The sequence below is a fragment of the Kitasatospora sp. NPDC101155 genome (assembly GCF_044768305.1).
Lineage (GTDB): Bacteria > Actinomycetota > Actinomycetes > Streptomycetales > Streptomycetaceae > Kitasatospora.
On record NZ_JBIWPN010000028.1, the window covers coordinates 57,672 to 108,805 of the forward strand.

Below are 51,134 nucleotides of genomic sequence, written 5' to 3' on the forward strand. Positions count from 1 at the left end.
GTCCGCCGCACCGGTCCTACGCCTGCGGACCGAGCCGATCACCGACTCGGGTCAGGGGTTATCGAGGCGGACGGCTCTTACGATGTTACGTATGACCACTGCCTCCCCCACCTCGGTCGACTCCACCCCGATACCCGACGGCGCCGACCCCGGCGGCGGGGTCCTCAGCGGCCGCTACCGGGCGCTGACGCTGGGAATCGTGTCGGTGGTCCTGGTGATCGCCTTCGAGGCGACCGCGGTCAACACCGCGATGCCGACCGCGGCCCGCCAGCTGAACGGCCTCGGACTGTACGCCTTCGCCTTCTCCGGCTACTTCACCACCACGCTGTTCGCGCTCGTCGTCTCCGGGCAGTGGTGCGACCGGCGCGGGCCGCTGCGGCCGCTGTTCACCGGCATCGCGGTGTTCGGCGCCGGCCTGGTGGTGGCCGGCACGGCGCCCGGCATGTGGGTGTTCGTGGCCGGGCGGGCGATCCAGGGCCTGGGCGGCGGGCTGGTGATCGTCGCGCTGTACGTGGTGGTCGGCCGGGCCTACCCGGAGCGGCTGCGCCCGGCGGTGTTCGCGGCCTTCTCCTCGGCCTGGGTGCTGCCCTCGATCGTCGGGCCGCTGGTCTCCGGGGCCGTCACCCAGCACCTCGGCTGGCGCTGGGTGTTCCTGGCGGTGCCGGTGCTGATCCTGCTGCCGCTGGCCGTGATGGGCCCGGCGCTGGCCCGCTCGGAGCGGGAGCACCCGGTGCTCAAGGGCGCGGACTTCGACCGCCGGCGCACCCTGCTGGCCGCGATGGCCGCGGTCGGCGCAGGCCTGCTCCAGTACGCGGGCCAGCGCCGCGACCTGATCGGGCTGGTCCCCGGGATCGCCGGGGCGGCGCTGCTGGTGCCGGCGGTCCTCGGGCTGCTGCCGAAGCGGACCCTGCGGGCCGGGCGCGGGCTGCCGACGGTGATCCTGCTGCGCGGGGTGGCGGCCGGGGCGTTCTTCGCGGCCGAGGCCTTCATCCCGCTGATGATGACCACCCAGCGCGGCCTCTCGCCGACGCTGGCCGGGCTGACCCTGACCAGCGGCGGGCTCTCCTGGGCGCTGGGCTCCTGGCTGCAGGGGCGGCCCGGGGCCGAGCGCTACCGCGAGGCGATGATCCGGTGCGGCTTCGTGCTGACCGCGGTGGCGATCGCGGGCGCCGCGCTGGTGCTGGTTCCGGGGGTGCCGGCCTGGGCGGCCTCGGTGGCCTGGGGCGTCGGCGGCATCGGGATGGGCCTGGCGGTCGCGAGCGTCAGCGTGCTGATGATGAAGCTCTCCGCACCGGAGGACGCCGGGGCCAACTCGGCCGCCCTGCAGATGAGCGACGCGCTGGGCAACGTGCTGCTGACGGGCCTGGCCGGGGTGCTGTTCGCGGCGCTGGGCGGCGGCTCGCTCGCTGTCGCCCACGAGGGCGCCGCGGCCGCCGGCTCGCCCGGCGCCTTCGCGGTGATCCTGCTGGTGATGGCCGGGGTGGCGCTGCTGGGGGCGCTGCTCGCCGGCCGGGTCCGCGCCCGGTCCTGACGCTCAGCCCTCGGTGGCGACGGCGGTGGGGGAGGGGGCCGGCGGCGGCGCCGCCGGGATGCCGAGGAGGCCCTCCCAGCCGCCGGCCGGGGACTGGCCCGGGCCGAGGCTCTGCAGCTTGCGCAGCACCGCCGGGTCCTGGGCGTCCAGCCAGTCCACCAGCTGGCGGAAGGAGACCAGCCGGACCTCCGGCTTGCCCGCGATGGTCCTGAGCACGTCCTCGACGGCGTTCATGTAGATGCCGCCGTTCCACTCCTCGAAGTGGTTGCCGATGATGTACGGCGCCCGGTTGCTGTTGTAGGTGCGGTCGAAGCCCATCAGGTAGGAGTCCCGGGCCTGGGCCTGGAAGCCCTGGTAGAGCGCCGGGTCGGCCTTGGTGTTGGGGCCGCACTGGTTGTACATGATGTTGTAGTCCATCGACAGCACCTGGAAGGTGTGTCCGGGGAAGGGGATGGACTGCAGCGGGATGTCCCACAGCGCGCCGCCCTGGATCTTCTGCGGCCACACCTGGGCGCCGTTGCCGCTGCTGTCGTAGCGCCAGCCGCGCTTGACCGCGGTGGGCAGCAGGTTGCGCTGGCCCTCCAGGCAGGGGGTGCGGCTGCCGATCAGCTCCTTGCGGTAGTCGAAGGGCAGCGCCGGCAGGTCGGTGAAGCCGGTGTTGGTGCGCCAGTTCGTCACGAAGTCCATCGCCTGCTGGATCTCGCTGTCCCACTCCTCCGGGGACCACTTGCCGACGCCGGTGGAGCCGCAGAAGTGGCCGTTGAAGTGGGTGCCGATCTCGTGGCCCTCCAGCCAGGCGGCGTGCACGTTCTCCAGGGTGTCGCGGATGTGCTGGTCGCTCAGGTAGCCGATCTCGGAGGCGCCGGCCTGGTGCTGCGGCGGGAGGTACTGGTCCTTCTTGGACTCCGGCAGCAGGTAGAGGCCGCTGAGGAAGAAGGTCATCGAGGCGTTGTGCTCCTGGGCCAGCCGGCGGAAGCGGCCGAACAGGCCGTTGTCGAGCTCGCCGGCGCCGTCCCAGGAGAAGACCACGAACTGCGGCGGGCGCTGGCCGGGCCGGAGCCTCTCGGGGACGGGCTGGTGCGGCTGGGTGCCGGTGTCGGAGGTGGAGCCGTCGCCGATCAGGACGACCTCCGGCTTCTGCGGGACCGGGGCCGGGACGGCGCTCTGCCCGCCGTTCGGCGGGGCGGCCGGGGCCGCGCCGCCCGTCGGGTGTTCCCCGCCCGTCGCGTGCTCCCCGTCGCTGCCGCAGCCGGCCGCGAGAGTGGCGGCGGCGGCCGCCCCGGCGGCCAACAGGGTGCGGCGGGAGAGAGCGTCCATGGTCACTCCGTTCATGAGGCGTTCGGCAGGCGTTCGGCGTGCGGAAGTCCGCTCGGACCGCGAGGAGCGATAGAACCCGTGATCGGGTCAGCATGGCATGAGGGCAAGAACGGTCGAAGAGGCACAGCGGACGGTCGTAATCGATCGCTCGATTGACGCAACCGAACCGGTGGGCCAGGTCGTCGGAGCTGTTCGACGGGTGTTTCCGCCGCGCTCGGGCGCGGAACGGATTCGTCACGTTCGGTGTCCGGGCCTTCGCTCGCCGTACGGGCGGGGCCCGCATCCCTGCCGATCGGCGGGTGCGGATACGACCGTCGTGGGGACGTGCCCCAGGGTTTCGATCCGGTTGAATGAGTTCCCAGGAAACTCCCAGGAAGCGGGATTCCGTCGACAGAGGGGAGCGTCCGTGGGTGACCGGCAGAGCAGGAGCCCCCGGCCGGGCACCCTGGCGGCGGGCTCCGCGCTGGTGCTCGGCACCTACCAGCTGTACGCCATCGAAATGCACGACCGAAAGGACTTCCCGGACGACCGGGTCTACCGCCAGGCCGCCGACGCTCAGCTGCGGGTCATCACCTGCGGCGGCGCGTACAGCGAGGACCACGGCTACGAGGGCAATGTCGTGGCTCACGGATTCCTGGCCGACACCACCTCGCCGGGGAAAGCCGCATGACCACGCTCACCCTCGCCACCCGCTGGAACCCGATCGACTGGCCGCTCACCCACGGCCCGATCCCGTACGCCGTGCTCGCCGCCGGCTGGGCGGCGCTCGCCCTGCTGGCCGTCCGCCGCGACCGGGACTGGTGGCGGTTCCGCCTGCCCGCCGCCCTGGTCACCGCGGGCGCGCTCAGCCTGCTGCTCGACGTCCTGGTGGACGGCTGGTGGCACCCGTTCCCCGAGGGCACGCCCCGGTACGTCACCTGGTGGATAGCCGTCGCCCTGCTGGGCTTCTGCCTGGCGGGCTACCGGATGCGCCGAGGGCCCTGGCGGCGCCGGGCGCTCACGTTCGGCCTGAGCCTGCTGGTGCTGCTGATGGCCTCCTCCCAGGTCAACATCGGCTTCGGACAGTTCCCGAGCGGCCGGGTGATGCTCGCGCCGTGGCTGACCAGGACCGACTCTCTGGTCGCCGACAAGACCGCTCAGACCGTCGCAGCCCCGCCGGACAAGGTGCTCGACGAGGTCTGGCACGCCCCGGCGAACCTGCCGGAGAAGGGCAGCGTCTCGGTGGTACCGATCCCGGGCACCAAATCGGGCTTCAAGGCCCGCGACGCGTACGTCTACCTCCCGCCCGCCTACCGGGCCACCCCGCGGCCGCTGCTGCCGGTGGTCGTCATGATCAGTGGTCAGCCGGGGGTCCCGGGGGACTGGGTGCTCTCCGGGCAGATCAACGAGGCGCTGGACGCGTTCGCGGCCGAGCACGGCGGCCTCGCGCCGATCGTGGTGATGCCCGACCAGCTCGGCTCGACCTGGGCCAACACGCTCTGCCTGGACTCGAAGATCGCCAAGGTGCAGACCTACCTGGCCGCGGACGTCCCCGACTGGATCCACCGGAACCTGCAGACCGCCACCGGCCGCAAGGCCTGGGCGATCGGCGGCGCCTCGATGGGCGGCACCTGCGCGCTCCAGCTCGGGGTCAACGCGCCCGACGTGTACGGCACCGTCCTCGACATGTCGGGGCAGACGGAACCGACCCTGGGCACCCGGGAGGAGACCGTCAAGGCCGCCTTCGGCGGTGACGAGAAGAAGTTCGACGCGGTCGATCCGCTCCAGGTGATGGCCCGCCGGAAGTTTCCGGACACCACCGTCGCCCTGGTGGTCGGCGAGACCGACGGGGAGTTCCGGCCGCAGATGGAGAACGTCTACCAGGCCGCGCAGGCCGCCGGGATGAAGGCCAGGTTCGAGCTCATGCCGGGCGGCCACGGCTGGGTCGTGTTCCGCCCCGGCATCGTCCAGCAGATCCCGTGGCTGGCCCAACAGACCGGACTGACCAGGTGATCGGGGTCGGATTCGCGCCCACCGTCGAGCGCGAGCGGGGAACGGGGCCGGGCAGGGGGCGCGCGGCCGACCAGGACGTCGATCTCGCCCCGGTCACCCGGACGGCGGAACCGCGCCCGCAGCGGGTGCGGCGGGCGGCCCGGATGCTCGGTGGTCGGCTGCGCGCGGCGCCGCTGACCCTCGCGCTGCTGGCCGGGCTCTGGACGCTCGGCGCGGCCACCGGGAGCCTGGCCGACGGGCCGCACCAACGGCTGCTCGCCCGTGCGGGCGTCGGCCTGCCCACGCTCGCCGAGGGCCGCTGGTGGACGCCGGTCACCTCGATGCTGTGGTGCTCGGGCATCGGCGCGTACGTCTTCACCAGCCTGCTGCTGCTCCTGGTCGGCCCGGCCGCCGAACGGCGGCTCGGCCGGCTGCGCACCCTCGTGGTGCTCGTCGGCGGGCAGGTGGTCGGCACCCTGCTGGGCGCCGGACTGGTCGAGTTCGGCTCCTCGGCGGGGGAGCAGTGGACCGGTGCGGTGGCCGACCAGATCTCGGTCGGGCCCGGCGTCGGCCTGTTCGCCCTGGCCGGGGTGCTCGGCTACCGGCTCACCGTGCTCTGGCGCCGCCGACTGCACCTGCTGGTGCTGCTCGTCCCGCTGGTCATGACGCTGTACGTCGGCCACCTGCAGAGCGTCCAGCGGTGCGCCGCCGCGCTGGTCGGGCTGGGCGTCGGCGCGCTGCTCAGCCGGGGCCGGCCGTACCTGCGCACCCACCGCTCCTCGCACGCCGAGACCCGGGTGCTGGTGGCGCTCTGCCTGGTCGCCGCCGCCCTCGGGCCGCTGATCGCCTCGCTGTACGACAACGCCAGCGGGCCGTTCAACACCTTCTCCGAGCTGTACTTCTCGCACCGGCTCAGCCCGGAGGAGGTGGCCGACTTCTGCGCGATGTCGGCGCACGACTGCGCCCGGGCGCACGCCGTCGAGCGGATCTTCGACACCCCGGGGTGGCTGATGGCCGCGCTGTTCCCGGGGCTGCTGCTGGTGCTCGCCGAGGGGCTGCGCCGGGGCCTGCGGTTCGCCTGGCGGATCACCGTGGCCGCCCAACTGCTCTGGGGGGCCCTGCTGGCCTGGCTGTACCTGGACGCCGGGCCGGTCAGCGGGGACGTGGTGCAGTACTTCGTCGAGGCGATGGCGCTGCCGCTGCTGACCACCGGCCTGCTGCTGGCCACCCGGCAGCGGTTCCGGGTGCGGCTGGCCGGCCGGGCGGTGCGCCGACTGGCCTGGGTGGTCGGCGGGGCCGCGGTGCTCTCCTCGGCCGCGTACGTGGGGCTGGGGCGGCTGGTGGCCGCCCAGTTCGAGCCGGGGGCGACCGTCCGCCGGCTGATGCACGGACTGCCGGCCCAGTTCCTGCCGCCCGCCTACAACGACCTGACGCCGGACTACCCGATCGCGGTCGGCCCGGTGGCGCTGTTCCTGGAGACGTACTGCGGGCTGGCGTTCTGGGTGGTCACGCTGGGCGCGCTGCTGTCCGTCTTCCGCCGCCCGGTGCTGCACACCGACGCGACGGCGGCCGCCCGGGCCCGGGCGCTGCTCAGCACGCACGGCGGCGGGACGCTGTCCTTCATCACCACCTGGGACGGCAACCACTACTGGTTCGACGAGCACGGCCGGGCCGCCGTCGCCTACCGGCTGGTCGGCACCGTGGCGCTGACCACCGGCGACCCGTTCGGTGCCCCGGACGCGCGGGCGTGCGCGGTGGCCGGCTTCGCCCGGTACTGCGACGCCCGCGGCTGGATGCCCTGCTTCTACAGCGTCTCCGCCGAGACCAGGGCCGCCGCCGCCCAGTTGGGCTGGCGCTCGGTGCAGGTCGCCGAGGACACCGTGGTGCCGCTGCCCGAACTGGCCTTCACCGGCCGCAAGTGGCAGGACATCCGCACCGCCCTCAACAAGGCCGGCAAGCAGGGCATCACCGCGGAGTGGTGGGCGTACCACGAGGCGCCGATCGAGCTGCGCGAGCAGATCCGGGCGATCTCCGAGGAGTGGGTCTCCGAGAAGGGCCTGCCCGAGATGGGCTTCACGCTCGGCGGGCTGGAGGAGCTGGACGACCCGGACGTGCGGGTGCTGATCGCGGTGGACGAGGAGCGGACGGTGCACGGGCTGACCAGCTGGATGCCGGTGTACGAGAACGGCGTGCCGGTCGGCTGGACGCTGGACTTCATGCGCCGGCGCTCCGACGGCTTCCGCGGCGTCAACGAGTTCCTGATCGCCTCGGCCGCGCTCGGCTTCAAGGGCGAGGGCGCGCGCTTCCTGTCGCTGTCGGGCGCGCCGCTGGCCCGCACCGGGCAGGACGAGGAGCCCAACGGACTGCAGCGGATGCTGGACTGGATGGGCAAGGTGCTGGAGCCGGTGTACGGCTTCCGCTCGTTGCTCGCGTTCAAGGCGAAGTTCCAGCCGGAGTACCGGCCGATGTACATGGCCTACCCGGACCCGGCCGCGCTGCCCGGCATCACCCGGGCGATCGGCAAGGCCTACCTGCCGCACCTGACGGCAGCTCAGGGCGTGCGGCTGATGCGCAAGCTGTCGGGCTGAACCGCCCTCCCCCGAGCCGAAGGGGCGCGCCGGTGCCGAAACGGAGGAGCGAGGGAGCGCCGACTGTCGGCATCGGGTCAAGAGCGCCCTGGAGGCGAGCGGGCGAGTCACAGCCGAGTGGGCGGCGGGTGACCGCCGGCCTTCCCGGGCCCCGAACCCGGACGGCAGCGGACACCCGGTGACCGGCTGTCGGCCGGCCGGTGACCGGCACCGACGGCCGGAAGCGCGGGGGCGCTCCCGGACGACGCCCGGCGCTCAGCCGAGCAGCTGGGCGAGCGCGCGGTCGGCGTCCAGGTGCAGGTGCTCCTCGCCCTCGGGGACGAGCAGCCGGCTGCGCCACAGGAAGCGCCGCAGGTCGGTGGTGTCGAACTGGAGCAGTGCGGTGCCCTCCGGGGCCCGCAGCTCGACCATGGCGCGCCGGCCGGGCGCGGGCCGGACGTGGACGTCGCCGACGCCGGCCGGCAGCTCCAGGCCGGCCGAGAGCAGCTGGCGGGCGAAGACCCAGACGATGTCCTCGGTGCCCTCGCCGTCCGGAAGGTCGTCCAACGAGAACTCGGCGGGGAAGGCCATCCGGACCGCGAACGGGTCCTCCGGCAGGTAGGACAGCACCACGCGAAGCCGGGCGGAGCGGTGCGGGGAGAGGATCAGGCGGGCCTGGACGGTCTCTTCGACGCCGTTGTGCTGCATGGCGGGGTCCCTTCGGGCTGTGGGGGGTGGGGCGGTCTTACACCAGTGAGAGTGGTGGGACGGCCTCCGGTTACGCGCTTTCGACAGAGTTTCCAATGTGGCCCGCATCACATCGAATTCCGGCCGTCCCGCCCGCCCGCGGGCCCGGGTCGAAGCGGCCGAACGGCGGCGGGGCCGGTAGGCTGGGCGGGTTGTCCGATCGCCGCCCGACCGCGGGACGGGGCCGCAAAACCGCCCCTGACCTGCGATGATCCCCCTCGGAGACCGTGAGTACTGCCGCCGCCTCCTCGATGCCGCTGTTCTCCGACGTATCGGAGACGCAGGCGCCCGTCCGGGCCGTCGGCCATGCCGCGCCCGCCGCCTCGCACCACCTCTCCCCGGCCTTCCCCGGCCGCGCCCCCTGGGGCACCGCCGGCAGGCTGCGGGCCTGGCAGCAGGGTGCGCTGGACAAGTACATCGAGACCCAGCCGCGCGACTTCCTCGCGGTCGCCACCCCCGGCGCAGGCAAGACCACCTTCGCGCTCACCCTGGCCTCGTACCTGCTGCACAACCACCTGGTGCAGCAGGTGACGGTCGTCGCGCCGACCGAGCACCTGAAGAAGCAGTGGGCCGAGGCCGCCGCACGGATAGGCATCAAGCTGGACCCGGCGTACTCCTCCGGGCCGCTGTCCCGGGATTACCACGGCATCGTGGTCACCTACGCGGGCGTCGGGGTCAACCCGATGCTGCACCGCAACCGGACCGAGGCCCGCAAGACCCTCGTGATCATGGACGAGATCCACCACGCCGGTGACTCCAAGTCCTGGGGCGAGGCCTGCTTCGAGGCCTTCGAGCCGGCCACCCGCCGGCTGGCGCTGACCGGGACGCCGTTCCGCTCGGACACCAACCCGATCCCGTTCGTCTCGTACGAGGCGGGCGGCGACGGCATCCGCAAGTCCGTCGCCGACTACACCTACGGCTACGGGCACGCGCTCGCCGACCACGTCGTCCGCCCGGTGATCTTCCTCAGCTACAGCGGCAACATGCGCTGGCGCACCAAGTCCGGCGACGAGCTGGAGGCCCGGCTCGGCGAGCCGATGACCAAGGACCTGATCGCCCAGGCCTGGCGCACCGCGCTGTCCCCGCAGGGCGAGTGGATCCCGGCCGTGCTGCAGGCCGCCGACCGCCGGCTGACCGAGGTCCGCAAGGCGATCCCGGACGCCGGCGGGCTGGTGATCGCCACCGACCAGACGGTGGCCCGGGCCTACGCCAAGATGCTGCGCGAGATCAGCGGCGAGAAGGTCACCCTGGTGCTCTCCGACGAGACCGAGGCCTCGAAGCGGATCTCCGACTACTCGGCCGGGACCTCGCGCTGGATGGTCGCGGTCCGCATGGTGTCCGAGGGCGTCGACGTCCCCCGGCTGTGCGTCGGGGTGTACGCGACCTCGATCTCCACCCCGCTGTTCTTCGCCCAGGCCGTCGGCCGCTTCGTGCGCGCCCGCAAGCGCGGCGAGACGGCCTCGGTGTTCCTGCCGACCATCCCGATGCTGCTGGGCTTCGCCAACGAGATGGAGCTCCAGCGCGACCACGTGCTGGACCGGCCCAAGAAGGAGGGCGACGGCCTCTTCGACGAGGAGGACCGGCTGCTCGCAGAGGCCGAGCGGGCCAACGACGGGCCGGACGGCGCGGGCGGCGAGGAGTTCTCCTACGAGGCGCTCGGCTCCGACGCGGTCTTCGACCGGGTGCTGTACAACGCCATGGAATTCGGCATGCAGGCCCACCCGGGCAGCGAGGAGGAGGACGACTACCTCGGCATCCCGGGCCTGCTGGAGCCGGACCAGGTGCAGATGCTGCTGCAGAAGCGCCAGCACCGCCAGATCCAGCGCAGCAAGACCAAGCCCGCCGAGGAGGCCGACCTGCTGGAGCTGCCGGCCGAGCAGCGGCCGGTCGTCACCCACCAGGAGCTGCGCGAGCTGCGCAAGGAGCTGAACGCGCTGGTGGCCGCCTGGCACCACCGCACCAGCCAGCCGCACGGCACCATCCACAACGAGCTGCGCCGCCAGTGCGGCGGGCCGCTCACCGCGCAGGCCACCGCCAACCAGCTGAAGGCGCGGATCGCCCGCATCCGGGAGTGGGCGAAGTAACGGTCCGGCGGGTGCGGACGGGCGTGTCCTGGACGGGCCCGTCTGCCCCGGTGTGTCCGGACATCGGACCGGGGGCGGACGCGCGCCCTGTCGCGCCGGTTGATTCAAGGGTGTTTGTCCGGAATTCCCGACGGTGTTGGTGACGATCACGCCCGAATTTTGGACAACCACTTCCGCCGCGACATTTCCTTCACTACCTTTCCCCCACGCTCTTCCGCCGGGCAACCCCCCGCGGGACGGGCTCCGCAGGACCGCGCGGCCGTCAAGGACGACGCCCGCGCGGCCCGAGCGCGGCCACCCCCACCTGCGCGCGACACCGACCTTTGGACCGGCGCCGCCCGCCCCGCGAGCGCCGCGGAAAGGATTGTCCGTCGTGACTGCCGAGACCTCCCAGACGCTGGACCGCGGCGTCCGCGTCCTCAAGCTCCTCGCCGACTCCGAGCGCGGGCTCACCGTCACCGAGCTGGCCGCCCGGCTGGCCGTCAACCGCACCGTGGTCTACCGGCTGCTCGCCACCCTGGAACAGCACGGCCTGGTCCGCCGCGACATCGGCGGCCGCGCCCGGGTGGGCCTGGGCGTGCTGCGGCTGGCGCACCGGGTGCACCCGCTGCTGCGGGAGGCTGCGCTGCCGGCCCTGCGCAGCCTCGCCGAGGACCTCGGCGCCACCGCCCACCTGACCCTGGTGGACGGCAACGAGGCGCTGGCCGTCGCCGTGGTCGAGCCGAGCTGGACCGACTTCCACGTCGCCTACCGGACCGGGCTGCGCCACCCGCTCACCGAGAGCGCGGCCGGCCGGGCGATCCTGGAGGCCCGCGGCTTCCCCAGCCAGCGCCGGCCCGATCAGGGGTTCGTCATCACCCGTGCGGAGGAACAGTCCGGCGCCAGCGGGGCCGCCGCCGCGCTGCTGGGGCTGAGCGGCATCGAGGGCAGCGTCGGCGTGGTGATGCTGAACGGGCTGGTGCCCGAGCGGGTCGGGCCCCGGGTGGTGGAGGCGGCCACCGAGGTGGCCGACGCCCTGAGGTAGCGCCCTTCGGCGCCGGGTGTGTTTGGATTTCCCTTGTGCCCGACACCAAGCTGCCCAAGGCCCTCTCCGCCCCGCGGACCCGCGTGCTCGCGCTCTGCGGGGTGCTGGTCGCCGCCCTGTTCGGCGTCGCCGCCTTCGTCCCGCTGCCGTACACCCTCACCTGGCCGGGCCTGACCGCGGACACCCTGGGCGCCTACCGGGACCGCCCGGTGCTCACCATCACCGGGGCGCCGCTGCGCACCACTGAGGGCGAGCTGCGGATGGTCACCATCTCGGCCACCAATCCGGGGCAGAAGACCAGGTTCTGGCGCGCGCTGCAGGCCTGGTTCAACCCCGACGAGGCGGTCCGCCCGACCGAGACGGTGTACCCGCAGAGCAACCCGACCAAGGCCGAGGAGGTGACGGCCCAGCAGATGGTCGAGTCGCAGGACAGCGCCACCGCGGCCGCGCTCGACTACCTCCACCTCTCGCCGGACCAGGTGAAGGTCAAGGTCGACCTGGGCGACGTGGGCGGCCCGAGCGCCGGCCAGATGCTGGCGCTGGGCATCGTCGACAAGCTGGCCGGCGACGGCAAGGGCGGCGACCTGACCGGCGGGCTCAAGATCGCGGGCACCGGCACCATCGAGAAGGACGGCACCGTCGGCCCGGTCGGCGGCGTGCCGCTGAAGACCCAGGCGGCCGCCCGGGACGGCGCGACGGTGTTCCTGCTGCCCCGGGACGAGTGCGCGGACGCCAAGGTGCACACGCCCAAGACGCTGCGGCTGGTGCCGGTCGGCACGCTCGCCGAGTCGGTCTCGGCGCTGGAGGCGCTCAGGAGCGGCGGCGCCGTCCCCAGCTGCTGACCGGTCCCCGTGGCGGCTCGGGCCGCCTACTCGGCGGCTGCCTGGTCCACCAGCGGCAGGATCCGGTACGGCACCGGGTTCTCCAGCACGATCGCGGTGGAGGAGCGGACGATCCCGTCGAAGCCCACCACCCGGTCGATCACCCGCTGCAGATCGGCGTTGGAGCGGGCCACGATCCGCACCAGCATGTCCCCGATGCCGGTGATGGTGTGCAGCTCCAGCACCTCGGGCACACCCGCCAGGTGCGCCCGCACGTCCGCGCCCTGGCCCTGGGAGATCTCCAGGGTCGCGAAGGCCGTCACCGGGTAGCCGATCGCCGCCGGGTCCACCTCCGGGCCGAACCCGTTGATCACGCCCTTGGCCTGCAGCCGGTCCAGCCGGGCCTGCACGGTGCCCCGGGCGACCTGCAGCCGGCGCGAGCACTCCAGCACGCCGATCCGCGGCTCCTCCGCCAGCAGCCGGATCAGCCGGCCGTCCAGGGCGTCGATGGCGTCGTTCCCGCCGCCCGACGGGGGAGCCGAAACACCCTGCGGGGTGGGGGAGTCGGGCGAGCCGGGGGAGCTTGGGGAGTGGGCGGGGGGCATCGCGGCACCGTCCTCCGGTGGGCATTCTGTACAGCGGCGCCGCCGATTCTCCCGCCCCGGGGCACAGCTTGACCAGAAGGAAACGGAACAGTTGCGCGCCGGTCGGCTCGGCGCCACCCTCCAGCCACGACCCCGTGCCTCGGGCCCCACCCCGGACGCGGGGCGGTCCGTACGCCTACCGGGAGGGCCGTCATGACCGACACCGCCGCCGAACCCGTCCTGCTCGCCGCAGGCCCGGCCGAGGGGACGGGGGAGCCGGATCCACTGTCGATGGGCCGCGCCGACGCGGTGGTCTTCGCGGTCGCCGACGCGCAGCGGGCGGCCCGCCGCTACTGCGCCGCGCTCGGGCTGCGCTGCACCGCGTACGCCGGGCCGGAGACCGGCGAGCCGGAGACGGTCTCGTACGTGCTCGCCGCGCCGGGGACGCGGATCGTACTCACCTCGCCGGTGCGGGTGACCGGCCCGCGCGGCCGGGAGCTGGCGGCACACCTGGCCCGGCACGGGGACGGGGTGCTGGACCTCGCGGTGAGCGTGCCGGACGTCTACTACGCGTACGACTACGCGGTGGACCGGGGCGCGCTGTCGCTGGCCGAGCCGCACGAGGTGCGGGACCGGTTCGGCTCGGTCGTGCTGGCCACCATCGGGGTGCCGGGCGGCACCAGGCACACCCTGGTCGACCGGGCCGGGTACGCGGGGCCGTACCTGCCGGGGTACGTGCCCTTCGAGAGCCGGTGAGGCCGGTGACGTCGGCTCAGCGGATGGCCGTCTCGACGACCGGCGGGTGGCCGTTCCAGTGGACGAACACCGAGTTGGCCTGGTCGCCCTTGGTGAAGTCCACCCGCATCCACTGGTCGCCGTTCCACACCTGCATCTGCCAGCCCGGGTCCGGGGTGGCGGAGACCAACGAGGCCTTGTCGGCGCGGATGTCCAGGGCCACCCGGCCGCCGGGGATCGGGTAGCTCTTCACCGTGGACGTCGCGGTCGCGGTCGCCGTGGGAGGCCGGGTGGGCGGCGGGGTGGCCGCGGTGACGGCCGCCGGGCGGGTGGCGGTGGCCGTCGGGGAGGCCGACGGGGTCTCGTCCTGGGCGGCCGGGCGCGGCTGGTCGGGGGTGACGGTCGCGGTGTACGGCGTGCCGTCGGCCTTCGGGGACGGCAGCGGCAGCGCCGCGGGCCGCTCGAACGCGGCGCCGGTGAGCACCGCGTGCACGCCGAGCCAGGACAGCGCCACCGCCGCCCCGGTGGCCGCCGCCCAGGCGCCGAGCTGTACCAGTCCGTTCCGCATCGTCCGCACATCCTGCCGTATTTCCGGGCAGCCGAGAGCGGCACCCCCGGTATTCCGCAGGGCAGTTGCACAATGTCCGGACCGGGCTCGGGGGCACCCCCGCGGTACAGACCACTGCCCGTCGATGGCGTACCGTGCAGGCCCATGGCAACAGTGCTCGTGGTCGAGGACGACCCCTTCGTACGCTCCGCCCTGATCCGCCACCTGACCGACACCGGTCACGCGGTGCGCAGTGTGGGTACGGCCCTGGAGGCGCTGCGGGAGGTCGCCCAGGTCGGCTGCGACCTGGTGATCCTGGACCTGGGACTGCCCGATCTGGACGGCGGCGAGGCGCTCAAGATGATCCGGGGGCTGACCGACGTCCCGGTGATCATCTCCACCGCCCGGGACGACGAGGCCGAGATCGTCCGGCTGCTCAACGACGGGGCCGACGACTACCTGGTGAAACCTTTCTCCGGAGAGCACCTGAGTGCCCGGACGGCCGCCGTACTGCGCCGACTCGGCAGCGGCGCCGCGCCCGTCGCCCGGGTGCTGCGGGTCGGCGGACTCGCCATCGACCTGCAGCGGCGCGAGGCCGTCCTGGACGGGCGGGCGCTCGACCTGACCCGGCGCGAGTTCGACCTGCTGGCCTTCCTGGCCGCCCGGCCCGGGGTGGTGGTGCCCCGCAAGGAGATCCTCGCCGAGGTCTGGCAGCAGACCTACGGCGGCGACCAGACCATCGACGTCCACCTCTCCTGGCTGCGCCGCAAGCTCGGCGAGACCGCCGCCAACCCCCGCTACCTGCACACCGTCCGGGGCGTCGGGGTCCGGCTGGAAGCCGTCGGGGACCCCGGGGGGCACCGGACGTGAAGCGGTTCGCGCACTCGCTGCGCTGGGCCCTGATCAAGGCCGCGGTCGCCGGGACCACCATGGTCGCGCTGGCCTTCCTCATCCCGCTCGGCCTGATGGTCCAGCAGACCGCCCGGGACCGGGCCTTCACCGCCGCCGAGCGGCAGGCCGCCGCGCTCGGTCCGGCGCTCGCCATCACCATCGACCAGGACGCCGTCGACCGGGCGCTGGCCAGCACCGACGCGGGCGCGCAGGGGCGGATGGCGGTGCACCTGCCGGCCCCCACCGGGGCGCCGACCGGCGGCGGACCGGACGGCCCCACCATCGGCGAGGGGCGCGCGGCCCCCGGCGACGTGGCCACCGCCGGCGGGCAGGGCCGCTCCTTCACCGTCGCGGTGCCCGGCGGGTACGCCCTGCTCCAGCCGGTCGCGGTGGACACCGGACGGACCGCCGTGGTCGAGGTGTTCGTGGCCGAGAGCGACCTCACCCGGGGCGTCCCCACCGCCTGGCTGGTGCTCTCCGCGGTCGCGCTCGGCCTGGTCGCCATCTCGGTGCTGGTTGCCGACCGGATGGGCGGCCGGATCGTCGCCTCCGCCCGTCGGCTCGCCGCCGCCGCCCGCTCGCTCGGCGCCGGGAACCTTGCGGTCCGGCTCCCGGTGACGGGCAAGCAAGTCGACGGCAGCCCCGAGGAACTGCGCGAGGCCGCCCAGGCGTTCAACACCATGGCCGACCGGGTGGTCAAACTCGTCGCCGCCGAACGCGAGCTGGCCGCCGACCTGTCGCACCGGCTGCGCACCCCGCTGACCGTGCTGCGACTCAACGCCGCCTCGCTCGGCGACGGCGACGCGGCCGACGCCACCCGGCACGCGGTGGCCCAACTGGAGCGCGAGGTCGACCAGATCATCCGCTCCGCCCGTCGCGCCCCCGAGGACGCGCCCGCCGTCGCGGTCGGCTGCGACGCCGCCGAGGTGATCCGCGAGCGGGTCGGCTTCTGGTCCGCGCTGGCCGAGGACGAGGGCCGCCGCTGGCAGCTGGCCGGCGCCGAGCGGGCCGTGCCGGTGCCCGTCCAGCGCGCGGACCTGGCCGCCGCCGTCGACGCGCTGCTCGGCAACGTCTTCCGGCACACCGCCGTGGGCACCGCCTTCTCGGTGGACGTACTGGCCACCGACTGCTCGGTGATCGTGCTGGTCGGCGACGCCGGGCCGGGCTACAGCGACCCGGCCGCCGCCCTCAGGCGCGGCGAGGGCCACGGCGGCGAGGGCTCCACCGGCCTCGGCCTGGACATCGTCCGCAAGCTCGCCGAGTCCACCGGCGGGGACCTGGCGCTCGGCCGCACCGCCGTCCTCGGCGGCGCGGAGACCCGGCTGCGGTTGCGCACCCGGGCGGAGGACGACGCGCTCCCCGCGCGGTCCGGGCGGCGGCGGTCGCGGGGCGCGTCGTTCCAGAAGTGAGGGTGCCGAAAGCGAGGGCGCCGGAAGTGGGCGGGATGCCGGGTGGTGTCCTGCTGCTCAACCCGTCGGCCGTTCCGCAGCTCGGGCCGCGTTTGTGACGCTGGGTAGTCGATCGTGCCCAGGCCGGGTTCGGCGCCATCCGGTATCGTCGCTGGTTGGCCGAGCGGTGGACGGAGTGGACAGTGACAGCGGTGCAAGACGAGCGCAGCCCGGTGCGGACCGTACCCGACCCCTCGCCCGCCCCCCTGTCCAACCGGCTGCGGCTCGCGCTCGACGCCCCCGTGCGCGCGCTGCGCGAGGCGCCCCGCCGCCCGCTGCTGGCCGCCTCGGCCGTGGCCCTGCTGTCGCTGGTCGTGTACACAGTGGTCCGCCACTTCGTCCACACCTCGATGGTGGACATGATCGTCTACCGGGCCGAGGGCGCCGCCGTCGCCAACGGCACCGACCTGTACGCGCTGCGCGTCACCGAGTGGAACCTGCCCGCGACGTACCCGCCGTTCGCGGCGATGCTGTTCGTCCCGACCACCTGGTTCCCGGTCCCCTTCCTCCGGATCGCGATCACTCTCGGCAACCTCGGGCTGCTCGCCCTGCTGGCCCACCTGTCCTTCAAACTGGTCGGCTGGCCGCGCCGCGAGCTGCGGCCGATCGGCGTGGTCCTGGTGACCGGAATCGGCGTCTGGCTCGAACCCGTCTTCACCACGCTCCGGTACGGCCAGATCAACCTCGCGCTCGCCTGTCTGATCCTCTGGGACCTCACCCGTTCGGACGGGCACCGCAGCAAGGGCGTGGCGATCGGCATCGCGGCCGGCATCAAGCTCACCCCCGGCCTGTTCGCCGTCTACCTGCTGATCACCGGCCGGGTCCGGGCCGCCTTCACGGCCGGCCTCACCTTCCTCGGCACCTTCCTGATCGGCGCGCTCTTCCTGCCCGACGCCACCTGGGGCTTCTGGACCAAGTACCTCTACGACTCCTCCCGGGTCGGCAAGACCGAGATCGTCGACAACCAGTCGATGCGCGGCGCCTTCGCCCGCCTGCTGCACACCGCCGACCCCGGCATCCTGGCCACCCTCGGCGCAGGCGTGGTCGCGCTGGCCGGCCTCGCCGTCGCCGCCTGGGCCGCCCGCAGCGGCCGCTGGCTGCCCCGGTCCGAGGCCTGGGGCGTCTGCTGTGCCGCCGTCACGGCCGTGCTGATCTCGCCGATCAGCTGGACCCACCACTGGATCTGGTGCGTGCCGATGCTCGTCCTGCTCGCCGCCGAGGCCTCCGTGGAGCGCGCCCGCCCGGCCGGGGTGCGCAGGCTGCGCTGGCGGGCCGCGTTCTGGGCCACCGCGCTCGCCTTCGTGTCCTTCGCGATGTGGGCCGCCAAGCCGCTCGGCCCGGCCGTCCTCCACATGTCACCGCTGCGCCAGGTGCCCACCTCGATCTATCCGTGGGTCGGACTCTGCTTCCTGCTCGCCGCCGCGATCCGGATAAGGGCTCGGCGGCGGTCCGCCGGCGCGCCGCTCGTCCGGCTGCCCGGACAGCGCAGCGGCGACGGCGGCCCGGACGCCACCCGCGGTCGTCAGCAGGCCCCCGCGGCCCGCTGAGCCGGCGGGGGCGCCGCTCCCGTTCTCCTGTACCCGTCGCACCTGGACGTGCCGGTGTGCGTCGTGGACGTGCCGGTGCACGCTGCGGCGCACGCCTACGCGAGCAGCTCGGCGAGCGAGCCGTCCATGTCCAGCGCGGCCAGCTCGCTGCCCGGCGGGACCAGCCGGTGCGCCCGCTCCAGCCAGGCCGCGACGGCCGGCAGCGGCGCCTCCAGCAGCGCGTCCCCGGCGGGCGAGCTGAGCGCCAGGCAGAGCACGCTGCGCCGGCCCGAGCGGGTCGGCCAGATCCGCACGTCGCCCTGGCCGCACGGGCGGAAGGTGCCCTCCACCAGCAGCTCGCGGGCGAACACCCAGGTGACCGGGGAACCGGTGTCCAGGTGGAAGGTGATGTACACCGCGTACGGGTCGTGGCTGCCGTAGGTCAGCCGGGCCGGGACGGGGACGCTGCGCTCGGGGGAGAGCACCAGGTTGAGCTCCAGCTCGTGCTCCACGACGCTGACGGGGCGGTCCATGATCGTCTGCCTCTCTGTCTTCGGTTCGTGCCCGGTTCCGGGCCCTGTGACCTTTGAGAGGGCGGTCCACACCGGCTCTTACACACGTTTCCGGGTTTTCTCCGGGAAGTTTCGTCAGGGGTGGTGAACGACCTGGGTTGCGGCGCGCGGGCACCTGTCGCGCGCCGGTTTCTTTACCTCGGGCGGCCCTCCGCTGTCCGGGGATTCGCCAACTTCCCGTCGGCACTCCGGCGAGGCACTACCCTTTGTGACGACTCGGCGACTGTCCGCCCATCGGTGGGCGCCTCCACGTGCGCGCCGAGCGCCCCAGGGCGTGCGCGGGCGCGCCGCAGTGGCATGCGCTGAGACCCGTGTTGAGACCTGTTCCGACCCGTTCCGACCGTGCCGACCCCCATCGGCCCTCGTCGGGACCTGGCAGGAGAGAAGACCCCCATGGCGGACCGTCCCTTCGCCGCCGACGGCGACCCGGCCGTCGCACCCGGGCCGGGCTACTACCCCGACCCCTCCATCCCCGGCTTCGTCCGGTACTGGGGCGGCTCGGCCTGGGTGCCGGGCACCACCCGCCCCTCGCCGGCCGAGGGCGAGGTGCTGGAGCCGCCCCGGTTCGCCGCCCGGCGGCCCGCCCCCGACGTGGCCGCGGCGCGGGCGGTGCCGCCCCCGACGGTGCCGCAGGCGCGGTCGCACTCGCCCTCGCCGCTGCCCTCGGACCTGCCCGCGCCCTCGCCCTCGCCCGCGTCCTCGCCTTCGTACGCGACTTCCGGTGACACCGGGCCGGTCTACCTCGACCAGACCACCGGCGGGGCGTCCTTCGTGGTCGGGCCGCGGGTGGCGGAGGTGATCGGCGGGCCGGTGTTCCGGACCGTCGAGCCCGCCGCGCAGGAGGCGCCCGGGGCATCCGGCTGGCAGGCCGATCCGCAGGCGCAGTGGGGCCTGATGGAGACCGGCGGAGCGCCGCGCTGGGTCTCCTGGGGGGTGCTTCCGGGGGCGCCCGAGGCGGAGGAGGGGCACGCGGAGGCTGAGCTCGCTCCGGTTGCCGTGGAGGTGGCCGCCGCGGTCGCACCCGCCATGGCGACGGTGGTGCGCGAGGCGCCGACGCCGGTCGCGGCCGCCGGGGCGGTGCCGGTGGTCGAGGCGCAGGGGGAGACGGTGGCGGAGACGGGGGTGGGGGTCGAGTCGGCGGTTGAGGCGGCGGGTGGGGCGTCGGGGGTCGGGCCGAAGGCCGCGACCGCGACCGCTCCCGTGCGGTCCGGGCCCGCCTCGGCGCCCGCTTCCGCTTCCGCACCCGATTCCGCCGCTGCGCTGCCCGCCGTGCGGCCGGCCCGGGAGGCCGCCGTCCGTCGTCGGCCCGCCCCCGCCGTACCCGCCGGGCTGGGGCGGCGGCTGGCGGCGAGGGCGGTGGACACCGGGGTGCTGCTGGTGGTCGCCGTCGCCGCCGGGATCCCGCTCGGGCGCTCGGTGGCCGACCACCTCCAGCAGAAGCTCGACCAGGCCAAGATGGCCAGCTTCCTCACCCGCCGCCAGGTCCAGGTCTGGCTGGTGGACGACGTGGTGGTGGGCAAGCTGGCCGTGCTGCTCGGCATCCTGATGTTCGTCAGCCTGCTCTACGAGGTGCTGCCGACCGCCCGGACCGGCCAGACCTTCGGCAAGAGGCTGGCCCGGATCCGGGTGGTGGACGCCACCGAGCCCGGCCGCACCCGGCTGAGCCTCGGCCGCTCGCTGCTGCGATGGGTCGTCAGGCAGCTCGGGCTGGTGCTGCCGCTCGGTCTGGTGTGGCCGGTGTTCGACCGTCCGGCGCGGCGCGGCTGGCAGGACCGGGCGGCCCGGACCCGGGTGGTCCGCAGCTGAGGCCGCGGGGCCATCGCTGAGGGTCATCGCGTCGGCCTTCCGTCCCCCGAGCAGCAAAACGGACAAAATGTCCCAAATGTCGAGAATGTGCGATGTTCTACTCGGGGAATGAGCACCCACGACCCCTCAGGCCCCCAGCCGGAGGGGGGCGGTAAGCCCTCCTTCGACAAGCAGCCCCCGTACCCCGGCGGCGGCACGCCGGAAGGCGAACCGCCGCGCCCGACCCCGTCCGAGGCCCCGAACGACGCCCCGCGCGGCACCCCGACCGAGGGCCCCGGCGCCTACCAGGGCACCTACGGCGGGTCCGACCATGGCCAGCCCCCGTACGGTCAGCCCCCGTACGACCAGCCCCCGTCCGGCTACGGCACCGGGCCCGGCACGTACGGCACCCCCGGACCCGTCCCCGGGATGCCGCCGATCGGCACCTGGCCCAAGCGGATCGTCGCCCGGCTCATCGACTACGTCATCATGCAGGCCGTCGGCGTGGTCATCGTGGGGCCCTTCGTCGACCTCAGCACGCGCGGAGGCTCCACCAGCGCGTTCTGGCTCGGCTGCGCCGTCTACCTCATCTACGAGGGCCTGATGCTCAGCCGGGACGGCCAGACCCTCGGCAAGAAGGCGATGAAGGTCCGCGTCGCCATGCTGATCGACGGGAACCCGCCCACCCAGGCCGCCGCCTGGACCCGGGCCGCCGTCTACATCCTCCCGGCCGTGGTCTGCTGCGCTGCCCTGTGGTGGCTCATCGACGGGATGTTCGGCGTCTTCGACCAGCCCTTCCGGCAGTGCATCCACGACAAGGCCGCGAAGACCGTGGTGGTCACCACCCAGGTCTGAGCACGGCGGCGGACGGCGCCCGGCGGCGGATCAGCGCTGCCGGGCGTACTCGCGTCCGGCCGTGACGGGGGAGGCCCCGGCCTCCTCGGTGAGGGCGGCCCGGGCGGAGACGGACAGCGAGAGCACCGTCACCACGGTGCCGAGCGCCAGCGCGAAGGCCACCAGCACCGCGACCTCCAGGACGCCCGAGGCGCCCGAGACGGCCAGCAGTGCCACCGTGGTGGCGACAACGGTGAACGAGCCGAGGCAGAACTGGGCAGCGGACGGACGCGGCATGGCGGGGGTCCTTCGCACGTCGGGGGAAACGGGCGGGAATGGTGCCGGTCCAAGGGTCTTACCCGGCAGGGGAGTTCGGTAAGTCCAGGCTAACCCGCGGGGTCGGGGGCACAGGGGGCGCACGGGCTCACCCCGGGGTCGTCCGAGCCCCTCGGTACGGTGGAACACGTCCACACCACGCAGACCGGGGGAACCGACCGTGCCCATCCCCGCCGACTGGCCGACCACCGAGGCCCAGGCGCTCGCCGAGCAGGAACGGCTCCGGCCGCTCGTCCGGGCCGTCGACGACGACGGATCCGAGGACCGGCTCATCGCCGGGGTCGACGTCGCGTACGACGACGACCGCGACCTCGTCGTCGCCGCGGCCGTCCTGCTCGACCGGGACACCCTGGACGTCGTAGAAGAGGCCACCGCCGTCGGCCGGATCGCCTTCCCCTACGTCCCCGGACTGCTCGCCTTCCGCGAACTCCCCGCCGTCCTCGACGCCTTGGCCGCCCTCACCCGCACCCCCGACACCGTCGTCTGCGACGGCTACGGCCTCGCCCACCCCCGACGCCTCGGCCTCGCCAGCCACCTCGGCGTCCTCACCGGGCTGCGCACCCTCGGCGTCGCCAAGACCCCCTTCACCTTCGACCACCGCGAACCCGACGCCGAACGCGGCTCCTGGACCCCGCTCACCGACCCCGCCACCGGCGAGGAGGTCGGCCGCGCCGTCCGCACCCGCCCCGGCGTGAAACCCGTCTACGTCTCGGTCGGCCACCGCATCGGCCTCGACACCGCCGTCACCACCACCCTCGACCTCGCCCGCCGCTACCGGCTGCCCGAGACCACCCGGCACGCCGACTCCCTCTGCCGCCGCGCCCTGGCCGAGGCCCAACGCGCCCGGACGCCCTCGAACTGACCCCGCTCCGGGCGGAATTCGAACCCGGTGTGTTAGACATGACACACCGGGGCCCGGGCCCCGACCGCAGGGGACGGACGCAACGGGGGAGGCGCCGAAGTGGGATCAGGGACCGGCTCGACCGGCGGGAACGGACAGGGCTACCGCGTCGAGATCGAGCAGCTCCGCACCTTCGCGGGCCAAGTGCGGTTGCTGCTCAAGGCGTTCGAGAAGGACGCCAACGGCGACAGCACCCACGGGCTCAGCGGAATCGGCAAGGACGCCTTCGGCACCTTCGCGGAGGCCACCGAGATCCACGACCGCTACGGCACCATGCGGGACGCGCTGCGCGTCGTGCTCAACCAGCTCCAGAGCGCCGTTGACGAGGCCCAGAAGAGCGCCGAACTCACCGCGACCAACTACGAGGAACACGACCAACACGTGGCCAAGAAGCTCAAGCTCGCCGACGACGGCTGGTCGGTCGCCGACCCCTCCGCCACCAGCAAGGCCGCCTACGAGGCGAACCAGGTCCCGTCCGTCCGCGGCAACGCCACCCGCTAGCCACCGCCCGCGACCCGAACGGAGGGGAACCACCCGTGGTCTACACGGACTTCACCAAGTACAGCCACGCCCAGCTCCGCAAGATGGCGCAGGCCCTGGACCCCGGTGCCGTGATGGCCGCCGGCGATCCCTGGCGCAAGGCGGCGACCACCCTCAAGGAGATCCGCAAGACCCTCACCAAGGTCAGCACCGAGGCGGCCACCTCCTGGGAAGGAACGACCAGCGACTCCTTCCACTCCTCCATGCTCACCCTCGCCACCAGCATCAACGAGGCCGCCGCCTACGCCAACGACGCGGCCAACACCCTCCACAACATGTCCGAGGCCATGGCCAAGGCCAAGCGCGACATGCCGGAGGAACCCGGCAACTGGGACAAGCTCAAGGACACCGTCGGCGACGTCTTCAGCACCGACGACGAGCACATCCCGGTCGCTGACCAGAAGAAGGCCGAAGCGGCGACGATCATGCAGACGCTGGCGATGCACTACCGCATCGCTACGCCGGCGTTGAAGGCTCCGCCGTTGCCTTCGAAGAAGAGCATCGAGAAGAATCCCACTGATCCGGGATCGCAGGATGACCCGAGCAACGCGGCGGCAGCCGTAACGGCCGCAGTGTTCTCGGGGACATCGTTCGGTGTCGGTGGAACGTCGGCGAGGTCGGCGGCTGTCACTGCGCCGCAGCGGCCAAGGTCCGCGCAGACGTCGACGGTGACTGGTTCCACCTCCAGGAGTGTGGCCGCCCCGACCGACGCCGGGATCAAGGGAGGTACGGCGCAGGCCCTGCCGAAGCCGTCGACCACAACGAGCCGTGTTTCTGATTCGGGTGTCTCGGGCACTCCGGTGTCCCGTCCGAGCGGAAGCGTGCCGAGCCCCGTCACTTCCGGGACCCAGACGTCCGGCCTCACCACGACCTCGCCCACAGGTCCCACGAGCGGACCGATCGCTGGCGGGGGTGGGCAGACGACGGTCAATCCCTCGGGGCCGACCATGCAGAGCACCCCGGTCGGGCCAGGCTTCGGGCAGGGCAAGACCGGATTCGGTGGCAAGGAACTCCCCGGCAGCGCGACACCGGTGGAGGGCACGGGTCCCCGTAGTGGCCGGGCCGTCGGTACCGGGGGTGGCGGTGAGGTCTATCCAGGCATTGGAGCCGGGGGCCGTGGGGCATCGGGCACCAACCAGGTGGGCGGTTCTGTGGCCCGGCCCGGGGGCGCTGTCCGTGAGACGCCGTCGCCCGGCGCCGGCGCACGTGGCAAGCAGGCCTTCACGGAGGGCGGATCGGGACTGGGGGCTCGGAACCGGATGGCTGCCGAAGCCGAGGCCCGTGGCACGGGCGCTATGGCGCATGGCGTCCCGATGAGTGAGGCACAGCGCCGCAAGAAGGACCGTGGGAAGGACGGCAGGCGACCGGACTACCTCGTCGAGGACGAGGAGACCTGGGCGTCGGACAAGCCGACCAACCCGAACGTGGTGGAATGAGGCCGGTCCGTAGACGGACGGGTGATCTGATCGCATCCCGCAGGTCGGTGATCTGCGGGATGCCTCGTTGAGTGGGGTGACCGGGTTTGACGAGCCGCCTGTTGGCGCGTGGTACGGCGGTCCTTGCCGCTGGGGCATTGGTCTGGGCCGTCGCCGCACCGGCGGCATCCGCCGATCAGATCAGGGACAAGCAATGGGCCCTGAAGACCTTCGAGGCCGATACGAAGATCTGGCCGATCAGCCAAGGTGAGGGTGTCACTGTTGCGGTGATCGACAGCGGGGTGAACTCGGAGCATCAGGACTTGACTGGGCAGGTTCTTCCAGGGGCCGACTTCTCCGGCACCAAATCGGACGGCCGCATCGACACCGACGGCCACGGCACAGGAATGGCGAGCCTGATTGCCGGTCATGGCCACGGTTCACAGGATGGAGTCATGGGCCTGGCCCCCAAAGCGAAGATCCTTCCGGTGAAGGTGCGGACGAGCGACGGCGGTCCCATTCCCGAGCAGAACGACCTGGCGACCGCGATCCGCTTCGCGGCGGACAACGGTGCGAGGGTCATCAACTTGTCCCTCGCCGGGGCGTCGCGGTTCGACTCGCAGTCGCGAAAGGCTGTCGCGTACGCGGTGTCCAAGGACGTTGTGCTGGTCGCGGGCACGGGCAACGACGGTAAAAGCGACGGCGTCGAATATCCGGCCGCTTTCCCCGGGGTGGTGGCCGTAGGAGCGGCGGACTCCAAGGGAGTCGTCTGGGAGGACTCCACATCGGGTTCCGAGACCACGCTCATCGCACCCGGCGTGGGGATCTATCACGCATCGGCGAAGTCCCCGACGAGCTACGCGGTTGGGGATGGTACTTCCGACGCCACCGCCTACGTCTCCGCCACCGCCGCGCTCATCCGCTCCAAGTACCCCGACCTGTCCGCTGGTCAGGTGATCAACCGGTTGATCACGTCGGCAACCCCTCCCTCGAACGGGACGGTGGTCCCCAACAACCACTGCGGCTACGGGACCGTCGCCCCCGCGAAGGCGCTGGAGGCGAACCCGGCCGTGGACAGCGGGCCGAAGGAGAACCCGCTCGTGAAGCGGCCCGAGTCGAAGGGCACCCCGCCGCAGGACGACGACAGCGACGCGACGGACCAGCCCTCCGCGCAGCCCGTCGTCCCCGAAGGGGACAGCGGCGGCAGCAGTGACAACACCGTCCTGGTGATCGGCGCCGCGGCCGCCGGTGCCGTGGTGCTCGGGGCGTCGGTGGCCGCGGTGCTGATGGCGCGGCGGCGGAAGCGGGCGGCTGCCGCTACCTCCTGGCCGCCGCAGCAGCAGCCGCCGCAGTGGCCCCCGTACGGTGGCCCCGGTCAGTGAGCGGCGAGCCGGTCGTCGCGTAGGGCGGCCGTGTGGAGGGCGTCCCAGTAGCGGTCGTCCCAGTGGTGGGCCCGGCGGGCGCGGCCTTCGAGGGTGAAGCCGGCCTTCCGGTAGGCGTGGACGGCGCGTTCGTTGTACTCGTAGACGTCGAGGTGAACGCGATGGAGGCGGACGGTCTCGAAGGCGTGGCGCAGGACCAGGAGGGTGGTTTCGATGCCGATGCCGCGGCCGGTGCTGTCGGGGTGAGGGCGATCCGGAAGCCGGCGGAGGAGTTGTCGGGGGCGACGTCGTTGAGGGCGGTCTCGCCGAGGAAGCGGCCGGTGGCGGGGTCTTCGACGGCGAGGTCGATCCGGTCGGCTGGTCGGCGCGCGGGTGCCCAGGATGCCCGCCGATACCCGTTCGTGCAGGGAGTTGTTCGTGCGGGGAGCTATTCGGCGACGGCGATCTGCTGCCGGTGGTGGGCCGGGGTGGTGAGTTCGTCGACGACGGCGACGGCGAGGTCGGCCTGGGCGATGCGGGGGCCGAGGACCTGGGGACCGCCGACGCGGTAGCGGCCGGTGCCGGGGGCGGTGCGGTCGAGGTCCATCGGCGGGGTGACGACGACCCAGTCGAGGGTGGCGGGGGAGTCGTTCAGCAGGGCGAGGGCGGCGGAGTGGCCGAGGGAGAAGGTGCGGTACGCCTCGGGGAATTCGGGGTCGTCGTGGACGGCGACGCCGGGGGCGGTCTCCAGGGTGGTGGCGACGCCGACGCTGATGAGTCGTCGGACGTCGGCCCGGTCGAGGCCGGTGACGAGTGCGGTGGTGGCGGCGCGGTAGAACTCGGCGGAGGGGGTGTCGGGGGTGTAGACGGAGCTGACGGCAGCCGGGTGCCCGGGGGCGGTGGCGGCGACGGCGGCCGGGTCGGTGACGTCGCAGCGCAGCAGGTTGACGCCCTCCCCGGCGAGGTCGGCGTGGCGTTCGGGGTTGCGGACGGCGGCGGTGACGGTGAGGCCGCGCCGGCGGGCCTCGGTGACGACGGCTCGGCCGACCTGCCCGCCCGCGCCGTAGACGATGACGTCCGCGCGGTGCTGCCGGCCGGTGGTGGTGCTGGTCATGGCGGTCTCCTGTCCGGTGGGGCGGGCTGGTTCGCCCGCCGCTGCCGGGACGGTAGACCGGAGGGTGCCGGTTACTTCAACGGTACCGGCCCCCAGCGGGTACCGTCGGGGGTATGACGCAGACCGGTGTCGCGCCGTTGCCGGCGGACTTCTTCCCGGCCGACTGCCCGGTGCAGTCGGTGCCGGTGCTGGGCAGCCGCAAGTGGGCCTGGAAGATCATCCGTTGTCTGGAGGACGGCCCGCGCCGCTTCTCCGAGCTGCGGGTCCCGTTGAGCGGCATCACCGCCAAGGTGCTGGCGGAGTCGCTGCGTTCGATGGAGCAGGACGGCGTGGTGGCCCGGACCGAGTACGCGGAGAACCCGCCGCGGGTGGAGTACGCGCTGACGTCGCTGGGCCGCACGCTGCTCGGGCCGATGGACGCGGTGTGCGAATGGAGCCGTGAGAACCTGGGCGCCCTGCTGGAGGCCCGGCTGGAGTACGAGCGCCAAGGGCACTGACCTGCGGGCCCGGTGGCGCGGGGCGCCCTGGCAGTAATTCGGCGGTCGCTGGCGCCCAGGCCGCTGGTGGGGTGGTCCGGGCGGGCACCATGCTGGGCGCATGAGCACTTCCGAGAACGCCCTGAGCCCCGCCGACGCGATCGTCCCCGACACCAAGGACTGGACCTGGGTGCTGGAACGCCCGTGCCCCGACTGCGGGTTGGACACCCCGGCGGTGGCCGCAACGGACGTCGCCGCGATGGTCCGGGCGAACGCGCACGGCTGGCTGACGGTGCTGGCCGGCGACGGGGAGGGGCTGCGGCGCCGTCCGTCCCCGGAGATCTGGTCGGACCTGGAGTACGCCTGCCATGTCCGGGACGTCTTCCGGCTGTTCCTCGTCCGGCTGAACCTGATGCTGGACCAGGACGGCCCGCTGTTCCCCAACTGGAACCAGGACGAGACGGCGGCCGCCGAGCGCTACTGGGAGCAGCAACCGCAGGTGGTGGCAGGGGAACTGGCGGAGGCCGCCGAGGCTCTGGCGGCGGCGTTCGACGCGGTGGCGGGGGAGCAGTGGCGGCGGACCGGGGACCGCAGCGACGGGGCGCGGTTCACGGTCGAGTCCTTCGCCCGCTACCTGATCCACGACCCGGTGCACCACCTGTACGACGTGACGGGCGAGCGGGTCTGAGGCCCCCGGGGGCGGGCGGGGTCACCAACCGGAGGCCTCGTGCAGCATGGTGCGCCGCAGCCGCCCGGCCACGCTGGCGGTGTCGGTGCCGATGACGTCGGCGATCTCGGGTGCGGCGAGGCCGACGACGTAGTGGAGGATCGCCAGGTCGTCGTCGGCGGGGTGGCGGTCCGGGGCGACGGGCACCTGCCGGGTGTGCTCCGCGACGGTGCCGCGCAGGATCTGCCAGGCCAGCGCGGTCGGGTTGTGGCTGGTCAGTAACTCCCGCCACTGGACGGCGATTTCCGCGAAGGCCTGCTGCACGGCGGTGGTCGCGTCGCCGTGCTCGGCCAGCCACACCCGGGCGTAGCTGAGGTACCGGGGGCGGTGGAGTTCGCAGAAGGCCGCGAATTCCAGTGGTACGTCCTCCGGTTCGCCGGGCTCGGGGGGAGGCCCGGCGGCGCTCGCGTGACGGTTGGTCATCTCGTCTTCTCGGAAAGGGAGATGGGTTTCTGACGGTCGATCATCTGTGCTCACTCTACGGTAGGCCCTCGGTGCGCTGGGTGACCAATCCGATGGAATGCCCGGAACCCGCCGCCGCTCGGCCGGTTCCGGCGACAACCGGTGCGGCGCGGCGGCGGTACTGCCGGGCGAGGGCCGGTCGCGGCCGGTCCTGGGAGTGCTGCGCAATGGTGCGGGGGGACGTAGGTGCGAGCGTGTCGCAGCTGGTCAGAGGGTGTATGAGGAGAGGTGCTGCAGAGCAGCTGAGGTGCCACCGTAGGGCCTGCCGGGTCCGGCGTCCACGCCCACGGCGCGAAGTCGCGGCCGCACAACCATCCGCGCAACCGCACTCACGGTGGGTGTTGCGTCGGGGCGGGTGCCGGTGGGCGGGGGCGGGTTGTGGCGATCGCGCGCCCCGGCGGCCTGCGGCAACCGGGGCGCGGGGCGGGGCGGCGCGGGGCCACCCGGTCAGGAGCTCGTACGGGCCTCCGAGGGGGCGATCCGGTCATCGGCGGTCTTGCCGCGTTCGACCTGGGCGGGAAATGCCTCAAAGGCCGTCCGCCGGGCCAGCTGGGCCGCCGCGGCGGCCTCCTCGCGCTCGCACCGGTGGGTGCCGTCCGCGTGCGCCGTACCGGCGCGTGCTGCCCCCGTGCGCGCCCCCGCCGCCCGCCGGCGCCGGCCGAGCGCGACCCGCTCGGCGTGTTCCTCGGCCGCCTGTCTAGCGGCCAGATAGGCCTGCACGGCCGCCATGCCGTAGACCGGCTGGATGAGCTGGTGTCCCTTGAAGAAGGGTCTGGCCGGCGCGAACCCGGCGGCGACCACCAGGTCGCGGATCTCGGCTATCTCCGCCTCGCTGCGGGCGGTGAAGCGGACCTCCCAGCCCTTCTTGTACGTATGGCCCTTCTCACCGCTGCGGCGGGCCGGGTCCGGGCGGCGGACGTATCCGGGCAGGCGGCCGAGGCGGAGCTGGGCCGCGCGGAGGCCGGCGGTCTCGTCACGTGACATGACGTAAGCCTAGGCAATCCCCGGGGCGGGATTGACGCGCCGGGGGTCCCTCGCCGTATGCCCTTGATCACTCTGGGTCAGGCGACCAGGTCGGCGATCGTTTTCGATCGAATCCGATAGCCATATGAACGTCATTTACTCCAAATGAGTGAGGGTATGGGGACTTTAGTGCCGGCTGATCCCGGTTTGGCGACGGTTGCGTAACAGTGCGTCAGGCTGCGACTCGCGAGCGGCGGGGGTTGGGGATGGTGTCGGCATGAGCGAACGCAGTGAGCGAACCATCAAGGGGTGCGCATGAGCGAGCGAAGCGAGGCGGGTCGCATGAGCTACCGGATTCCCTCGTCGCCGCCGTCCCTGGAGGAACTGGCGAAGCGTCAGCAGAACGTCGTCACCGCGAGCCAGCTGCGCGCCCGGGGCGTGCCGGCCCGGGTCGTCACCGGGCACTGCCGCCGGGGCGGCCCCTGGCAGCGGCTGCTGCCCCGGGTCTACCTGCTGCAGTCCGGCGAGCCCACCCCGGAGCAGCGGATGTGGGCCGCGCTGCTGTACGCGGCGCAGAACGGCCGGGAGGAGGGCCGCCGCGAGGGTGCGGTGATCACCGGGGCCGCCGCGCTGGCGCTGTACGGCTTCGCCGCCGTGCCCCGGCTGCCCGCGGTGACCGGGGTGGACGTCCTGGTGCCCCGCCAGCGCCGGCTCAAGGACGCCGGCGAGGTGCGGATCCGGCGCACCGAACGGGAGTTGGTGGCCCGCTCGGTGCACGGCCTGGCCTGCGCGCCGGTGGCCCGGGCGGTCGCGGACGCGCTGTGCGAGTGGACGGCCGACCCGGACACCCCGGCGCCGGTGCGCGAGGTGCTGCGCGAGGCCGTCGCCCGTCCGGAGAACCGCTGCACGGTACGGGAGTTGGCCGATGAGCTGATCGACTCCGGGCTGACCGGCGAGCCGCGGGTGCGAGCGGCGCTGGACGAACTCCTCGCCGGTGACCGGGACTTGGCGCTGGAGCAGGTCGGCCGGCTGGTGGACGAGTGGCTGCTGCCCGCCCCGCTGAGCTCCCCCGAGCTGCGGATGCGCGGCGGCACCTACATCGCCGTCCCGGACCTCTACTGGCCGGAGCGCGGCGTCGCGGTGGAGGTGGACTCGGACCTGCGCTGCGTCAGCGAGGGCGAGGCCGCCTGGGTACGCGGCGGCCAGCACAGGATGGAGTACCTGGGCATCCGGGTGGTGTACGTCTCCGGCGCCCGGCTGGCCGCCGAACCGGAGGCGGTCGGCGGCGAACTGCGCGAGGCCTACCGGGTCGGCGGGACGGACGTGGTGGAGCTGCTGGTGGTCTGAACGCCGTCCGTGCTCACCGGAGCTACGACCGGACCACCGGCGTGCCGATCAGCTCGACCCCGGCCGCCCGCAGCTCGTCCAGCGCGGCGGCGGTGGTCCCCGGCGCCACCCCGGCGGTGAGGTCGAGCAGCACCCGGGTGGTGAAGCCGGCCCGCACGGCGTCCAGGGCGGTGGCCCGGACGCAGTGGTCGGTGGCGATGCCGACCACGTCGACCTCGTCGACCTGCCGTTCGCGCAGCCACTCGACCGGGCCGCGGGCGTTCTCGTCCAGTCCCTCGAAGCCGCTGTAGGCCGCCGAGTAGGCGCCCTTGTCGAACACCGCCTCGACCGCGCCGGAGATCACGGCGGGCGCGAAGTTGGGGTGGAAGCCGACGCCTTCGGTGCCGGCCACGCAGTGCACGGGCCAGCTGGAGACGTAGTCCGGCTCGGCCGAGAAGTGCTCGCCCGGGTCGATGTGGTGGTCCCGGGTGGCGAGGATGTGCTGGTAGCCGGGGGAGGACTCGGCGATCAGATCGGTGATGGCGGCGGCCACCTCGGCGCCGCCGGCGACGGCCAGACTGCCGCCCTCGCAGAAGTCGTTCTGCACGTCGACGACGATCAGTGCCCGGTGCATGGCTCGCATCCTCGGATGTGGGGGCGGTGTGCCCCGGTGGTGGGGGCCTCGGCGGCTCTGGAGGATTCCAGGGGAACTCTACGGCTGACTCTAGGGAGTGGCGCGCGGGGGCGGAAGGCCTCAGTGCCCACCGCCGGTCCGCGCGGATCCGGCCCGGCCGGGGTCAGTCGATCAGCTCGCTGGGGATGACCGGGTCGCCCTTGGAGAGCTGAGTGGCCGACAGCGGCAGCGACGCCCGGGCCCGGACGTGCCGCTCGCGGGCGGCGCTCAGCGGCTCGCGGCCGACCGTCTCGCCGCCCAGCACCAGCGGCACCTGCACCAGGTGCGGCCGAAGCTCGTCCGGGACCGCGCCGGTGCCGATCACCTCGGCCTCGGCCACGCCCTCGGCGTCGGGCCGGCGGGCGGCCCACTTGCGGCCGCCGATGCTGGTCTTGCCGCCGGCCGCGCGCTTGGCCACCGGCGCCAGCGGGCCGTCCTCGGTCTCGGCGCGGGCGACCAGCTTGTAGACCATGGCGCAGGTCGGGTGGCCGCTGCCGGTGACCAGGCTGGTGCCGACGCCGTAGCCGTCCACCGGGGCGGCGGCCAGGGCGGCGATCGCGTACTCGTCCAGGTCCGAGGTGACGATGATCCGGGTCTTCTCGGCGCCGAGCTCGTCCAGTTGGCGGCGGACCCGGTGGGCCAGCAGGGTGAGGTCGCCGGAGTCGATCCGGACCGCGCCCAGCTCGGGGCCGGCCACCTCGACGGCGGTGCGGACCGCCTCGTGCAGGTCGAAGGTGTCGACCAGCAGCGTGGTGCCCTTGCCCATCGAGGCGATCTGGGCCTGGAAGGCGTCCCGCTCGCTGTCGTGCACCAGGGTGAAGGCGTGGGCGGAGGTGCCGGTGGTCGGGATGCCGTGGGTGAAGCCGGCCTCCAGGTCGGAGGTGGCGGCGAAGCCGGCGATGTAGGCGGCCCGGGCGGCGGCGACGGCGGCCTGCTCGTGCGCCCGGCGGGCACCCATCTCGATCACCGGACGGCCGCCGGCGGCGGCGGTCATCCGGGAGGCGGCGGCCGCGATCGCGGAGTCGTAGTTGAGGATCGACAGGATCACCGTCTCCAGGAGCACCGCCTCGGCGAAGCTGCCCTCCACGGTGAGCACCGGCGAGCCGGGGAAGTAGACCTCGCCCTCGGGGTAGCCGTGGATGTCGCCGCGGAAGCGGTAGTCGGCGAGGAAGCGCAGGGTGTCGTCCTCGACCACGCCCTGGTCGGCCAGCCAGTCCAACTGGGCGCTGCTGAAGCGGAAGTTCTCCACGGCGTCCAGCACCCGGTCGGTGCCGGCCAGGACGCCGTAGCGGCGGCCGCCGGGCAGGCGGCGGGTGAACACCTCGAAGACGGAGCGGCGGTGCGCGGCCCCGCTGCGCAGGGCGGCCTGCAGCATGGTGAGCTCGTAGCGGTCGGTGAGGAGCGCGGTCGACCCGGCCGCGCGCACTGAAGTGGCGTCCATGAGGATGATGCTACTACCACTTAGCGTCAAAGTGACGATTTCTCGCGCGATGGCCCGGGCCGGAATCGCCCGGGTGTCCCCCGGATGGCAGCATGGGGCTTGAGGGATTACGGACGAGCGTGCAACGAGGAGGCCCGCCGGTGAGTGTCGCGCCCGTGGAGATCGAGCGCCCGGAGGTCGAGGGACAGCCGGTGACCGAGCCGGACACGCCCTGGGTGACCATCGTGCACAACGATCCGGTCAACCTGATGAGCTACGTCCAGTACGTCTTCCAGGCCTACTTCGGCTTCCCGAAGGACAAGGCCCGGAAGCTGATGATGGACGTGCACACCAAGGGCCGGGCGGTGGTCTCCAGCGGTTCGCGCGAGGAGATGGAGCGCGACGTCCAGGCGATGCACGGCTACGGCCTGTGGGCGACGCTCCAGCACGACTGACCCTGTCCGGGCGCACGTCGGCACGCGTGCGACCGGGTGCGCACCGGCGCACATACGAGTGACCGGCCGCCGCTCCGGCGGCGCGGCCGAAGACGACGAAGACGGGCTGACCGATACAGATGGCTGGGTTGTTCGAGAGCATCGGCGATGGCGGCGCGGCGATCGCGCTGGACGAGGTGGAGGCCTCCATCCTGCGCTCGCTGGAAGTGCAGATGCTGGAGCTGATCGGCCCCGGCCCGGGCGGCGACGGCGGCGGTGACCCGCTGGCCGCGCTGTTCGCCGAGGGCCCGACCGAGGCCCCCGCCGACCCGGCGCTGGCCCGGCTGTTCCCGAACGCCTACGGCGATCCGGCGACGCCGGACGACGTCGAGGCGGTGGTCGCCTCCGGCGAGTTCCGCCGTTACACCGAACTCGACCTGCGGGCCCGCAAGCGGGACGACGCGCTGCAGGTGGTCCGGGCGCTGGACGGCCTCGGCGGCGCCGGGGTGCTCAAGCTGCCCGCCGCCGACTGCCTGCGCTGGCTGGGCGCACTCAACGACCTGCGGCTGACCCTCGGGGTGCGGCTGGAAGTCACCGAGGAGGACGAGCAGGGCCTCTACGAGCTGCCGGACGGCGACGAGCGCAAGCCGCTGGTGATGGCCTACCTGTGGCTGGGAGCGCTCCAGGAGTCGCTGCTGGAGGCGATCACCGACTGACGGCGGACCCGGTTCCTCCGCCTTCCCGGGCAATCCTGCCCGCTTTCGGGCAAGCCCCGGCCGTTCCGTCCAGCATGTGGACGATCGACCGGGGCATTCTCGTTTAAATCGGGCAAACCATAACAGGTCATGCTCAAATATCGCTCAGATGAACACCGCTGTCCGAACCCTGCGTGGTACGACTTCTCCCCACCCACGAGACCCACCCAGGACGGTGACCATGGCCGAGCAGATCTACGACCAGGTGGTCGACGAGAAACCGGACGAGGAGGGCTACGAGCGGGGACTCGGCAGCCGCCAGATCCAGATGATCGCGATCGGCGGAGCGATCGGCACCGGCCTGTTCCTCGGCGCCGGCACCGCGATCTCCAAGTCCGGCCCGAGCCTGATCCTGTCCTACGCCGTGGCCGGCCTGGTGATCTTCGCGATCATGCGGGCCCTCGGCGAACTGCTCACCTACCGCGCGGTCTCCGGCAGCTTCGCCGAGTACGCCCGGGAGTTCCTCGGCCCCTTCGCCGGCTACGTCACCGGCTGGACGTACTGGCTGTTCTGGGTCGTCACCGGCATGGCGGAGACCACCGCCGCCGCCGTGTACGTCAAGTTCTGGGCGCCGGACATCCCGCAGTGGGCCAGCGCGCTGACCTTCCTGGTCATCCTCTACGCGGCCAACCTGATCTCGGTGAAGCTGTTCGGCGAGATCGAGTTCTGGTTCTCCATGGTCAAGGTCACCGCCATCATCGGCATGATCCTGATCGGCATCGGCGTGCTGACCCTCGGCTTCAGCAAGGCCGGTGACACCGCGTCGATCGCCCACCTGTGGCAGGACGGCGGCTTCTTCCCCAAGGGCATCGGCGCCACCGTGATGACCCTGCAGATCGTCATGTTCGCCTACCTGGGCGTCGAACTCGTCGGCGTCACCGCGGGCGAGAGCGAGAACCCCGAGAAGACCCTGCCGCGCGCCATCAACACCCTGCCCTGGCGCATCGCGCTGTTCTACATCGGCGCCCTGGTGGTCATCCTCTCGCTGGTGCCGTGGCGGGAGTTCCAGCCCGGCGTCAGCCCGTTCGTCGCCGCCTTCGGCAAGATCGGCATCCCGGCGGCGGCCGGCATCATCAACTTCGTGGTGCTCACCGCGGCGCTCTCCTCCTGCAACTCCGGGATGTACTCCACCGGCCGCATGCTGCGCGACCTCGCCCTGCGCGGCCAGGCCCCCGGGCAGCTCACCAAGCTCAACACCCGCCGCACCCCGGCCTTCGCGATCACCGTCTCCTGCCTGCTGATGGGCGCCGGCGTGGTGCTCAACTACCTCGTCCCGGCCCGGGCGTTCGAGTACATCACCTCGGTCGCCACGGTCTGCGGCCTGTGGACCTGGGCGATGATCCTGATCTCCCAGATCCGCTACCGCAAGGCCTGGAAGGGCGGCCACCTGCCCCCGCCCACCTTCAAGGCCCCCGGCGGCATCTGGGTCAGCTGGGCCGCGCTCGCCTTCCTGGCCCTGGTCGTGGTGCTGATCGGCCTGGACGAGGACAACCGGATCTCGCTGTACGTCTTCCCCGGCTGGGCCGTGCTGCTGGTGATCGGCTACCAGGTGCTCAAGCGCCGTAACCCGCAGGCCGTCCACGCCCACGCCCACGACCACCTGCACGCCCGCAACGGAAACGTGGACACCCACTGACCGAGCCTCGGACGCCCCGGCGGACAGCCGCCGGGGCGTGTCTATCCTGACCACATGCTGACCATCACCCGAGAACTCCGCGACCGGATCGTGGCCCACGCCCGCGCCGACCACCCGGACGAGGCCTGCGGCGTGGTCGCCGGACCGGCCGGCAGCGGCCGGCCCGAGCGGTTCATCCCGATGCTCAACGCCGCCCGCTCGCCCACCTTCTACGAGTTCGACTCGGGCGACCTGCTCAAGCTCTACCGCGAGATGGACGACCGGGACGAGGAGCCCGTCGTCGTCTACCACTCCCACACCGCCACCGAGGCCTACCCCTCGCGCACCGACGTGAGCTACGCCTCCGAGCCGTTCGCCCACTACGTCCTGGTCTCCACCGCCGACGGCAACGGCGAGGACGACCCCTACCAGTTCCGTTCGTTCCGCATCGTGGACGGCGAGATCACAGAGGAAGACGTCCAGGTCGTCGAGGCCTACCAGGCTTGACCAGCACCCACCTGGGCGCGGCCCGCCGACCCTCCGCGAGCGGTCGGCGGGCCCGTTTGATTCCGGCCACGTCTCAGCATCGGATACCGGAACATCCGGATCCCGAGACAGGCATGTCGGAGCGGGCCCGGGAATCTATACGATGAGCCCATGCGTTCCGTCGATGTGAGCAACCAGGCCCCGGGCACCCGCCTCGTGGCGCGCCTGCACATCGACCTGTGCCGGCACGCCGGTGCGATCTGTCCCGGCACGCCCGCGCGCTCGCGCTGAGAGCCGCCCCGCCCCGGGCCCGCCGCCGAACCGGCGGTGCCGCGCCCCGGGCACCGTCCGCCCGGCCGCGCCCGCCGCGGCCCACCCACTCCACCCGACTCGCACAGGAGCGCACCCATGGCCATCGAGGTCCGCATCCCGACCATCCTCCGCACCTACACCGACGGCGCCAAGGCCGTCGAGGGCAACGGCAGCAACCTCGGGGAACTCTTCGCCGACCTCGACGCCCGCCACCCGGGCATCGCCGCCCGCCTGGTCGACGGCGGCGAGCTGCGCCGCTTCGTCAACGTCTACCTGAACGACGAGGACGTCCGGTTCCTTGAGGGCATCTCGACCGCCCTCGCCGACGGCGACAGCGTCACCATCCTGCCCGCCGTGGCCGGCGGCGCCCGCTGACCTCCCGGCTCCCCCGCCCGGTGGCGGGGGAGCCACCCCTCTTCACCCGCACCGCCGTGGCCGGAGGCCTCCCTTGCGATACGACAGTCCGCTCGAAGCCGTCGGCAACACCCCGCTGGTCCGCCTGCCGAGGCTGTCCGCCGCAGTTCCCGGCAACGCCGAGGGCCTGGTGAGCCTCTGGGCCAAGCTGGAGGACCGCAACCCCACCGGTTCGATCAAGGACCGCCCGGCGCTGCACATGATCGAACGCGCCGAGGCCGACGGCCGACTCACCCCGGGCTGCACCATCCTGGAGCCCACCAGCGGCAACACCGGCATCTCGCTCGCCATGGCCGCCAAGCTCAAGGGCTACCGGATGGTCTGCGTGATGCCCGAGAACACCAGCGAGGAACGGCGCGAACTGCTCCGGATGTGGGGCGCCGAGATCATCTCCTCCCCGGCCGCCGGAGGCTCCAACACCGCCGTCCGGATCGCCAAGGAGACCGCCGCCGAGCACCCCGACTGGGTCATGCTCTACCAGTACGGCAACCCCGACAACGCGGGCGCCCACTACGCCACCACCGGGCCCGAGATCCTCGCCGACCTGCCGACCGTCACCCACTTCGTGGCCGGCCTCGGCACCACCGGCACCCTGATGGGCGTCGGCCGCTTCCTGCGCGAGAAGGTCCCCGGCGTGCGGATCGTCGCCGCCGAGCCGCGCTACGACGACCTGGTGTACGGGCTGCGCAACCTGGACGAGGGCTTCGTCCCAGAGCTGTACGACGCCGAGGTGCTCACCACCCGCTTCTCGGTCGGCTCCGCGGACGCCGTCCGCCGCACCCGTGAACTCCTCCAGCAGGAGGGCATCTTCGCGGGCGTCTCGACCGGCGCCATCCTGCACGCCGCGATCGGCGTCGGCCGCAAGGCGGCGGCCGCCGGGGAACGCGCGGACATCGTCTTCGTGGTCGCCGACGGCGGCTGGAAGTACCTGTCCACCGGCATCTACACCGCCGAGTCCACCGAGGCGGCGGTCGAGGCACTGCAGGGCCAGCTCTGGGCCTAGTGCCGTCGCGACCAGTGCCGTGCCGACCAGTGCTGCAGCGACTTCTAGTGCTGTAGCGACTTCTGCGCCCGGGCCCAGACCTGCCGGTCGACCGTGCCGGCCCGGCGGCGGAACGCCGACAGCGACACCTCGCGCAGCTCGTCGGTCTCCAGCCAGCTGGTCCGTCCCTGCCGGTCACCCACCGAACCGGGCGGCAGCGGCAGCACGCCCGGCCGCTCGACATGGTGCTTGCTGGTGATCTTCGCGACGGTGGCGGTCCGGCCGTGCACCCGCAGTACCAGGCAGGGGCGGTCCTTGGAACCGGGGCCGTCCTCGAACGGCACCTGCGCCCACCAGATCTCCTGCGGCTCCGGGCGGTCCCGGGAGCTCGGGCGCGGCCGCGGACCGGTCGGCCCGGCCGGGCGCGGGGCCGGGCGGGTGCGCTTCACCAGCACCGCCGCGACGGTCGCCAGCGCGGCGACGCCCGCCACCGCCAGGACCGGCCAGATTCCCGTCATGCCACTCATGCGGCGAACCGTACCGGGCCGACGGTGAACGCCACCACCGTGGTGACTGTGACAGTTGAGCATTTGTCCGCACATCGCTCCCGGTTCGTCACGAAACCGCCACAGCGCCCGTTCTGTCGTGAACGCACCGGTGCCGCCCGGAAAGGCTGCCTCACGAACGTCCGCCCCCGTCCCCCCGGAGGTGCCCTCGTGACAAGCGATGAACTGTGGTCGTACGCCGAGATCGCCCGGCACATCAACGTCCAGCCCGAAACCGTCCGCAACTACCGCCGGCACGGGCTGCTGCCCGACCCCGACGTGATCGACGGCAGCGGCCACCCCCGCTGGTACCCCGACACCGTCCGCGCCTGGGCCCGCAACCGCCCCCGGCACCGCTGATCCGCGGCCCCCGTCGCCTCCCCCGCGTTCTGGTGATTCCAGCCACAGCCCGGCACGGGGACGGGGGCAAAGTGCCGCTCCGCCCTTACCCTCGACACACCAACGCAGTGCTACCGGCCGGTCCACCGGCCCGGCCTGCCGTTTTCCATGCTGTTTTCCATGCCGTTTTCCAGCAGCAGCCGGGACGTGTCGGGGCGGAGGGGCTCGGATGAAACTGACCGTGGTGGGGTGCTCGGGGAGCTTCCCGTCCGCTGACTCGTCCTGCTCCAGCTACCTGGTCGAGGCCGACGGCTACCGCGTGGTGATCGACCTCGGCAACGGCGCGCTCGGCGCGCTGCAGAAGTACACCAGCATCTACGAGGTCGACGCCGTCCTGCTCAGCCACCTGCACGCGGACCACTGCGTCGACCTGTGCGCCTACTGGGTCGCCCGCAACTACCGCGTCGAGGGCTGCCCCGACCTCCTGCCGGTGTACGGCCCGGCCGGCACCGCCGAGCGGCTCGCCCGGGCGTACGACATGCCGGAGAACCCCGGGATGAAGGAGGTGTTCGAGTTCCGCACCGTCACCCCCGGCAGCTTCGAGCTCGGCCCCTTCCGGGTCTCCGTCGCCCAGGTCAACCACCCCGTCGACGCCTTCGCCTTCCGGCTGGAGCACGCCGGCCGTTCGCTGGTCTACTCCGGCGACACCGGGGAGAGCCCCGAACTCGTCGAACTCGCCCGCGACACCGACCTGTTCCTCTGCGAGGCCGCGTACCAGGACGGCCGCGACACCTACCGGGCCGTCCACCTCAACGGCCGGGAGGCCGGCGAGCACGCCACCGCCGCCCGGGCCCGCCGGCTCGTCCTCACCCACATCCCGCCGTGGACCGACGCCGAGCGCAACCGCCACGACGCCGCCGCCGCGTACACCGGCCCGGTCGAGCTGGCCCGGGCCGGCGCGGTCTACGAGATCTGACCCGGTCGGCGGGGCTTCCCGGAGTCCCGGAAAATTCTCGGAATCGACCTGCAACCCCCCGGCCCCCCACACGTCCTTGTCAGTGAGCGGGGGGAAATCCGCTCGCACCGGTCGGCCCGTCGGGCGCGATCGCGATCACACCAGTCAACCGGGCTTGCTTTGTGCTGCCCGGACGCGGCCGTGCCGCTCCAGAGCGGAAATCCAGGGGGGCCATGTGCAAGACAACCGCGCCATGTGCAAGATCAACCGTGTCCTGCGTCAGACCCGCGGCCTCGTGCCGGCGGCCGTGCTCACCGCCGCGCTGGTCGCCGGCGGCGCCGTGACCGCCGTCCCGGCCTTCGCGGACTCCGGGCCGCTCGGCCTCACCGTCCACGCCCCGGCCGTGATCGGCGCCGCAGGCGGGCCGGTGGAGTTCACCGAGACGATCGCCAACCCGGGTGACCAGAGCATCAGCGTCGTGCTGGAGCTCTCGATCGAGACCCCGGGCGGGGCGCCGCCGCACGCCCTCAGCCTCGACTACGTCAACGAGCTCGGCACCTGGACGAGTGTGGAGCTGCAGGCGCGCACCGAGGCGGACAAGATCGTCTACTCGGGCACCACCGGCAAGCTCGTCATCGCGCCGGGCGGGAACGACGCCCGTCTGCGCCTCGGCGCCCCCATGGGCGAGCCGCACAACGGAGCCAGCAACGGCGGCGTCGGCCCGGTCCTCACCTTCCGCACCGTGGTCAAGGGCTCGCGGCCGGACAACCCGTTCCAGCTGTCGGTCAGCGACACCCACACGATCACGGTGGAGGCGATCTCCAACCACCTCCTCCAGGTGCCGGCCACGGTCGTCGCGGGCGGTGCGCCGATCGAGTTCGACGCGCTGCTCCGCAACCCGACGCCGTCCGCCTACACCAACCTGGGCAACGTGCTGTTCGCGGACCGGCACGCCAAGGTCGAGGTCCGTGGCGACGACGGCACCTGGACCGCCCTGCCGGCGGTCACCACCGAGCCGGAGCCGCCGGCGGGCTTCTACCTGGACGGCCGCAACTCCTCGGCCGCGCCCGACAGTCTGGCGACCAAGCGGGTCCGGGTCAGCTACCCCGCCGACACCCCGCTCGGCAAGACGGAGCTGAGCCCCTGCGTCTACATCAACGAGGCCGACGGCCAGCCCTTCCAGGGCACCACCATGTGCTCGCCCGGCGCCACCGTGCAGGTCGTCGCCCCCACCGCCCCGAAGCCGACCACCCAGGACCCGGCTCCCGCGGCTGCCCCGGCCGACACCCCGGCCGAAGTCCCGGCCGCCTCGGCCAAGCAGAAGCCGGGCGCCGGCGCGCCGGTCCGTGCGGGGGGTGACGTCACCAAGGCCCAGGCCGCGACGCCCGCGCCGACGTCCGCGCCGTCGGCCAACGTGCCCGTTCCGGCGGCCGACGGCGGCGTGAACGCCGAGGTGACCGCCGCCCAGGCAGCGGACGCCCACCTGGCCTCCACCGGAGCCGACAGCGACCGGACCGGCCTGATCGCGGGCGTCGGGGCGGTGCTGCTCGGCATCGGTGGCGGCGCGTTCGCGGTGATCCGGCGCCGCCGTCGTGCCGGCTGACGGCTCCCGGTCCCGGTCCGCCGGCTGTCCGGGCGGACCGGGACCGTCGGGCCGTCAGTGCCGTCCGGGCACCGGCAGACCGAGGTGGTCGCGCAGGGTGGGGCCGGTGTAGTCGGTGCGGAACACCCCGCGCTCCTGGAGCAGCGGGACGACCCGGTCGACGAACTCGTCCAGCCCGCCCGGGGTGAGGTGCGGGACCAGGATGAAGCCGTCGGCCGCGTCCTGCTGCACGAAGTGGTCGATCTGCCCGGCGACGGTGGCGGGGGAGCCGATGAAGGACTGCCGGCCGGTCACCTCGATGACCAGTTCGCGGCTGCTCAGCCCCTTCTCGGCGGCCAGCGCCCGCCACCGTTCGGCGGTGCCCACCGGGTCCGGGATGCGGACGCGGCCCTGGACCAGTGCGCTGTCCGGGTCGGGGTCGAAGGCGGGCAGCGGACCGTCCGGGTCGTGGTCGGAGAGGTCGACGCCCCAGACCTGCTCCAGGTGATTGAGCGCGGTGCGCGGCCCGACCTGGGCCCGGCGGACCTCGGCGGCCCGCTCGGCCGCCTCGGCGTCGGTGTCGCCGAGGACGAAGGTGGCGGCAGGCATGATCTTCAGCTCGTCCGGCTTGCGCCCGTACCCGGCCAGCCGGCGCTTGACGTCGGCGTGGAAGGCCCGGCCGTCGGCGAAGGTGGAGTGCCGGCTGAAGACGACGTCGGCGGTGGCGGCGGCGAACTCCCGGCCCTCGTCGGAGTCGCCGGCCTGGATGACGACCGGGTGGCCCTGCGGCGGGCGGGGCAGCGAGAGCCGGCCCTCGACTTCGAACTGCGGGCCGCGGTGGCGGACGCCCTGTTCCCCGGCGTCCCAGAACTCACGTGCCAGTTGGACGAATTCGGCGGCCCGGGTGTAGCGGTCGGCGCGGTCGAGGTAGCCGCCGCGGCGGAAGTTCTCGCCGGTGAAGGCGTCGGAGGAGGTGACCACGTTCCAGGCCGCGCGGCCGCCGGAGAGGTGGTCCAAGGAGGCGAAGCGGCGGGCGAGTTCGTACGGTTCGTTGAAGGTGGCGTTCACCGTGGCGGCGAGGCCCAGCCGTTCGGTGACGGCGGCCAGTGCGTTCAGCACGGTGATCGACTCGGGGCGGCCCACCACGTCCAGGTCGTGGATGCGGCCCTTGGTCTCGCGCAGCCGCAGGCCCTCGGCGAGGAAGAAGAAGTCGAACTTCCCGCGCTCGGCGGTCTGCGCGAGGTGCCGGAAGGAGGCGAACTCGATGTGGCTGCCGGAGGCCGGGTCGCTCCACACCGTGGTGTTGTTGACGCCGGGGAAGTGCGCGGCGAGGTGGATCTGCTTGAGCGGACGGTCCGTCATCGGGTCACCTCGGCGAGGGCGGGGGAGCCGGCGTTCTCGGTGCCGGCGTTCTCGGTATCGGCGTTCTCGGTGTCGGCGTTCGCGGTGCCGGTGGGGGCCGCGTAGCGGCTGGCCGGGCGGGCCAGGCCGAGGTGGTCGCGCAGGGTGCGGCCGGAGTACCCGGTGCGCAGCAGCCCGGTGGCGCGCAGGGCGGGGGCGATCCGCTCGGCGACGGCGGTCAGGTCGCGTTCGGGTTCGGCGGGGGCGAGGTGGAAGCCGTCCACGCCGGTGCCGGTCGCGGTGAGTTCGGCGAGCAGCCGCTCCTCGGCGGCCCGGTCGGGCAGGGCGGCGTCGAGCCGGGCGAGGATGCGCAGGTGCTCGCCGGAACGCAGCCGCAGTTCGGTGGCGGCGGTCAGCCGGGCGGCCCGGTCGGGGGCGTCGAGCAGCACCACGTCGGCGTACCGGATCGCGGTGGCCACCCGGGCGCGCCCGCCCGGGGAGGCGTTCCGGGCGAGGTCGGCGGCGGCCACCGGGACGGTCACCACCGGGCGGCCCTGTGGCGGGCGCGGGGTGATGGACGGGCCGCGGACCGAGAAGTGCCGGCCCTCGAAGTCGACGTAGTGCAGTTTGTCGCGGTCGATGAAGCGACCGGTGGCGGTGTCGCGGATCTCCGCGTCGTCCTCCCAGCTGTCCCAGAGCCGGGCGGCGACCTCGGCGGCGTCGGCCGCCTCGGCCCACAGCTCGTCCTCGGGGGCGACCGGGCGGCGGCCGAAGGCCCTTGCCTCGGCCTCGGTGGTGGAGACGCCGAGCAGCCAGCCGGCCCGGCCCTCGCTCACCCAGTCCAGGGTGTTGACCGAGGTCGAGGTGTGGAAGGGCTCGGTGTAGGTGGTGGTGACGGTGGGCACCAGTCCGACCCGGTTGGTCAGCGGGGCGATCCGGGCGAGGGTGGCGAGCGCGTCGGGGCGGCGCGGTTCGGCGGTGAAGGAGTCGTCGAGGGTGACGAAGTCCAGGGTGGCCCGCTCGGCGAGGCGGGCGAGGGCGGCGTAGTACCCGGCGTCGAGGCGGCCCGGCTGTTCGGTGGCGGCGTCGACGGCGGCGGACAGGTGCAACTGGCGGGGCATGGCGAGCCTGACTTTCCTCGTGCGCACACGTGGGGACGCGTGCGGGCGGCCGTCGGCACCCGGGTGCGCGCGGCCGCGCGGTGACGGCCCGTGGACGGGCTGGGCCCGGGCGGGCGGAAGGGGAGGAGGACCGGCGCCGGGCGGGACGTCAGCCGGGCGGCGGTGGGGGAACGGTCAGCTCAGCCGCGACACGCCGCGGACCACACGCGACCGAAGTCGATGTGGCTGCGGGTGACCAGCGGGCACGAGGCGTTCACCGCTTCAGTTGACCAGGGGGTCCGTCGGTTCGTCAACCGCTGTTTCCACCTGACGGACATGCCGAAGGCCCCGCCCGGCCGCTGGGGGAGCAGCGGCCGGGCGGGGCCTCGACGGTGGGGCGGACGGGCCTCAGGCCTTGGTCACGTCCTCGATCTCGTCGTCGTCCTCACGACCCGGGGTCTTGAGGTCGAACTTGGTGATCGCGAAGCGGAAGAGGAAGTAGTACAGCGCGGCGAAGACCAGGCCGATCGGGATGATCAGCCACGGGTCGGTGGCCTTGTTCCAGGCCAGCGCGTAGTCGATCAGACCGCCGGAGAAGGTGAAGCCGTCGTGCACGCCGAGGGCCCAGGTGACGGCCATCGAGACCGCGGTGAGCAGCGCGTGGATGACGTACAGGACCGGGGCGATGAAGACGAAGGCGAACTCGATCGGCTCGGTGACACCGGTCACGAAGGAGGTCAGGGCCAGCGACATCATCATGCCGGTGACGGCCTTGCGGCGGTGCGGCTTGGCGGCGTGGGCGATGGCCAGCGCGGCGGCGGGCAGCGCGAACATCATGATCGGGTAGAAGCCCGACATGAACTGCCCGGCGGTCGGGTCGCCGGCGAAGAAGCGGTGCAGGTCACCGTGGACGACGGTGCCGTCCGGCTGGGTGAAGTCACCGGTCTGGAACCAGGCGAAGGAGTTCACGAACTGGTGCATGCCGACCGGCAGCAGACCGCGGTTGACCAGGCCGAACGCACCCGCGCCGAACGCACCGGCGCCGATCAGGCTGTCGTTCAGGCTCTTGATGGCGTCGCCGACCGGGCCCCAGGTCAGGGCGAAGAGCACGCCGACGCCGGTGCCGACGAAGGCCATGATGATCGGGACGAGCCGGCGGCCGTTGAAGAAGCCCAGCCAGTCGACCAGCCTGGTGCGGTGGTACTTCTGCCACAGCACGGCGGCCAGCAGGCCGATCACGATGCCGCCGAGCACGCCCGGGTCCTGGTAGACCGGCTTGATCCACTTGTCGCCCTCGATGTGGCCCTCGGTGACCGGGAACGCGGTGAGCACGTTCTTGTACACCAGGAAGCCGACCAGCGCGGCGAGGGCGGTGGAGCCGTCCGCCTTCTTGGCGAAGCCGATCGCGATGCCCACCGCGAACAGCAGCGGCAGGCTGCTGAAGACGCCGTCACCGGCAGTGGCGAAGACCGAGGCGACCTTGTTCCAGCCGAGGCCGTCCTTGCCGAAGACGTCGTCCTGGCCGAGACGCAGCAGCAGGCCGGCCGCGGGGAGCACGGCGATCGGCAGCTGGAGGCTGCGACCCATCTTCTGCAGACCCTGGAGGAGGGTCTGGCCGAACTTCTTGGCGGGGCTTGGCATGGCCGGAGCCGTGGCGGGCGTCGGTGCCTGCGCAGACTGACTCATGGGGGTGGGTTCCTAACGGCATGGCGGTCGGTCGGGGGAAGGCACAGGGGGCCGAACCGCGAACTGGTCTACACCACGTGTGGTGTAGACCAGTTTTGTAGCACGGGCGGAGAAGGCGGGGAACCCCGGAAAGCACCGCCGCCCGGAAGCGCTATGAAATCGAAACCTAGTCGCGGAACGACGATCATGATTTCAGTCGCGATTGGGATTTTGGCTATTTGCGCAACAAAAAGCGCCGTCGCCGTGCGGCGCCGGGCCCGGACGGGCGACCGGGGGTCGCGCCGGACGATCCCGCCGCTCCGGGGCGTGCGCGGCGGCTGCTGAGAGTGATCGTGGCGTCGCGGACGTGTCGGATGTGGCGTCCCCCACTCACGGTCGGGCGCGGTCAGGAGCGTTGCCGGGCGGCCGGATCGCGGCCGAATTATCTTTTCCGCGGCCATCGGACCGGGAATTCAGTCCTTTCCCGAAATGGCGAAGGCCCCCGGACCGGCGGGTCCAAGGGCCTTTGCGGGCGATGTGCGGGGCGGCGGGATTCAGGCCTTGGTGACGTCCTCGACCTCGCTCTCCTCCTCGCGGCCCGGTGTTTTCAGGTCGAATTTCACGATGATGAACCAGAAGAGCGCGTAGTACACCGCGGCGAAGCAGAGTCCGATGATGATGATCAGCCACGGCTTGGTGGCCAGCCCCCAGTTGATCACGTAGTCGATCAGGCCGGCCGAGAAGCTGAAGCCGTCGTGCACCCCGAGCCCCCAGGTGACCGCCATCGAGGCGCCGGTCAGCAGCGCGTGCACGCCGTACAGGGCCGGGGCGATGTAGGCGAAGGAGTACTCGATCGGCTCGGTGACGCCGGTGACGAAGGAGGTCAGGCCGACCGAGAGCATCAGGCCGTAGATCTCCTTGCGGCGGTGCGGCTTGGCGGCGTGGGCGATCGCGAGCGCGGCGGCGGGCAGCGCGAACATCATGATGGGGAAGAAACCGGACTGGAACTGGCCGGCCGTCGGGTCGCCCGCCAGGAATCGCGGGATGTCGCCGTGCACGACGGTGCCGTCGGCCTTGGTGAACTCCCCGAACTGGAACCAGACGAAGGTGTTCAGCAACTGGTGCATGCCGATCAGCAGCAGTGCGCGGTTGAACAGGCCGAAGACGCCGGCGCCGCCCGCGCCGAGATCGGCGAGGTTCTGCGAGAAGTCGTTCAGGGCGCGGCCGATCGGCGGCCAGACCCACAGCGCGAGCGCGGCGGTCAGCATGCCGACCAGTGCGGTGATCATCGGAACCAGGCGGCGGCCGTTGAAGAAGCCCAGCCAGTCGACCAGCCTGGTGCGGTGGTACCGCACCCACAGCCAGGCCGACATCAGGCCGATCAGGATGCCGCCGAGCACCCCCGGGTTCTGGTACGTCGCGTTGGCCGCCTTCGCCGAGGAGTAGTCCACGCACTGGTCGCTGACCAGCACCGTCGGCGGCTTGCAGCTCTCCGGGAAGGCGTGCAGGGCCTTGTAGTAGACGAGGAAGCCGACCACGGCCGCCAGGGCGGTCGAGCCGTCCGCCTTCTTGGCCATGCCGATCGCCACACCGACGCAGAACAGCATCGGCAGGCCGAGCGCGGAGTCGAGCAGGGCGCCGCCGGCCGCCGAGAACACCTTGGCGACGTCGGTCCAGCCCAGGCCGTCCTTGCCGAAGACGTCGGGCTGGCCGAGCCGGTTGAGGAGGCCGGCCGCGGGGAGCACCGCGACCGGCAGCTGCAGCGAGCGGCCCATCTTCTGGAGTCCGCCGTAGAAGGTGTGCCACCGGGTGGTCCGCGGGGCCGTGGCTCCTGCCGAACTCATCATCCGCCCTCCGGGAGCAGTTGCCGTCGGGAGACCCGGTGCGGGACCCTCGGGCGGGGCCAGGAACACCCGGGGTCCTTCCTGCGTTCATCGGAGTACACATATATTGGTGTAGACCACTTTGGGGCGCAGGCCGCACACCGGGACGCGAGCCCCGCTGATCGTCATCCTCGGGCGGCGGTCGGAAGCCCGCGCGCCGAAATGGGCCAAAAGTGGTCTAACGTGGCATACCGGACCGGCCCGGGTCATGCTTGTCGCGCTGCCCGCCAGCACGACCGCAGCTGAACCCGCGTCAGCCTCCGGCACGGACCTCACCGCCCGACGGTCGAGGCCCACCCCAAAGCACAGCGCAGGACGGCACCCGGCAGAGCCGCCGAAGGGCCGAGACAGAGGGAGAAAACCAGATGGCCAGCAAGGCTGAGAAGATCGTCGCCGGTCTGGGCGGCATCGAGAACATCGAAGAGGTCGAAGGCTGCATCACCCGCCTGCGCACCGAGGTCAAGGACGCCACCCTGGTCGACGAGGCCGCCCTCAAGGCCGCCGGCGCCCACGGCGTCGTCAAGATGGGCACCGCGATCCAGGTCGTCATCGGCACCGACGCCGACCCGATCGCCGCCGACATCGAGGACATGATGTGAGCTGAGCCACCCAGGCCCACCACACCCGGCCCGCCGACCCGCTCAAGGGGCCGGCGGGCCGAGGCACATCCGGAACCAAGCTCCGGAGCGACTACGCTCAGTGCCTATGTCACGCATCGACGGCCGCACCCCCGAACAGCTCCGCCCCATCACCATCGAGCGGGGCTGGAGCAAGCACGCCGAAGGCTCCGTCCTCATCTCCTACGGCGACACCAAGGTGCTCTGCACCGCCAGCGTCACCGAGGGCGTCCCGCGCTGGCGCAAGGGCAGCGGCGAAGGCTGGGTCACCGCCGAGTACTCCATGCTCCCCCGCGCCACCAACACCCGCGGCGACCGCGAAGCCGTCAAGGGCCGCATCGGCGGCCGCACCCACGAGATCAGCCGCCTCATCGGCCGCTCGCTGCGCGCCGTCATCGACCACCGCGCCCTCGCCGAGAACACCATCGTGCTCGACTGCGACGTCCTCCAGGCCGACGGCGGCACCCGCACCGCCGCCATCACCGGCGCCTACGTCGCCCTGGTCGACGCCGTCTCCTGGGCCCGCGAGCGCAAACTGCTCCGAGCCAAGGGCCAGCCCATCATCGGCGGCGTCAGCGCCGTCAGCGTCGGCATCATCGACGGCGTCCCGATGCTCGACCTCCAGTACGAGGAGGACGTGCGCGCCGAGACCGACATGAACATCGTCTGCACCTCCGACGGCCGCTTCGTCGAGGTCCAGGGCACCGCCGAAGGCGCCCCCTTCGACCGCGACCTCCTCAACCGGCTGCTCGACCTCGGCACCCTCGGCTGCGCCGAACTCGACGGCATCCAGCGCAAGGCCCTGGAAGGCTGAACCCCCGCCGGGCGTACGGTCGTCGACCACTCCGGACACACCGTCCGACGCACCGCCCGACGCACCGTCGGACGGCCTGCTGTACAGGCCCGGCCCGCAGACCGTACGGTTCCCGCAGCACCCCCGCTGCGGGAACCGCGCCCCCGTGGCGCGCGTCCCTCCCCACGGAACCCGCGCCCCCCAGGAGGACCGGATGCCGTCCAGCATCGCCCGCCCCGCCGCCCTCGCCGTGGCCGGACTGATCGCGATCCTCCCGCTCAGCATGGTGAGCTGCTCCGCCGCCCAGAAGGCGATCGACTGCGGCAACACCGCCGTCAAGGTCACCGGCGACATCGCCGACCTCACCAAGGCCTACGACAACGCCAGCAACGACTCGGCCGCCGCCGGCAAGGCGCTGCAGAAGCTCAAGAGCGACCTCGACCAGATCGGCAAGAACTCGAAGAGCACCGACGTCGCCAAGGCCGTGACCGACCTGCAGAAGCAGGCCGACAAGGTCCAGCAGGCCGTCGACAAGAAGGAAGCCCCCGACCTCAAGCCACTCGGCGACGCGGCGGGCAACCTCACCTCGGTCTGCACCGGCTGATCCTCTCCACGCTCCGGAGCTCTGGATAGGGTGGGTGACATGTCCACCCGCCTGATCCTCGCCACCCGCAACCAGCACAAGGTCGCCGAGCTGCGCGCCATCCTCACCGACGCCGGCCTGGACGTCGAACTCGTCGGCGCCGACGCCTACCCCGAGATCCCGGACGTCCCCGAGACCGGCGTCACCTTCGCCGAGAACGCCCTGCTCAAGGCCCACGCCCTGGCCCGCGCCACCGGCCTGCCCGCCGTCGCCGACGACTCCGGCCTCTGCGTGGACGTGCTGGGCGGCGCACCCGGCATCTTCTCCGCCCGCTGGTCCGGCAAGCACGGCGACGACCGCGCCAACCTCGACCTGCTGCTCGCCCAGCTCTCCGACATCGACGCCGCCCACCGCGGCGCCCACTTCTTCTGCGCCGCCGCCCTGGCCCTGCCCGACGGCACCGAGCGCGTCGTCGAGGGCCGCCTCCTCGGCACCCTGCGCACCGCCCCGGCCGGTGACGGCGGATTCGGCTACGACCCGATCCTCCAGCCCCTCGGCGAGACGCGCACGTGCGCGGAACTGACGGCGGACGAGAAGAACGCCATCAGCCACCGCGGCCAGGCCTTCCGGGCCCTGGCGCCGGTGGTGAAGGAGCTGCTGGGCTGACAGCCCACAGAAACGACGATGGCCCGCCTGCCTTCGATTCGAAGGCAGGCGGGCCATTTCGCTGAGTACGCCCGGTGGGACTCGAACCCACGACACTGCGGACCTAAACCGCATCTCTCTAGCCAGCTGGAGTACGGGCGCACGTCAAAGCAAGCGTACCGGTAGGCGGATGTCGCTGCGGCCGCTTTCTCGAAATCGGACCGCGCTACGCGGCGGTGTCCCTTCGGGGGTCGGTGCGGTTCTTGTTCCGGCCGCAGTAGGTCGGCGTGATGGAGTGACAGTTGGGGCAGAGCAGGCGGAGGTTCTCCCGCCTGTTGTCGAGCCAGTCGCCGTTGATGTGGTCGACCTCCAGGGTCATCGGGTGGCCGAGCCAGGTCGGGGGAGCGCCGCACAGCTCGCAGACGTCGGGATGCCCGATGTGCACGAGCATGGTCCGAAGTCGATCGCCCGGGATGCGCTGGCTTCCCGGTGGGCGTCGGACCAGCAACTCCTCGGCCGTGCGCCGTGGTCCGGTCTTCTGTCCCTTGTTGTGCGCCCGTCCGGTGAAGTGGCTGGTGTCGAGTCGGTGGAAGTCGATGGCCTCTCGCGCCAGCGTCCGCGAGTTGCCGCAGTCCGTCATCCCGAGGGCGAGGATCACGCCACGGATGCTCCGGTGTGCGGCGACGGCCTGCGTCAGGGCATCCCTCGGAATGGCTTCGACCCTGCTGCGGCCGTCGCCCCTGAACCTGAAGTGCGAGGTGTCGATGCCGAAGTCGGCCAGGCGCTTCTTCAGGTAGGCGTAGAGGCTGTCGTACGGGGCGACGCCCAGGTAGGCCATCATCCCGTTGATGCTGTCGCTATTGGCGGCGGCTTCGGCCAACACCTCTCGCGGGTAGCGGCGGCGCCCATAGTCAGGCCTGGCGTGGTTGAAGTGCGAGGTGTCGATGTCGTAGTGCCGCAGTCGCTTGCTCAGGTAGCTGTGCGTGCCGCCCGCCATCGGCACGCCGAGCTTGCGCATCATCTCGTTCACGCTGCTGGACTCGGCCGCGAGCGAAGCGAGCAGCTCGCGGGTGTACTTGACCGGCATGGTGGTCCCCCTGTGGGCTCGTGAGCCCCCTTCCCTGTCGTGAGAACGATCGCCGGGCGGATCGGTTACGGCCTCCCGTGGGTTTGGGAAGTGTTTGCCAAATGGGATGCGGGGCGGCAGTCATCCGCCCCTGTCGCCGCGTAGCGGTGACTGGACGCGGGAGCCCACCCAACAGCCAGCTGGGCGTTACCCGCAAGCTCGGGGCTTCAGGACTCCGTTGGGAAATTCGCAAACCGGGCTGGGTGATCAGGCTGCGAGGTCGAGTGCGGCGAGGTGCGAGATTCGTGTCTTGCCGAGTGGTGT

Annotated in this window: 52 protein-coding genes and 1 tRNA gene; 34 read left to right on the forward strand and 19 right to left on the reverse strand. The window is 72.5% G+C overall.

What is annotated here, in order from left to right:
- The first annotated feature begins 91 nt into the window (after positions 1 to 91).
- Positions 92 to 1,531 (forward strand): MFS transporter, encoded by a 1,440-nt coding sequence (locus ACIRYZ_RS31605; protein WP_402950846.1) that lies wholly within the window; start codon positions 92 to 94, stop codon positions 1,529 to 1,531.
- A 3-nt stretch (positions 1,532 to 1,534) separates the two neighbouring features.
- Here the strand turns inward: ACIRYZ_RS31605 and ACIRYZ_RS31610 are convergent, their stop codons facing one another.
- The gene (locus ACIRYZ_RS31610) at positions 1,535 to 2,848 is read right to left on the reverse strand and encodes a hypothetical protein (protein WP_402950849.1); all 1,314 of its coding nucleotides are present in this window, start codon (positions 2,846 to 2,848) and stop codon (positions 1,535 to 1,537) included.
- 406 nt (positions 2,849 to 3,254) lie between these two features.
- Here ACIRYZ_RS31610 and ACIRYZ_RS31615 point away from each other — a divergent pair, with 406 nt between their 5' ends.
- Genes ACIRYZ_RS31615 through ACIRYZ_RS31625 form a run of 3 tightly spaced genes read left to right on the forward strand, consistent with a single transcriptional unit; the run spans position 3,255 to position 7,407 of the window.
- The gene (locus ACIRYZ_RS31615; RefSeq protein WP_402950851.1) at positions 3,255 to 3,518 is read left to right on the forward strand and encodes a hypothetical protein; all 264 of its coding nucleotides are present in this window, start codon (positions 3,255 to 3,257) and stop codon (positions 3,516 to 3,518) included.
- Positions 3,515 to 4,840, forward strand: coding sequence for an alpha/beta hydrolase (locus ACIRYZ_RS31620; RefSeq protein ID WP_402950854.1), 1,326 nt, complete (start codon positions 3,515 to 3,517; stop codon positions 4,838 to 4,840). Before ACIRYZ_RS31615 ends, ACIRYZ_RS31620 begins: the two co-directional genes overlap by 4 nt.
- On the forward strand, positions 4,837 to 7,407 hold the full coding sequence (locus ACIRYZ_RS31625; RefSeq protein WP_402950857.1) for a bifunctional lysylphosphatidylglycerol flippase/synthetase MprF: 2,571 nt from the start codon (positions 4,837 to 4,839) through the stop codon (positions 7,405 to 7,407). Before ACIRYZ_RS31620 ends, ACIRYZ_RS31625 begins: the two co-directional genes overlap by 4 nt.
- 255 nt (positions 7,408 to 7,662) lie before the next feature.
- Here the strand turns inward: ACIRYZ_RS31625 and ACIRYZ_RS31630 are convergent, their stop codons facing one another.
- A complete protein-coding gene (locus ACIRYZ_RS31630; protein WP_402950860.1) occupies positions 7,663 to 8,094 on the reverse strand; it encodes an SsgA family sporulation/cell division regulator in 432 nt (143 codons plus the stop codon).
- 290 nt (positions 8,095 to 8,384) lie between these two features.
- On the opposite strand from ACIRYZ_RS31630, the gene ACIRYZ_RS31635 reads away from it, so the two are divergent.
- The 3 genes from ACIRYZ_RS31635 to ACIRYZ_RS31645 all read left to right on the forward strand — a co-directional run bounded on the left by ACIRYZ_RS31635 (position 8,385) and on the right by ACIRYZ_RS31645 (position 12,083).
- The gene (locus ACIRYZ_RS31635; protein ID WP_402950965.1) at positions 8,385 to 10,217 is read left to right on the forward strand and encodes a DEAD/DEAH box helicase; all 1,833 of its coding nucleotides are present in this window, start codon (positions 8,385 to 8,387) and stop codon (positions 10,215 to 10,217) included.
- A gap of 373 nt (positions 10,218 to 10,590) precedes the next feature.
- Complete coding sequence (locus ACIRYZ_RS31640) at positions 10,591 to 11,241, forward strand: IclR family transcriptional regulator (RefSeq protein WP_402950863.1); 651 nt, start codon at positions 10,591 to 10,593, stop codon at positions 11,239 to 11,241.
- A gap of 35 nt (positions 11,242 to 11,276) precedes the next feature.
- Positions 11,277 to 12,083, forward strand: coding sequence for a S16 family serine protease (locus tag ACIRYZ_RS31645; RefSeq protein WP_402950866.1), 807 nt, complete (start codon positions 11,277 to 11,279; stop codon positions 12,081 to 12,083).
- Between the two features lie 26 nt (positions 12,084 to 12,109).
- Here the strand turns inward: ACIRYZ_RS31645 and ACIRYZ_RS31650 are convergent, their stop codons facing one another.
- Positions 12,110 to 12,667, reverse strand: a complete 558-nt coding sequence (locus ACIRYZ_RS31650; protein ID WP_402950868.1) for an Lrp/AsnC family transcriptional regulator — start codon at positions 12,665 to 12,667, stop codon at positions 12,110 to 12,112.
- A gap of 192 nt (positions 12,668 to 12,859) precedes the next feature.
- On the opposite strand from ACIRYZ_RS31650, the gene ACIRYZ_RS31655 reads away from it, so the two are divergent.
- On the forward strand, positions 12,860 to 13,402 hold the full coding sequence (locus ACIRYZ_RS31655; protein WP_402950870.1) for a VOC family protein: 543 nt from the start codon (positions 12,860 to 12,862) through the stop codon (positions 13,400 to 13,402).
- A 16-nt stretch (positions 13,403 to 13,418) separates the two neighbouring features.
- On the opposite strand, the gene ACIRYZ_RS31660 is transcribed toward ACIRYZ_RS31655, so the two are convergent.
- Positions 13,419 to 13,949: a hypothetical protein gene (locus ACIRYZ_RS31660; protein ID WP_402950873.1), complete on the reverse strand. Its 531-nt coding sequence runs from the start codon at positions 13,947 to 13,949 to the stop codon at positions 13,419 to 13,421.
- A 144-nt stretch (positions 13,950 to 14,093) separates the two neighbouring features.
- On the opposite strand from ACIRYZ_RS31660, the gene ACIRYZ_RS31665 reads away from it, so the two are divergent.
- The 3 genes from ACIRYZ_RS31665 (at position 14,094) to ACIRYZ_RS31675 (ending at position 17,814) form a co-directional block, all read left to right on the forward strand.
- Positions 14,094 to 14,798, forward strand: coding sequence for a response regulator transcription factor (locus ACIRYZ_RS31665; protein WP_402950876.1), 705 nt, complete (start codon positions 14,094 to 14,096; stop codon positions 14,796 to 14,798).
- A gap of 17 nt (positions 14,799 to 14,815) precedes the next feature.
- A complete protein-coding gene (locus tag ACIRYZ_RS31670; protein WP_402950968.1) occupies positions 14,816 to 16,228 on the forward strand; it encodes a sensor histidine kinase in 1,413 nt (470 codons plus the stop codon).
- 182 nt (positions 16,229 to 16,410) lie between these two features.
- The gene (locus ACIRYZ_RS31675; RefSeq protein WP_402950878.1) at positions 16,411 to 17,814 is read left to right on the forward strand and encodes a glycosyltransferase 87 family protein; all 1,404 of its coding nucleotides are present in this window, start codon (positions 16,411 to 16,413) and stop codon (positions 17,812 to 17,814) included.
- A 95-nt stretch (positions 17,815 to 17,909) separates the two neighbouring features.
- On the opposite strand, the gene ACIRYZ_RS31680 is transcribed toward ACIRYZ_RS31675, so the two are convergent.
- A complete protein-coding gene (locus tag ACIRYZ_RS31680; RefSeq protein ID WP_402950881.1) occupies positions 17,910 to 18,326 on the reverse strand; it encodes an SsgA family sporulation/cell division regulator in 417 nt (138 codons plus the stop codon).
- Positions 18,327 to 18,758: 432 nt separating this feature from the next.
- On the opposite strand from ACIRYZ_RS31680, the gene ACIRYZ_RS31685 reads away from it, so the two are divergent.
- Positions 18,759 to 20,171, forward strand: a complete 1,413-nt coding sequence (locus ACIRYZ_RS31685) for an RDD family protein (protein ID WP_402950884.1) — start codon at positions 18,759 to 18,761, stop codon at positions 20,169 to 20,171.
- Positions 20,172 to 20,279: 108 nt separating this feature from the next.
- Positions 20,280 to 21,005, forward strand: a complete 726-nt coding sequence (locus ACIRYZ_RS31690) for an RDD family protein (RefSeq protein ID WP_402950886.1) — start codon at positions 20,280 to 20,282, stop codon at positions 21,003 to 21,005.
- A 30-nt stretch (positions 21,006 to 21,035) separates the two neighbouring features.
- On the opposite strand, the gene ACIRYZ_RS31695 is transcribed toward ACIRYZ_RS31690, so the two are convergent.
- Positions 21,036 to 21,281 carry a hypothetical protein gene (locus ACIRYZ_RS31695; protein ID WP_402950889.1) on the reverse strand — a complete coding sequence of 82 codons (246 nt, stop codon included), beginning with the start codon at positions 21,279 to 21,281 and terminating at the stop codon, positions 21,036 to 21,038.
- A 199-nt stretch (positions 21,282 to 21,480) separates the two neighbouring features.
- Here ACIRYZ_RS31695 and ACIRYZ_RS31700 point away from each other — a divergent pair, with 199 nt between their 5' ends.
- The 4 genes from ACIRYZ_RS31700 to mycP all read left to right on the forward strand — a co-directional run bounded on the left by ACIRYZ_RS31700 (position 21,481) and on the right by mycP (position 25,558).
- Positions 21,481 to 22,182, forward strand: coding sequence for an endonuclease V (locus ACIRYZ_RS31700; RefSeq protein WP_393030020.1), 702 nt, complete (start codon positions 21,481 to 21,483; stop codon positions 22,180 to 22,182).
- 99 nt (positions 22,183 to 22,281) lie between these two features.
- Positions 22,282 to 22,722: a hypothetical protein gene (locus ACIRYZ_RS31705; RefSeq protein WP_402950892.1), complete on the forward strand. Its 441-nt coding sequence runs from the start codon at positions 22,282 to 22,284 to the stop codon at positions 22,720 to 22,722.
- A gap of 35 nt (positions 22,723 to 22,757) precedes the next feature.
- Positions 22,758 to 24,197, forward strand: a complete 1,440-nt coding sequence (locus tag ACIRYZ_RS31710) for a hypothetical protein (protein WP_402950895.1) — start codon at positions 22,758 to 22,760, stop codon at positions 24,195 to 24,197.
- 86 nt (positions 24,198 to 24,283) lie between these two features.
- Entirely contained in the window at positions 24,284 to 25,558 is a 1,275-nt protein-coding gene (gene mycP, locus ACIRYZ_RS31715; RefSeq protein ID WP_402950898.1) for a type VII secretion-associated serine protease mycosin, read from the forward strand.
- On the opposite strand, the gene ACIRYZ_RS31720 is transcribed toward mycP, so the two are convergent.
- Together ACIRYZ_RS31720 and ACIRYZ_RS31725 are read right to left on the reverse strand one after the other, a co-directional pair.
- Positions 25,552 to 25,989 carry a GNAT family N-acetyltransferase gene (locus tag ACIRYZ_RS31720; protein ID WP_402950971.1) on the reverse strand — a complete coding sequence of 146 codons (438 nt, stop codon included), beginning with the start codon at positions 25,987 to 25,989 and terminating at the stop codon, positions 25,552 to 25,554. The two genes, mycP and ACIRYZ_RS31720, sit on opposite strands and share 7 nt — an antisense overlap.
- A complete protein-coding gene (locus ACIRYZ_RS31725; protein ID WP_402950900.1) occupies positions 25,986 to 26,651 on the reverse strand; it encodes an NAD(P)-dependent oxidoreductase in 666 nt (221 codons plus the stop codon). Before ACIRYZ_RS31725 ends, ACIRYZ_RS31720 begins: the two co-directional genes overlap by 4 nt.
- A 113-nt stretch (positions 26,652 to 26,764) precedes the next feature.
- Here ACIRYZ_RS31725 and ACIRYZ_RS31730 point away from each other — a divergent pair, with 113 nt between their 5' ends.
- Together ACIRYZ_RS31730 and ACIRYZ_RS31735 are read left to right on the forward strand one after the other, a co-directional pair.
- Positions 26,765 to 27,148, forward strand: coding sequence for a winged helix-turn-helix transcriptional regulator (locus ACIRYZ_RS31730; protein WP_402950903.1), 384 nt, complete (start codon positions 26,765 to 26,767; stop codon positions 27,146 to 27,148).
- Between the two features lie 100 nt (positions 27,149 to 27,248).
- The gene (locus ACIRYZ_RS31735) at positions 27,249 to 27,815 is read left to right on the forward strand and encodes a DinB family protein (RefSeq protein ID WP_402950906.1); all 567 of its coding nucleotides are present in this window, start codon (positions 27,249 to 27,251) and stop codon (positions 27,813 to 27,815) included.
- 21 nt (positions 27,816 to 27,836) lie between these two features.
- On the opposite strand, the gene ACIRYZ_RS31740 is transcribed toward ACIRYZ_RS31735, so the two are convergent.
- Positions 27,837 to 28,277 (reverse strand): hypothetical protein, encoded by a 441-nt coding sequence (locus ACIRYZ_RS31740; protein WP_393030041.1) that lies wholly within the window; start codon positions 28,275 to 28,277, stop codon positions 27,837 to 27,839.
- Positions 28,278 to 28,763: 486 nt separating this feature from the next.
- Positions 28,764 to 29,300: a hypothetical protein gene (locus ACIRYZ_RS31745; RefSeq protein WP_402950909.1), complete on the reverse strand. Its 537-nt coding sequence runs from the start codon at positions 29,298 to 29,300 to the stop codon at positions 28,764 to 28,766.
- 294 nt (positions 29,301 to 29,594) lie between these two features.
- Here ACIRYZ_RS31745 and ACIRYZ_RS31750 point away from each other — a divergent pair, with 294 nt between their 5' ends.
- Positions 29,595 to 30,626, forward strand: a complete 1,032-nt coding sequence (locus tag ACIRYZ_RS31750; RefSeq protein ID WP_402950912.1) for a hypothetical protein — start codon at positions 29,595 to 29,597, stop codon at positions 30,624 to 30,626.
- 22 nt (positions 30,627 to 30,648) lie between these two features.
- Here the strand turns inward: ACIRYZ_RS31750 and ACIRYZ_RS31755 are convergent, their stop codons facing one another.
- Both ACIRYZ_RS31755 and ACIRYZ_RS31760 read right to left on the reverse strand, forming a co-directional pair.
- Positions 30,649 to 31,239 carry an isochorismatase family protein gene (locus ACIRYZ_RS31755; protein WP_393030049.1) on the reverse strand — a complete coding sequence of 197 codons (591 nt, stop codon included), beginning with the start codon at positions 31,237 to 31,239 and terminating at the stop codon, positions 30,649 to 30,651.
- Between the two features lie 163 nt (positions 31,240 to 31,402).
- The gene (locus ACIRYZ_RS31760; protein WP_402950915.1) at positions 31,403 to 32,719 is read right to left on the reverse strand and encodes a nicotinate phosphoribosyltransferase; all 1,317 of its coding nucleotides are present in this window, start codon (positions 32,717 to 32,719) and stop codon (positions 31,403 to 31,405) included.
- A 140-nt stretch (positions 32,720 to 32,859) separates the two neighbouring features.
- Here ACIRYZ_RS31760 and clpS point away from each other — a divergent pair, with 140 nt between their 5' ends.
- From clpS to ACIRYZ_RS31795, 7 genes are all read left to right on the forward strand, one after another.
- Entirely contained in the window at positions 32,860 to 33,153 is a 294-nt protein-coding gene (gene clpS, locus ACIRYZ_RS31765) for an ATP-dependent Clp protease adapter ClpS (RefSeq protein WP_188305571.1), read from the forward strand.
- A 119-nt stretch (positions 33,154 to 33,272) separates the two neighbouring features.
- Complete coding sequence (locus tag ACIRYZ_RS31770) at positions 33,273 to 33,848, forward strand: DUF2017 domain-containing protein (protein WP_402950918.1); 576 nt, start codon at positions 33,273 to 33,275, stop codon at positions 33,846 to 33,848.
- A 220-nt stretch (positions 33,849 to 34,068) separates the two neighbouring features.
- On the forward strand, positions 34,069 to 35,523 hold the full coding sequence (locus ACIRYZ_RS31775; protein ID WP_402950920.1) for an amino acid permease: 1,455 nt from the start codon (positions 34,069 to 34,071) through the stop codon (positions 35,521 to 35,523).
- A 54-nt stretch (positions 35,524 to 35,577) separates the two neighbouring features.
- Positions 35,578 to 36,009: a Mov34/MPN/PAD-1 family protein gene (locus ACIRYZ_RS31780; protein ID WP_380611461.1), complete on the forward strand. Its 432-nt coding sequence runs from the start codon at positions 35,578 to 35,580 to the stop codon at positions 36,007 to 36,009.
- 150 nt (positions 36,010 to 36,159) lie between these two features.
- A complete protein-coding gene (locus ACIRYZ_RS31785; protein ID WP_317621128.1) occupies positions 36,160 to 36,279 on the forward strand; it encodes a putative leader peptide in 120 nt (39 codons plus the stop codon).
- Positions 36,280 to 36,396: 117 nt separating this feature from the next.
- Complete coding sequence (locus tag ACIRYZ_RS31790) at positions 36,397 to 36,675, forward strand: MoaD/ThiS family protein (protein WP_363434122.1); 279 nt, start codon at positions 36,397 to 36,399, stop codon at positions 36,673 to 36,675.
- Positions 36,676 to 36,748: 73 nt separating this feature from the next.
- Positions 36,749 to 37,717, forward strand: coding sequence for a PLP-dependent cysteine synthase family protein (locus ACIRYZ_RS31795; protein WP_393030065.1), 969 nt, complete (start codon positions 36,749 to 36,751; stop codon positions 37,715 to 37,717).
- 44 nt (positions 37,718 to 37,761) lie between these two features.
- Here the strand turns inward: ACIRYZ_RS31795 and ACIRYZ_RS31800 are convergent, their stop codons facing one another.
- Complete coding sequence (locus ACIRYZ_RS31800; RefSeq protein WP_402950925.1) at positions 37,762 to 38,223, reverse strand: type II toxin-antitoxin system PemK/MazF family toxin; 462 nt, start codon at positions 38,221 to 38,223, stop codon at positions 37,762 to 37,764.
- A gap of 189 nt (positions 38,224 to 38,412) precedes the next feature.
- Here ACIRYZ_RS31800 and ACIRYZ_RS31805 point away from each other — a divergent pair, with 189 nt between their 5' ends.
- The 3 genes from ACIRYZ_RS31805 to ACIRYZ_RS31815 all read left to right on the forward strand — a co-directional run bounded on the left by ACIRYZ_RS31805 (position 38,413) and on the right by ACIRYZ_RS31815 (position 41,138).
- Positions 38,413 to 38,601: a helix-turn-helix transcriptional regulator gene (locus ACIRYZ_RS31805; protein ID WP_387613874.1), complete on the forward strand. Its 189-nt coding sequence runs from the start codon at positions 38,413 to 38,415 to the stop codon at positions 38,599 to 38,601.
- Between the two features lie 208 nt (positions 38,602 to 38,809).
- Positions 38,810 to 39,556 carry an MBL fold metallo-hydrolase gene (locus tag ACIRYZ_RS31810; protein WP_402950929.1) on the forward strand — a complete coding sequence of 249 codons (747 nt, stop codon included), beginning with the start codon at positions 38,810 to 38,812 and terminating at the stop codon, positions 39,554 to 39,556.
- A 232-nt stretch (positions 39,557 to 39,788) separates the two neighbouring features.
- The gene (locus tag ACIRYZ_RS31815) at positions 39,789 to 41,138 is read left to right on the forward strand and encodes an LAETG motif-containing sortase-dependent surface protein (protein ID WP_402950931.1); all 1,350 of its coding nucleotides are present in this window, start codon (positions 39,789 to 39,791) and stop codon (positions 41,136 to 41,138) included.
- Between the two features lie 54 nt (positions 41,139 to 41,192).
- Here the strand turns inward: ACIRYZ_RS31815 and ACIRYZ_RS31820 are convergent, their stop codons facing one another.
- The 4 genes from ACIRYZ_RS31820 to ACIRYZ_RS31835 all read right to left on the reverse strand — a co-directional run bounded on the left by ACIRYZ_RS31820 (position 41,193) and on the right by ACIRYZ_RS31835 (position 47,067).
- Positions 41,193 to 42,479 carry an LLM class flavin-dependent oxidoreductase gene (locus tag ACIRYZ_RS31820; RefSeq protein WP_402950933.1) on the reverse strand — a complete coding sequence of 429 codons (1,287 nt, stop codon included), beginning with the start codon at positions 42,477 to 42,479 and terminating at the stop codon, positions 41,193 to 41,195.
- Positions 42,476 to 43,579 (reverse strand): LLM class flavin-dependent oxidoreductase, encoded by a 1,104-nt coding sequence (locus ACIRYZ_RS31825; protein WP_402950935.1) that lies wholly within the window; start codon positions 43,577 to 43,579, stop codon positions 42,476 to 42,478. Before ACIRYZ_RS31825 ends, ACIRYZ_RS31820 begins: the two co-directional genes overlap by 4 nt.
- Positions 43,580 to 43,966: 387 nt before the next feature.
- Entirely contained in the window at positions 43,967 to 45,244 is a 1,278-nt protein-coding gene (locus ACIRYZ_RS31830) for a PTS transporter subunit EIIC (RefSeq protein WP_402950937.1), read from the reverse strand.
- A 533-nt stretch (positions 45,245 to 45,777) separates the two neighbouring features.
- Positions 45,778 to 47,067, reverse strand: coding sequence for a PTS transporter subunit EIIC (locus tag ACIRYZ_RS31835; RefSeq protein ID WP_402950939.1), 1,290 nt, complete (start codon positions 47,065 to 47,067; stop codon positions 45,778 to 45,780).
- A 251-nt stretch (positions 47,068 to 47,318) separates the two neighbouring features.
- Here ACIRYZ_RS31835 and ACIRYZ_RS31840 point away from each other — a divergent pair, with 251 nt between their 5' ends.
- The 4 genes from ACIRYZ_RS31840 (at position 47,319) to rdgB (ending at position 49,765) form a co-directional block, all read left to right on the forward strand.
- Positions 47,319 to 47,705 (forward strand): glucose PTS transporter subunit EIIB, encoded by a 387-nt coding sequence (locus tag ACIRYZ_RS31840; protein ID WP_402950941.1) that lies wholly within the window; start codon positions 47,319 to 47,321, stop codon positions 47,703 to 47,705.
- 106 nt (positions 47,706 to 47,811) lie between these two features.
- Positions 47,812 to 48,537: a ribonuclease PH gene (rph, locus tag ACIRYZ_RS31845; protein ID WP_402950943.1), complete on the forward strand. Its 726-nt coding sequence runs from the start codon at positions 47,812 to 47,814 to the stop codon at positions 48,535 to 48,537.
- 193 nt (positions 48,538 to 48,730) lie between these two features.
- On the forward strand, positions 48,731 to 49,120 hold the full coding sequence (locus ACIRYZ_RS31850) for a hypothetical protein (RefSeq protein ID WP_402950946.1): 390 nt from the start codon (positions 48,731 to 48,733) through the stop codon (positions 49,118 to 49,120).
- Positions 49,121 to 49,159: 39 nt separating this feature from the next.
- Positions 49,160 to 49,765: an RdgB/HAM1 family non-canonical purine NTP pyrophosphatase gene (rdgB, locus tag ACIRYZ_RS31855; RefSeq protein WP_402950948.1), complete on the forward strand. Its 606-nt coding sequence runs from the start codon at positions 49,160 to 49,162 to the stop codon at positions 49,763 to 49,765.
- Between the two features lie 66 nt (positions 49,766 to 49,831).
- Here the strand turns inward: rdgB and ACIRYZ_RS31860 are convergent.
- Positions 49,832 to 49,906 (reverse strand) — tRNA-Leu (locus ACIRYZ_RS31860).
- Between the two features lie 64 nt (positions 49,907 to 49,970).
- Complete coding sequence (locus tag ACIRYZ_RS31865) at positions 49,971 to 50,831, reverse strand: HNH endonuclease (RefSeq protein WP_402950951.1); 861 nt, start codon at positions 50,829 to 50,831, stop codon at positions 49,971 to 49,973.
- Between the last annotated feature and the right edge of the window lie 303 nt (positions 50,832 to 51,134).

What these genes read in the sequence shown, in the direction of transcription:
- ACIRYZ_RS31820 (WP_402950933.1), bottom strand. Translation starts at nt 42,479, where the DNA reads ATGACGGACCGTCCGCTCAAGCAGATCCACCTCGCCGCGCACTTCCCC.
- ACIRYZ_RS31780 (WP_380611461.1), top strand. Translation starts at nt 35,578, where the DNA reads ATGCTGACCATCACCCGAGAACTCCGCGACCGGATCGTGGCCCACGCC.
- ACIRYZ_RS31785 (WP_317621128.1), top strand. Translation starts at nt 36,160, where the DNA reads ATGCGTTCCGTCGATGTGAGCAACCAGGCCCCGGGCACCCGCCTCGTG.
- ACIRYZ_RS31725 (WP_402950900.1), bottom strand. Translation starts at nt 26,651, where the DNA reads ATGACCAGCACCACCACCGGCCGGCAGCACCGCGCGGACGTCATCGTC.
- ACIRYZ_RS31620 (WP_402950854.1), top strand. Translation starts at nt 3,515, where the DNA reads ATGACCACGCTCACCCTCGCCACCCGCTGGAACCCGATCGACTGGCCG.
- ACIRYZ_RS31830 (WP_402950937.1), bottom strand. Translation starts at nt 45,244, where the DNA reads ATGAGTCAGTCTGCGCAGGCACCGACGCCCGCCACGGCTCCGGCCATG.
- ACIRYZ_RS31750 (WP_402950912.1), top strand. Translation starts at nt 29,595, where the DNA reads ATGAGCGAGCGAAGCGAGGCGGGTCGCATGAGCTACCGGATTCCCTCG.
- ACIRYZ_RS31655 (WP_402950870.1), top strand. Translation starts at nt 12,860, where the DNA reads ATGACCGACACCGCCGCCGAACCCGTCCTGCTCGCCGCAGGCCCGGCC.
- ACIRYZ_RS31775 (WP_402950920.1), top strand. Translation starts at nt 34,069, where the DNA reads ATGGCCGAGCAGATCTACGACCAGGTGGTCGACGAGAAACCGGACGAG.
- ACIRYZ_RS31610 (WP_402950849.1), bottom strand. Translation starts at nt 2,848, where the DNA reads ATGGACGCTCTCTCCCGCCGCACCCTGTTGGCCGCCGGGGCGGCCGCC.
- ACIRYZ_RS31735 (WP_402950906.1), top strand. Translation starts at nt 27,249, where the DNA reads ATGAGCACTTCCGAGAACGCCCTGAGCCCCGCCGACGCGATCGTCCCC.
- ACIRYZ_RS31740 (WP_393030041.1), bottom strand. Translation starts at nt 28,277, where the DNA reads ATGACCAACCGTCACGCGAGCGCCGCCGGGCCTCCCCCCGAGCCCGGC.
- ACIRYZ_RS31790 (WP_363434122.1), top strand. Translation starts at nt 36,397, where the DNA reads ATGGCCATCGAGGTCCGCATCCCGACCATCCTCCGCACCTACACCGAC.
- ACIRYZ_RS31825 (WP_402950935.1), bottom strand. Translation starts at nt 43,579, where the DNA reads ATGCCCCGCCAGTTGCACCTGTCCGCCGCCGTCGACGCCGCCACCGAA.
- ACIRYZ_RS31690 (WP_402950886.1), top strand. Translation starts at nt 20,280, where the DNA reads ATGAGCACCCACGACCCCTCAGGCCCCCAGCCGGAGGGGGGCGGTAAG.
- ACIRYZ_RS31680 (WP_402950881.1), bottom strand. Translation starts at nt 18,326, where the DNA reads ATGGACCGCCCCGTCAGCGTCGTGGAGCACGAGCTGGAGCTCAACCTG.
- ACIRYZ_RS31815 (WP_402950931.1), top strand. Translation starts at nt 39,789, where the DNA reads ATGTGCAAGATCAACCGTGTCCTGCGTCAGACCCGCGGCCTCGTGCCG.
- ACIRYZ_RS31800 (WP_402950925.1), bottom strand. Translation starts at nt 38,223, where the DNA reads ATGAGTGGCATGACGGGAATCTGGCCGGTCCTGGCGGTGGCGGGCGTC.
- ACIRYZ_RS31660 (WP_402950873.1), bottom strand. Translation starts at nt 13,949, where the DNA reads ATGCGGAACGGACTGGTACAGCTCGGCGCCTGGGCGGCGGCCACCGGG.
- ACIRYZ_RS31810 (WP_402950929.1), top strand. Translation starts at nt 38,810, where the DNA reads ATGAAACTGACCGTGGTGGGGTGCTCGGGGAGCTTCCCGTCCGCTGAC.
- ACIRYZ_RS31835 (WP_402950939.1), bottom strand. Translation starts at nt 47,067, where the DNA reads ATGAGTTCGGCAGGAGCCACGGCCCCGCGGACCACCCGGTGGCACACC.
- ACIRYZ_RS31865 (WP_402950951.1), bottom strand. Translation starts at nt 50,831, where the DNA reads ATGCCGGTCAAGTACACCCGCGAGCTGCTCGCTTCGCTCGCGGCCGAG.
- ACIRYZ_RS31850 (WP_402950946.1), top strand. Translation starts at nt 48,731, where the DNA reads ATGCCGTCCAGCATCGCCCGCCCCGCCGCCCTCGCCGTGGCCGGACTG.
- rdgB (WP_402950948.1), top strand. Translation starts at nt 49,160, where the DNA reads ATGTCCACCCGCCTGATCCTCGCCACCCGCAACCAGCACAAGGTCGCC.
- ACIRYZ_RS31685 (WP_402950884.1), top strand. Translation starts at nt 18,759, where the DNA reads ATGGCGGACCGTCCCTTCGCCGCCGACGGCGACCCGGCCGTCGCACCC.
- ACIRYZ_RS31695 (WP_402950889.1), bottom strand. Translation starts at nt 21,281, where the DNA reads ATGCCGCGTCCGTCCGCTGCCCAGTTCTGCCTCGGCTCGTTCACCGTT.
- ACIRYZ_RS31755 (WP_393030049.1), bottom strand. Translation starts at nt 31,239, where the DNA reads ATGCACCGGGCACTGATCGTCGTCGACGTGCAGAACGACTTCTGCGAG.
- ACIRYZ_RS31770 (WP_402950918.1), top strand. Translation starts at nt 33,273, where the DNA reads ATGGCTGGGTTGTTCGAGAGCATCGGCGATGGCGGCGCGGCGATCGCG.
- rph (WP_402950943.1), top strand. Translation starts at nt 47,812, where the DNA reads ATGTCACGCATCGACGGCCGCACCCCCGAACAGCTCCGCCCCATCACC.
- ACIRYZ_RS31635 (WP_402950965.1), top strand. Translation starts at nt 8,385, where the DNA reads ATGCCGCTGTTCTCCGACGTATCGGAGACGCAGGCGCCCGTCCGGGCC.
- ACIRYZ_RS31730 (WP_402950903.1), top strand. Translation starts at nt 26,765, where the DNA reads ATGACGCAGACCGGTGTCGCGCCGTTGCCGGCGGACTTCTTCCCGGCC.
- ACIRYZ_RS31630 (WP_402950860.1), bottom strand. Translation starts at nt 8,094, where the DNA reads ATGCAGCACAACGGCGTCGAAGAGACCGTCCAGGCCCGCCTGATCCTC.
- ACIRYZ_RS31650 (WP_402950868.1), bottom strand. Translation starts at nt 12,667, where the DNA reads ATGCCCCCCGCCCACTCCCCAAGCTCCCCCGGCTCGCCCGACTCCCCC.
- ACIRYZ_RS31760 (WP_402950915.1), bottom strand. Translation starts at nt 32,719, where the DNA reads ATGGACGCCACTTCAGTGCGCGCGGCCGGGTCGACCGCGCTCCTCACC.
- ACIRYZ_RS31665 (WP_402950876.1), top strand. Translation starts at nt 14,094, where the DNA reads ATGGCAACAGTGCTCGTGGTCGAGGACGACCCCTTCGTACGCTCCGCC.
- ACIRYZ_RS31605 (WP_402950846.1), top strand. Translation starts at nt 92, where the DNA reads ATGACCACTGCCTCCCCCACCTCGGTCGACTCCACCCCGATACCCGAC.
- ACIRYZ_RS31745 (WP_402950909.1), bottom strand. Translation starts at nt 29,300, where the DNA reads ATGTCACGTGACGAGACCGCCGGCCTCCGCGCGGCCCAGCTCCGCCTC.